The following is a 56,543-nucleotide window of genomic DNA, read 5'->3' as shown; positions in this document are numbered from 1 at the left end:
GCCCGAGCCGCAGCCCCAAGGACCGGCGGGCCCCGTCGTCCCGGATCAGGACCTCGTGAAGCAGCTCCTCGACCAGATGGAGCTCAAGTACGTCGTCGACGACGAGGGTGACCTCGCGGCGCCGTGGGAGCAGTTCCGCACGTACTTCATGTTCCGTGGGGAAGGCGACCAGCAGGTCTTCTCCGTGCGGACCTTCTACGACCGGCCCCACAAGATCGACGAGAAGCCGCAGCTGCTGGAGTCCATCGACGACTGGAACCGCCGGACCCTGTGGCCCAAGGTCTACAGCCACACCCACGACGACGGCACCGTCCGCCTGATCGGCGAGGCGCAGATGCTGATCGGCACCGGTGTCAGCCTGGAGCACTTCGTCTCCTCGACCGTCAGCTGGGTGCGCGCCGCGATCGAGTTCGACCGGTGGCTCGTCGAGCAGCTCGGTCTGGAGCAGGAGGTCAACGACGCGGACAAGCCGGAGGACGACGAAGAGTAGTCCTCCGCAGACCCGCTACAGCGGCGTGTGCGCGAGCACGACCAGGTACGCGCCGTAAGCGAACGAGAGCCCGGCCAGGGCGCCGACCACCACGGTCGCGTGCCAGGGCCGGGCTCTCGCCGTGCGGACCAGGGCCCGGGCCAGGGGCAGCAGCAGGGGGAAGGCGGGCAGCAGGAAACGCGGCTTGGACTCGAAGAACCCGGAGCCGCCGAGGGCCACCAGGAGCAGGACGCCGGCGTAGACCAGCAGCGGGAGCGGGGCGCGGTCGACGAGGAGCAGGGCGTACAGGACCACGGCCGCCGCGACGATCACCATCGTCATGGGGAAGACGAAGCGGTCGCCGTGCAGGAGCAGGTGGCGGACGAAGCGCAGGGAGCCCCGGCCGAAGTCGAAGCGGGAGCCCCATCTGCGCTGCACCGCGAAGTAGCCGCGCAGCGGGTCGCCCGCGCGCCGGCCCGCCCACAGGACGTACGCCGCCCAGCCCAGCGGCGCGAGCGCGGCGCCCGTCCACAGGCTGTGGGCAACTTTTCCGCGGCCGCGCCACACCTCGCACGCCGCCGCCGCGAGGACCGCCGCCGCGACGGCGAAACCGTTCGGCCGGGACAGCCCCGCGAGCGCGGCCAGCGCCCCCGCCCACAGCCAGCGGTGCTCCAGCACGGCGTACAGCGACCAGGCGGCGAGGGCGGTGAGCACGGGTTCGGTGTACGCCATCGACAGCACCACGGAGTGCGGCAGCAGGCCCCACACCAGGACCAGGGCGGCGGCCACGGCCCGCCCGTGCAGCCGGACGCCGAGGGCGTGGATGCCGCACGCGGCGACACCCGCCGCCAGCCACGACACCACCAGGCCCGCCGCGCCCCAGCCGAGCGGGCTGAGCGCGGCGACGGCGCGCACCAGCGCCGGGTAGAGCGGGAAGAACGCCAGGTCGTCGAAGACCACGCCGGGCCGGAGGTGCACGACGTGGCCGTAGCCGTGGGCGGCGATCCCCAGGTACCACTGGGAGTCCCAGGACCGTCCGAGCAGCGCGAGCGGCCGCCGGCCGGTGGACCAGGCGACCAGCGCGAGCACGGCGACGCCGAGCAGCCGGGCGGCGAGGAACAGCCCGAGCGCGCCGGCGAGCGTCGCCGCCGGCGCCGGCAGCCGGCCGGACCGCCCCCGGACGCCGGGCCCGCCGGGCTTGCCGAGGGGACGCGGGACGAGGGTGCTGACGTGAGTCACATCGGCACATTGCAGGGCGAACGCGACATGTGCGAGCAGGATGCGTCCGGGCGGGTACGGATACGGCCCGCACGGCGTGGCGACGTGACGCCGGACTACAGGGCCCTTTCGGTCACGGCCCTCGCGGTCACGACCCGAGCAGACGGCTCACCGCGTCCCCCGTCTCCGCGTCCGCCGGCCCGGTGCGCTCGATGCCCAGGGTGCGGGCCAGCTCCCCCGCGTAGAGGCGTACGGAGGCGTCCAGGAGCAGGGCGTAGGTGTCGACGGCGGCGCGGATGCGCAGCCGGGCGGTGAGCACGAGGGCGGCGCAGACCAGGATGGCGGGCCACCACCACACGGCGAGGACGAGGTACAGCGCGGCCCAGCCGGGCAGCAGGCAGGCGCGGGTCAGGGCCTGGCGGGCGGCGGAGATCTCGGCGCGCGCGGTGTCGGGCAGGGTCAGCCACAGCGGGGGCCACACCACCGCCAGCTCCAGGTGCAGGTCCCGTTCCAGGGCCACCGCGACGGAATGCAGGCGGTCCCCGCTCCAGGTGGGCCGGTCCGGGACCTGCGCGGAGACGCGGACCATCGCGCGGTACGCCGCGTGCCGCGCGGTCGGATCCGCCCGTCCGCCGCCCCGGGCGAGCCGTACGGCCGCCTCCTCCCGCAGCCGCAGATACGCGCCCCGCGCCGCCTGCCAGCGCCGCTCCCGGCGCGCGACGACGGCCGCCGCGGCCCGGCGGCAGGGTCCCGGCCAGCCACGCCAGTCCGCCGCGAGGGCGACCCGTTCGGCCAGGGAACCGGCGGCCTGGGCGAGCAGTCCCACCGCGGCCGCCGCGGCGAGCGCAGCCGCGAGGAAGACCAGCTGTCCGCCGACGGTACGGGCGGCCGGTGCCGCAGCCCACCCGGAGACCTGCCGGGTCAGCCGCGGTACGTCGAAGGGGTGCCGCTGCCCGAGCGTCACCGCCAGCGCCGCCACCGCCAGGTACAGCGCCCCGGGCAGCGCGAGCAGCGACAGCCAGCGCTCGGCGAGCCGCTTGCCCAGCTCCGACAGGAACCCGCCCACGGCTACAGCCGCGCCCGCCGCAGCGGGCGGCCCTCGACCGCGCAGGCCGGGGTGTCGCCGCCGCTCTCGGGCCACCAGTGCCGCGAGCACCGCGCGCCGGGGCAGACGTACACCACCTCGCCGGCCGGCGCAGCCGCGATCCCGGCCGGCCGCAGGTCCCGTACGGACGGACCGCGCGCTCCGCGCCCGTACAGCCCGAGCGCGTCGCCCTCGGCCAGCAGCGCCTCGTCCAGCCGGTCCAGCAGCTCCGCCCAGCCGTCCGCGTCCCCGGCCGCCTGTTCCAGCAGCCGTTCCAGCACCTGCTCGTGGCCGTCGCCCAGCTGCCGCAGCTCGTCCCGGAGTCGGTCGCGGTGCGCGCAGACGTAGGCCATGGCGTCGGCATGGACGTCCGAGATGGCGGTCACGGCCTCTCCCTGCGGTCTCCGGGGCAACCAGGCGTGAAAATAACGCAGTTCGCGGCCGCCTGGAGGGAAGTCGGCGTCAGCGCAGCTGGGCCAGCCGCTTCGCCGCCTCCTCCAGGACCTCCGTGCGCTTGCAGAAGGCGAACCGCACGAAGGGGGCGCCGGCCTCCCGGTGGTCGTAGAAGACGGCGTTGGGGATGGCGACGACGCCGGCCCGTTCCGGCAGGGAGCGGCAGAAGGCGAAGCCGTCGCTCTCGCCGAGGGGGCGGATGTCGGTGGTGATGAAGTAGGTGCCGGCGGGCCTGAAGACCTTGAACCCGGCCTCCGTGAGGCCCGCGGCCAGCAGGTCGCGCTTGACGCGCATGTCGTCGCGGAAGGCGGTGAAGTAGCTCTCGGGCAGGGCGAGCGCCTCGGCGACGGCGTACTGGAAGGGCCCGGAGGAGACGTACGTCAGGAACTGCTTGGCCGAGCGGACGGCGGCGACCAGGGCGGGGGACGAGGTGATCCAGCCGACCTTCCAGCCGGTGAAGGAGAAGGTCTTGCCGGCCGAGCCGATGGTCACCGTGCGGTCGCGCATGCCGGGGTGGGTGGCCAGCGGGCGGTGTTCGGCCTCGTCGAAGACCAGGTGCTCGTACACCTCGTCGGTGACCACCAGCAGGTCGCGTTCGACGGCCAGTTCGGCGATCGCGGCCAGCTCCTGGCGGGTGAGGACCGTGCCGGTCGGGTTGTGCGGGGTGTTGATCAGCAGGAGGCGGGTGCGGTCGGTGACGGCGGCGCGCAGCTCGTCCAGGTCGAGCCGGAAGGAACCGTCGGCGGGGCGCAGGGTGACCGGCACGCGCGTGCCGCCCGCCATCGCGATGCAGGCCGCGTAGGAGTCGTAGTACGGCTCGAAGGCGATCACCTCGTCGCCGGGCTCCAGCAGGGCGAGCAGGCTCGCGGCGATGGCCTCGGTGGCGCCCGCGGTGACCAGGACCTCGGTGCCGGGGTCGTAGGTCAGGCCGTAACGGCGCTCCTGGTGCGCGGCGATCGCGGCGCGCAGCTCGGGCACGCCGGGGCCGGGCGGGTACTGGTTGCCGCGCCCGTCGCGCAACGCCCGTACGGCCGCCTCGCGGACCTCCTCGGGGCCGTCGGTGTCGGGGAATCCCTGGCCCAGGTTGATGGCGCCGGTCTGCAGGGCCAGGGCCGACATCTCGGCGAAGATCGTCGTCCCGAACTCGGTGAGCCGGCGGTTGAGAAGGGGTCGGGCACTGGAGGTCATGCGGGCCATCCTGCGCCGAAGCTCTGGAGTTGCTCAACTCTGCTTTGGGCGGTGACGGGGTGGGGCATCCCACGGGCACCCCGGTCGAGCCGGGGTTCACGGGGACAGGAAGGAGGGTGACGCCATGGGGATCGGCATCATCCTGGCGCTGGTCGCGGTGGGGATCGCGGTCGTCGGCATCGCGGCCGCCGGGCGCGGTGGGCGCGGTGGGCGCAAGACGTCGTACAGGGGCGCGCGGCGCTCCGCCGGGGGCGCCGCCGGCAGCTGGTGGGCCGGTGACGGCGGCTCGTCCGGCGGCTCGTCCGGCGGGCACCACGGGGGACATCACGGAGGGCACCACTCCTGCGGTGGCGGTCACTCCTGCGGCGGTCACTCCTCCTGCGGGGGCGGGTCGTCCTGCGGTGGGGGCGGCGGATGCGGTGGAGGCAGCTGACACGGGGCAGCCGAGCTCCGGCAGGGAGAACCGCATCCGTACGGGCGAGCGCCCGCCGGGAACACGACCCGGCGGGCGCTCGTCCGCTCCGGCGCGCGCGCCGCCCTCATGGCGTACGCCGTGGTTGAACAGTTGAGCTGGGGAGCCCTCTGAGGGATGGAAACCCCACGAAGTTGGGTAAAAACGCTGTGGCGGCGCCACAGTTCATGATTCCCTCTAAATCACCAACGCAGCCCCTCGGACGCCCTGCGCACTTCACCCCCCACCGACGTTCCGACTGGGCTGGCCGGGCCGATCTCCCGGTGTCGACCGGGGTGCCCCGGACCCCCACCTCATCTTTGCGTGCTAGCGGAGCCGACCCATGCTCACGACCCTGAACACCGCCTACACCGACACGCGCGCGGCCGACCTCGCCTGGGCCCTGGGGCGCGAGGCGCTTCCCGCGCTGTCCACGCTCGACCTCGAACTGAACGGCGCGAAGCTGCAGTTGAGACTCCTCGGCGCGTCCCACCAGGTGCTCCTGGAGGAGGAGCAGGGCAGTTGTTCGGAGACGGTGGCGTGCATCCCCGGCAGCAGCACACCGCTGCCCCTGGGCGTCGCCAAGCGGGTCGGCGACTGGGAGTACGAGTTCGCGGCCCGGGTCGAGGCCCTGACGCCGGGGTCCTTCGCGGGGCGGGCGCAGGAACTGCTCGCGCTCGTCGCCGATCACCCCCAGGGCCTGGCGGGCGTGTTCCCCGGCAGCCCGCACGCCTTCACCGCGATGCTCGCCCAGCGGCGGGAGGGCCAGGTGCACTGGCGCACCTGGCACGCCTACCCGCAGGACGGGCAACTGGTCGCCACCCGCACACGGGTGGGCGTACGGACGCACGGTCCAAACGCCCGGCACCCGATCGGCGCCCAGTTCCACACGTGTGGGTGACGAAGGGTGACTCGGGCGTGACGTAACGTCGCAGTCGTGATCGAACCGCACGCGCCGGCCCCGCCCGGCCCCCCACCCCCCTGGGCGGGCCCCGCGCGGCTGCCCGTGCGGGCCGCGACCGGCCGGTTCCTGGTGCTCGCGTGCGCCTTCGTGTGCGCGGCCTGCGGACTGGTGTACGAGCTCGAACTGGTCGCGCTGGCCTCGTACCTGATCGGCGACTCGGTCACCCAGGCCTCCGTCGTGCTGTCCGTGATGGTGTTCGCGATGGGTGTCGGCTCGCTCGCCGCGAAGAAGCTGCGCTGGCACGCCGCGGCCGGCTTCGGCGCCATCGAGGTCGCTCTCGCGCTGGTCGGCGGCTGCAGCGCCATGGCGCTGTACGCCGTCTTCGCCTGGACCGGCGACTGGGGCGGCCCGTGGGCCGACGGGCCGCGCTGGCTGCTGGTCGCCTTCTCGCTGACCATCGGCCTGCTGATCGGCGCCGAGGTCCCGCTGCTGATGGAGCTCATCCAGCGCATCCGGCGGCAGGACGCGGGCGGCGCGGTGGCCGACCTGTTCGCCGCGGACTACGTCGGCGCGCTGGTCGGGGGCCTCGCCTTCCCCTTCCTCCTGCTGCCCCTGCTCGGCCAGTTGACCGGCGCCCTGATCACCGGCACGGTCAACGCGGTCGCCGGCTTCGCCCTCGTCCTCGGGCTCTTCCGGCGCGACCTCACCCGCCGCGCCCGCTGGCTGCTGATCGTCGCCAACGTCACCGTGCTCGGCCTGCTGGCGGCCGCGGCCGTCCTGGTCGACGACTTCGAACGGGCCGCCCGCCAGGCGGTGTACGGCAAGGACGTCCGGGTGGCCGTGCAGACCGACAGCCAGGAGATCGTCCTCACCGGCGGCACCCACGGCCGCCCCCTCGACCTCTACCTCGACGGCCGCCTGCGCGTCAGCGGCCACGACGAACTGCGCTACCACGAGGCCCTCGTCCACCCCGCGATGAACGGCCCGCACGCGCGCGTGCTCGTCCTCGGCGGCGGTGACGGCCTCGCCGCCCGCGAGGTGCTGCGCCATCCCGGGGTGCGGCGGGTGGACGTCGTCGAACTCGACGCCGGGGTGGTGCGGCTGGCCCGCCGCGACCCGGCCCTGTCCCGGCTCAACCGCCACGTCTACGACGACCCCCGCGTCCACGTCACCACCGCCGACGCCTTTGGCTGGCTGCGTACGGCGCCGGCGGCCGCGTACGACGTGGTGATCTCCGACCTGCCCGACCCGGGCATCACGGCCAGCACCAAGCTGTACTCGCAGGAGTTCTACGGCCTCGCGCGCCGCGCCCTCGCCCCCGGCGGACGCCTCGCGGTGCACGTCGGCCCGGTCACCGGCCGCACCCGCGCGTTCTGGACCGTCGACGCCACCGTCCGCGCCGCCGGCCTGCGCACCGTCCCCTACCGCGTCGGCGGCCGGGACCCCGGTTTCGCCGCCGGCCCCGACCGCTTCGCGGGCACCTCCCGGGCCCCGCGCGACTGGGGCTTCGTCCTCGCCGCCCGCACGCCCCCGCGGCCGGCCCTCGACCCGCGCGCCCCGCGCCCGCGCACCCTCACCGACGCCCGCCTCGCCGCGGACGCCCGGGCGGCAGCCGGCACGCGCGTCACGGACGTCGACCCGTCGACGCTCGTCCACCCCCGCTACGCGGGCTGAGGAGCGACGGCAGGCGGCCCGTCCCGCTTCCCCGTGGCGGGACGGACCGCCGTGTTCCCCCGCTGCCCCCCGGCGTGGCTCAGACGGCGTTCAGCGTGCTGTAGGAGGCGACCTTCCAGCCGCGGGCGCTGCTGACCTTCACGTAGTACTTGCCACCGCTGCGCTTGAAGGTGACGTCGTGCTTGTACCCGACGTACGTGACCGTGCCGTTGCCGTTGTCGGCGAGGAACCCGTCGGCGACACCCAGGGTCTTGGGGCCCGCCTTGCCGTCGACGACCAGCCCCGAGCGGAAGTCGCTGTTGAACTTCTTCTGCAACTGCTTCACCGCGTACGTGGTGTTGGGCCCGTACTTGCCGTCGATGTCGGACCAGTCGAACGCCGTGCCGTTCTGCTCCTTGACCCCGTCGGCCCACAGGACCAGCTGCACCAGCACCGTCGCGTTGCTGCGGGCGTGGCTGGTGGCGGACAGGGTGCCCTCGTCGCCCCAGTCGTTGGCCGGGCTGCCCGAGCCGGAGACGTAGCCCTGGCTCACGCTGGCGGACGCCGGCGTCGCGGTGAGCGCGAGCCCGCCGCCGAGCGCGGCGACGACGGCGAGCGCTGCGGTCTTCGTACGAAGTGACATGTGCCGTTCCTCCCGTAGAGCGGACCGGATCCCCCGTTGGCCCCCGTTGAGCCCCCGTTCCGGCCCGCACCCAGAAGCTACGGGTGCCTCGCCCGCCCCCGAATCCCCCACCGGTTGGAACCGCGCCCCAACCCCGGCGGTACCGGGCCGGTTCCTGCAACTTCCGCGGTACCGCCGGAGGTTGACGCCCCGTCCGGAGCACCGCGGTTACCCTGCGGCAATGCGGATCCACCCCCTCGTCGTCGACGGCCTGATCACGACGGCGCAGACGACCGTGGCCGTCCTGCTCGGCAGGGAGTCCCCGGCCCAGGGCCGGCCCGCACTCGACGCGCTCGCCTGGACGCTCGTCGCGCTCGCCAACCTCCCGACGTTCCTGCGCAACCGCGCGCCGGTGGCGGTGTGCGTCCTCGTCCTGGCGACGACCGCCCTCTACGTCTCCCGCGGTGACTGGCCGGTGGTCAACTCCCTCGGCCCGATGCTGGCGTTCTACACCGTGGCCTCCTTGCGCCCGGCCCGCACCACCGCGGTCTGCGCCGCGCTGATGACCGCGGTGTGGATCTACGCGGGGGTGGTGACCGAGGGCAGTTCGATGGCGTCGGTGGTGGCGCAGTCCGTCGCCTATCCGCTGGTGCTGTGGTGGTTCGGCCACACCGCCCGCCGAACCGCCGACCTGACCCGGCAGCTCAAGGCCGAGCAGGCCGAACGGGCCCGGCGGGAGGTGGCCGAGGAGCGGGTCCGCATCGCCCGGGAACTGCACGACGTGGTCGCCCACCACATGGCGGTGATCAACGTCCAGGCCGGCCTCGCCCGGTTCGTCTTCACCTCCGACACCGCCACCGCCCGCGAGGCCCTCGACACCATCGCGGGCGCCAGCGGCGAGGCCCTGGCCGAACTGCGGCGCATGCTCGGCCTGTTGCGGGCCGACGGCGTCTCGGGCGCGGACGGCGCCCCCGCGCCCGGCCTGGACCAGCTGGCCGAGATGGTCGACCGGGTGCGCGCGGGCGGCGTCCCCGTGGACCTGACCGTCACGGGCGAGCCCCGGCCGCTGCCGCCCGGCGTGCAGCTGTGCCTCTACCGCGTCCTCCAGGAGGCCCTGACCAACGTCCTCAAACACGCCCCGGGAGCCCATGCCCGCGTCGAACTCGCCTACCGCACGGGCGAGATGACCCTCTCCGTCACCGACGACGGCAGCGGCGGCCCGGTGAGCGGCACGGCGAAGGGGGTGAAACAGGACGGAATGCGGGACCGGGGCGGGCACGGCTTGATCGGGATGCGCGAGCGGGCCAAGCTCTACGGCGGGACGATCGTCGTCGGCCCGCGCAGCGAGGGGGGATTCGGCGTGCACCTGACCCTGCCGACGTCGGTGGCGACCGCGCGCCGGAAGGACGCCGGAGCGCCATGACCGACGTGATCAGAGTGCTCGTGGTCGACGACCAGTTCCTCGTCCGCAGCGGACTGGTCGCCCTGCTGCGCGCCGCACCCGGCATGGAGGTGGTGGGGGAGGCGGCCGACGGCGCGGAGGCGGTGGTGCTGGCGGCGAAGACCCGGCCCGACGTCGTCCTCATGGACATCCGGATGCCGGGGATGACGGGCATCGAGGCGACGGAGCGGATTCTCGCGGACGCGGCGGACCCGGCCCCGCGCGTGCTGGTCCTGACCACCTTCGACCTCGACGAGTACGTCTACGGCGCCCTGCGCGCGGGCGCCGCCGGCTTCCTGCTGAAGGACGCCGGTCCCGAACGCCTCCTCGCCGCGGTGACCGCCGTGCACGGAGGCGACGCGCTGTTCGCGCCCGCGGTCACCCGGCGCCTGGTGGAGGCGTTCACCCGGACGGCGTCCGAGGCCGGTCCCGAGCCGCCGCCGGGGCTGGCGGCGCTGACCGGTCGCGAGCTGGACGTCCTCAAACTGGTCGCCCGCGGTCTGACCAACGCGGAGGCCGCCGACCGCCTCTTCATCAGCGAGGCCACGGTCAAGACCCACCTCAACCGGACGATGACCAAGCTGGGCCTGGCGAGCAGGGCGCAGGTGGTGGTCGTGGCGTACGAGACGGGGCTGGTGACGCCGGGAGGCTGAGACGACCGGTCCGTCCGGGGCGGCGACACTTCGGCGACACGGACATGCGGTCACTTTCGACCAACGGGGGTGCAGGACCCGGTGCCCTGGGTAGGCTCCCCCGACATGGAGCATGAGGTGTTCGTTCCGGTTTCGGTCGAGACGCTGCGGGCGGCCCTGGCCGACCCCGCCCGTGTCGCCCGGGCGGTTCCCGGGCTCCAGCAGGACGCCGGTGCCGATCCCGTCGCGGGGCGGCTGAAGGTGCGCGTCGGCAGCCACTCCGTCACCTACCGCGGCGCGGTGCGCGTGACCGCGCGGGACGACGGCTCGTACGCGGCCGAGGGCGAGGCCGCCGAGTCGCGCGGCACCGGGTCGGTCAAGCTCGCGCTGACGCTCCGCGTCCGGGAGGCCGAGGGCGGCGCCACGCTGGCCTTCGAGGGCACGGCGGACGCCGACGGGCGGGTCACGGAACTGCCCGCGGACACGGTCGCCGCCGCCGTGCTGCGCCTGCTGAACCGTTTCGCGGAGAACCTCGCCCAGCAGACCGAGCCGCCCGAGCCCCTCGTCACCCAGGAGTTCGAACCCAAGGCGACCACGGACTTCGAAGCCACCCCGGACGCCGACGACGCCCCGATGCCCGCCGGTGATGCCCAGGTCGCTTCCGTATCCGGCGCCGATGCCGACACCGGTTCCGTGCCCGCCGATGACGCCGACGTCGCTTCTCCGCCCGCCGCCGATGCCGACACCGCTTCTCCGTCCAGCGCCGATGCCGACGACGCCCCGATGCCAGCCGATGACGCCGATGCCGCTTCTGCGCCCGGCGCCGATGCCGACGGCGCCCCTGCGCCCGGCGCCGATGCCGACGGCGCCCCTGCGCCCGGTGCCGATGCCGACGTTGCCCCCGCGCCCGGTGGCGATGGCGAGGACGTTTCTGGGACCGGTGGGGACGAGGAGGTGCGGGCCTCCGTTTTCGACGTCGACGTGCCGGCGCCCTCGCTCGGCCCCGAGGAGGACGAGGACGCCGGGGGGGTGAAGGACTTCGGGGAGTCGCCGGAGCCGCCCGCCGAGGCCGCGCACGCCCGGCGCACGATGATCGGCCGCAGCGCCGAGGAGGTCGACCACGCGCCGCCCCGCGGCCGCTACGCCCCGGTCCCCGCACCGCAGACGGTCGCCCCCGGCTCCCCGCTGCGCTGGGCGGCCCCCGCGGCGGCCCTCGCCCTGGCGTCGGCGATCGTGGTCGGCCGGGCACTGCGCCGACGGCGCTGACGAGCCGCGGCCGGCGTCCGGCGGACGTACCGGCGGGGGTCTTGATCGCCCCAGTAGGGTCGTCCCGTGAGTAACGAAGACATCACGCTGACCGCGGGCGACGCGGAGGCGACCGTGCTGCCGGGCAACGGCGGCCGGATCGGCGGGCTGCGCGTCGGCGGCACGGAACTGCTGCGCCAGGGCGAGCGGTTCGGGTGCTTCCCGATGGTGCCCTGGTGCGGGCGGATCAGGGACGGGCGGTTCCGGGACGGCGCCGCCGTGCACCAGATGCCGCTCAACTCCCCGCCGCACGCCATCCACGGCACCGTCCGCGACGGCGCCTGGCGCACCGCGCGCGTGAGCGCCGACGAGGCCGTCATCACGTACGACCTGGCCGAGCCGTGGCCCTACACCGGCCTGGTCACCCAGCACGTCGCCCTCACCCCGGACACGCTGACCCTGACGATGTCCGTGGAGACGTACGACTCCTCCTTCCCGGCCCAGATCGGCTGGCACCCCTGGTTCCACCGCAACCTGGGCGGCGAGGACGTGCGGCTCGCCTTCGACCCGGCCTGGCAGGAGGAGCGCGGGGACGACCACCTGCCCACCGGCCGCCGGATCGAGCCGAAGCCGGGCCCCTGGGACGACTGCTTCGGCATGCCGGGCGGCGTCGACGTCACCCTCACCTGGCCCGGGCAGCTGGAGCTGAAGGTGACCAGCCGCGAGGAGTGGGTCGTCGTCTACGACGAACAGGAGGCCGCCGTCTGTGTCGAACCCCAGACCGGCCCCCCGGACGGCCTGAACACCGCGCCCCGCCTGGTCACCCCGCTGGAACCCCTGGAAGCGGCGACCACCTGGACCTGGCGGCGCCTTTAAGCTGCTGGCATGACGACCGACGTACGCGGCGAGCTGCTGCAGCAGATCAAGGACAAGGCCGTGGTGCACGGCAAGGTGACCCTCTCCTCGGGTCTGGAGGCCGACTACTACGTCGACCTGCGCCGCGTCACCCTCGACGGGGAGGCCGCGCCGCTGGTCGGGCAGGTGCTGCTGGACCTGACCGCGGACCTGGAGTACGACGCCGTGGGCGGTCTGACCATGGGCGCCGACCCCGTCGCCGCCGCGATCCTGCACGCGGCCGCCGCCCGCGGCCGGCGCGTGGACGCGTTCGTCGTGCGCAAGGCGGCCAAGGCGCACGGGCTGCAGCGCCGGGTCGAGGGCCCGGACATCGCCGGCCGCCGGGTGCTGGTCGTCGAGGACACCTCCACCACCGGCGGCTCCCCGCTGACGGCCGTCGAGGCGGTGCGCGAGGCGGGCGCGGAGGTCGTCGCCGTGGCGACCATCGTGGACCGGGCGACCGGCGCGGCGGAGAAGATCCAGGAGGGGGCCGGGGTGCCGTACCTCTACGCGTACTCGAAGGACGACCTCGGACTGGACTGAGCCGGACACGGCGGGCAAAGCATCCGGCCACGTCTGGAAAGATGGGGCCGACGACGACGTCACCCCGTAGGTCTAGGTCAGGGCCGTAGCACGCAGAACGCCAACCCGCACATACAAGGAGCGGACAGATGCCCATCGCAACTCCCGAGGTCTACAACGAGATGCTGGACCGGGCGAAGGCAGGCAAGTTCGCCTACCCGGCCATCAACGTGACCTCCTCCCAGACCCTGCACGCGGCCCTGCGCGGTTTCGCGGAGGCGGAGAGCGACGGCATCATCCAGATCTCCACGGGTGGCGCCGAGTTCCTGGGCGGCCAGCACAACAAGGACATGGTGACGGGGGCCGTCGCCCTGGCCGAGTTCGCGCACATCGTCGCCAAGAAGTACGACATCACCGTCGCCCTGCACACGGACCACTGCCCGAAGGACAAGCTCGACGGGTACGTCCGTCCGCTGCTCGCGGTCTCCGAGGAGCGCGTCAAGGCCGGTCAGAACCCGCTGTTCCAGTCCCACATGTGGGACGGCTCCGCGGAGACCCTCGCCGACAACCTCCAGATCGCGCAGGAGCTGCTGGCCCGCGCCGCCGCCGCGAAGATCATCCTCGAGGTCGAGATCACCCCGACCGGCGGCGAGGAGGACGGCGTCTCGCACGAGATCAACGACTCCCTGTACACGACGGTCGACGACGCGATCCGCACGGCGGAGGCCCTGGGTCTCGGCGAGAAGGGCCGCTACCTGCTCGCCGCGTCCTTCGGCAACGTCCACGGCGTGTACAAGCCGGGCAACGTGGTGCTCCGTCCCGAGCTGCTGAAGGAGCTGAGCGACGGCGTCGCCGCGAAGTTCGGCAAGCAGGCGCCGTTCGACTTCGTCTTCCACGGCGGCTCCGGCTCCACCGAGCAGGAGATCGCGACCGCGCTGGAGAACGGCGTGGTGAAGATGAACATCGACACGGACACGCAGTACGCCTTCACGCGCCCGGTCGCCGACCACATGTTCAAGAACTACGACGGCGTGCTGAAGGTCGACGGCGAGGTCGGCTCCAAGAAGACCTACGACCCGCGCACCTGGGGCAAGCTGGCCGAGGCGGGCATGGCCAAGCGCGTCGTCGAGGCCTGCGCCAACCTGCGGTCCGCGGGCACGAAGATCAAGTGACCCAACCGGTGAGCCCGGCGTCTGTCTACGGCGCCGGGCTCGCTGTATACCTGGGGCATGCCCGACGTCCGGCTGGCCTCATCGCAGGGCAGGTGGATCCTGCTCACCACCGTCCTCGGCTCCAGCATGGCCATGCTGGACTCGACCGTCGTCAACGTCGCCCTGCCGCACATCGGCCGCGACCTCGACGCGAGCCTGGCCGCCCTGCAGTGGACGGTCAACGCCTACATGGTGACGCTGGCCGGCCTGATCCTGCTGGGCGGCTCGCTCGGTGACCACTACGGCCGGCGCAGGGTCTTCGTGATCGGCGTGGTGTGGTTCGCGGCGGCCTCGCTGCTGTGCGGGCTGGCCCCGGACGCCGGGGTGCTGATCGCCGCCCGGGCCCTGCAGGGCGTCGGCGGGGCGCTGCTGACGCCGGGGTCCCTGGCGCTCATCCAGGCGTCCTTCCACCCCGACGACCGGGGGCGGGCCGTCGGCCTGTGGTCCGGGTTCGGCGGCATCGGCGCGGCCGTCGGCCCTTTCCTGGGCGGCTGGCTGGTGGACGGCCCGGGCTGGCGCTGGGTCTTCCTGCTCAACGTCCCGCTGGCCCTGCTGTGCGCGCCGATCGCCGTACGCCACGTCCCGGAGTCCTCCGACAGCCGCGCTCACGGCCGCTTCGACGTGCTCGGCGCGGCCCTCGGCGCCCTCGCGCTCGCCCTGGTGACGTACGCGCTGATCGAGGCCCGCGGGGGCTCCGTCGCGGTCGCGGTGACCGCCGTCGCGGGCGTGGCGGCGGGGGTGGCCTTCGTGTACGTGGAGAAGCGCCGCCCGGATCCGATGATGCCGCCGGACATCTTCGCCTCCCGCCAGTTCACGGCCGTCAACCTGGTCACCCTGTGCGTGTACGCGGCCTTCGGCGGGTTCTTCTTCCTGGCCGCCCTCCAGCTCCAGGTCGCCGTCGGCTGGTCGGCGCTCGCCGCCGGTACGGCGCTGCTGCCGACGACCGCCATGATGCTGCTGTTCTCCGCCCGCTCCGGCGCCCTGGCCGACCGCATCGGCCCGCGCATCCCGCTCACCGTCGGCCCCCTGCTGTGCGCGGCCGGCCTGCTGCTGATGCTGCGCGTGGGCCCGGGCGCCTCCTACGCGGCCGACGTGCTGCCGGCGCTGCTGGTGCTGGGCGCCGGCATGGTGACCCTGGTGGCGCCGCTGACCTCGACCGTGCTCGGCTCCGTCGACGCCTCGCGGGCGGGCCTGGCCAGCGGCGTCAACAACGCGGCGGCCCGCGCGGCCGGCCTGATCGCGGTGGCCGCGCTGCCGCTGCTGGCCGGGATGGGCCCGGAGGCGTACCGCTCGCCGGGCGCCTTCGACGACGCGTTCGGCCGGGCGATGCTCATCTGCGCGGGCGTCCTGGTGGCGGGATCGGCCGTCGCCTTCGCCACGGTCCGCCCCCTCCCCCCGGGCTGCCGCCGCCCGGAATGCCGCACCCACGGCTCGGTGACGGCACCGCCGCTGGAGGGGGAGCGGGCCGGGAAGCGGATCGGGTGAGCCCGGCGCGCACGGATGGCGCAGACTTGAAGCCATGTCGATTCACGAGAACCTCCTCGGGGGACCGCCCCCGACCCACCTCCCCGACGACCCGGCGCCGCGCGAGCTGCTGGCGGGCGGCACCCCGCCCGCGGACGTCGCCGCCAAGTACCCCACGTCCTCGCTGGCCTGGGCCCAGCTGGCCGACGAGGCGTTCGAGCGGGGCAGTGTCGTGGAGTCGTACGCCTACGCCCGCACGGGCTACCACCGGGGCCTGGACGCCCTGCGCCGCAACGGCTGGAAGGGCCACGGCCCGGTGCCCTGGGAGCACGAGCCCAACCGCGGCTTCCTGCGCGCCCTGCACGCCCTCGCCCGCGCCGCCCAGTCGATCGGCGAGCAGGAGGAGTACGAGCGCTGCACCCAGTTCCTGAAGGACTCCTCACCCACGGCGGCCCAGACCCTGGGCTAGCCGCGTGCCGGCACAGGCGGGCCCGGCCGTGCTCCGGCCGGGCCTTGCACTGTCCGGGGGTGACCCGTGAGGATTCGGGTGGGGACCGGGGCCCCCGTGCCGGTAACGGCAGGGGCGGACCGCTACCCGGAGTGACAACAGGAGACAGCGATGTCCCAAGAGGCTCACGAGGTCGACGAGCCGGAGACCCCGCATCTCGACTTCGCCGGCACGACGCCGTACGAGGACTACGTCAAGGCGGACGTGCTCACCCACCTCCAGCACACCCTCTCCGACGATCCCGGAGAGATGGTGTTCCTGGTCACGACCCAGGTGATGGAGCTGTGGTTCACGGTCATCGTCCACGAGTGGGAGACCGCGGCCGCCGCGCTGCGGTCGGACGACGTGCCGACCGCGATCGCCGCGCTGAAGCGTTCTGTGCGGGAGCTGGAGGCGCTCAACGCCTCCTGGAAGCCGCTCGGCCAGCTCACCCCGGCGCAGTTCAACTCCTACCGCAGCGCCCTCGGCGAGGGTTCCGGCTTCCAGTCGGCGATGTACCGGCGCCTGGAGTTCCTGCTCGGCGAGAAGTCCGCGTCGATGCTCGTCCCGCACCGCGGCGCGCCCCGCGTCCACGCCGAACTGGAGAAGGCGCTCGCCGAGCCGAGCCTCTACGACGAGGTGCTGCGGCTGATGGCGCGGCGCGGCTGCGCGATCCCGGCCTCCGTGCTGCGGCGTGACGTCTCCCGGCGCTACGAGCCCAACGAGGCGGTCGAGGCCGCCTGGACCGCCGTCTACGCCGGTGACCAGAACGCCGAAATCGCGCGGCTGGGCGAGGCGTTGACGGACGTCGCCGAGCTGGTGTGGCGCTGGCGCAACGACCACCTGGTCGCCACCCGCCGCGCCATGGGCGCCAAGCCCGGCACGGGCGGCTCCGCCGGGGTGGCCTGGCTGGAGAAGCGGGCCCGCAAGAACGTCTTCCCCGAGCTGTGGACGGCGCGGTCCCATGTCTGAACTCGGCGCGCTGGCACAGAAGCTGGACGGCGCCGACGAACTGGCGGCGCTGCGCGAGCGGTTCGTGCTCGACGAGGTGGTCTACCTCGACGGCAACTCCCTGGGCGCCCTGCCCGCCGCCGTGCCCGAGCGGGTCGACGACGTGGTGCGCCGGCAGTGGGGCGCGCTGCGCATCCGGTCCTGGGACGAGAGCGGCTGGTGGACGGCGCCCGAGCGGATCGGCGACCGCATCGGCGCCCTGGTCGGGGCCGCGGCCGGGCAGGTCGTCGTCGGCGACTCGACCAGCGTCAACGTCTTCAAGGCGCTGGTGGGCGCGGTACGGCTCGCGGGGGAGGAGCGGGACGAGGTCCTCGTCGACGCGACCACCTTCCCGACCGACGGCTACATAGCCGCCTCGGCGGCCCGGATGACGGGCCGTACGCTGCGCGCGGTGACGCCCGCCCAGGTGCCGGACGCGCTGTCCGGCCGTACCGCCGCCGTGCTGCTCAACCACGTCGACTACCGCACCGGCCGGCTGCACGACCTGCCCGCGCTCACCGCCGCGGTCCACGCGGCCGGCGCCCTCGCCGTGTGGGACCTGTGCCACAGCGCGGGCGCGCTGCCGGTCGGCCTCGACGCGCACGGGGTGGACCTCGCGGTCGGCTGCACCTACAAGTACCTCAACGGGGGCCCGGGCTCACCGGCGTACCTCTACGTGCGGGCGGACCTCCAGGACCGCTTCGACTCCCCGCTGCCCGGCTGGAACTCGCACGCCGAGCCCTTCGGCATGCGGGCCGACTACACACCGGCCGCGGGCGCCCTGCGCGGGCGCGTCGGCACCCCGGACATCCTGTCCATGCTGGCGCTGGAGGCGGCCCTCGACGTGTGGGAGGGCGTCTCGGTCGAGGCCGTGCGCGCCAAGTCCCTCGCCCTGACGGACTTCTTCCTGCGGTGCGTGGCGGAGTACGTGCCCGCGGGACGGGTGGAGTCGCTGACACCGGTGGCCCACCGGGAGCGGGGCAGCCAGGTCGCACTGCGCTGTGACGACGCCGGGGACGTGATGAAGCGGCTGATCGAACGGGGAGTGGTGGGGGACTTCCGGCACCCGGACGTCCTGCGCTTCGGCTTCACTCCGCTGTACGTCGGTTTCGCGGACGTGGAGCGGGCGGCGCGGGTGCTGGGGGAGACGCTGGGCGGCTGACCGCGGCCGCCTGCGGGAAACGGGCCCTACAGAACCGTTTTCCCCTCACCGAGCGTGACATCCGCGTGTCGGCGCACGTCATCGGCCTGGTACCGTCCCGGCCAACGGCCGCATTCCCGCCAGGCCGACTCCGTTACGTCGCTGAGAGGTTGAGCATGCCGGACGCCGCCGCAGCAGCCCGCGCCGCCGCCGAGGAGGAGTCGGCGTTCTCGCACCCGGCGGTCGACCCCGACTCCACCGCCGGGTACGGGGACCACCCCGACCAGCTGATCGACTTCCACGCCCCGCGCGGGGAGGTGCCGGGGGGCGGCCTGGCCCCCCTGATCGTGGTCCTGCACGGCGGCGCCTGGCGGGCGCCGCACGACCGCCGGCACGTTTCCCCGTTCGCGGACTTCCTGGCCAGACGGGGTTTCGCGGTGGCGAGCGTGGAGTACCGGCGCGGGAGCGCGGCGGGCGGCACCGGCGCGGGCCGCTGGCCGGACACCTTCGACGACGTGGCCGCCGCGCTGGACGCGCTGCCCGCCCTCGTGCGCGAGGTGCTCCCGCAGGCCGACCCGCGCCGCACGGTCGTCACCGGCCATTCGGCGGGCGGCCACCTCGCCCTGTGGGCCGCCGCCCGCCACCTCCTGCCCGCCGACGCCCCCTGGCGCACCGACCGCCCCGCCCCCTTGCGTGGTGTCGTCGCGCTCGCCCCGATCGCCGACTTCGAGGTCGCCGAGAAGCTGGATGTCTGCGCCGGCGCCGCCCGCCAGCTCCTGGGCGGCGACGAGCACTTCGCCGAGCGGCGGCCCTACGCCGACCCGGCGCTGCTGCTGCCCACCGGCATCGCGACCACGCTGGTGCAGGGCCGCACCGACCTCGTCGTCCCGCAGGCGGTCGCCGAGGCCTACGCGGACGCGGCGGCGAAGGCCGGCGAGGTGGTGGGCCTGACGCTGCTGGAGGACGTCGGCCACTTCCCGCTGATCGACCCGGCGGCGGACGCGTGCGCGGTGGTCGCCGAGGAGATCGCACAGCTGGCGTGGTGAGGGCCGGCCGTAGTACCTGAGAAGGAGGCGGCAGGACCCTTCTCACTGGTGACGACCGCTACCCGCCGGTCCGCCTACGGTGTGGCACGTGACCGAGACGACCCAGACGCAGCCGACGCGACCGGAGCCCCCGGAGAGCGCCTTCCAGCCGTACAAACCGCGCAGCCCGGAGTTCCGGGCGGCCATGGACGCCCTGCGCGGCCTGCGGCAGGACCTGTTCCAGGACGCCTTCGCCTACCGCCCGCTGCCCCGGCTGAGCGCCGACGGGCGCTGGGCCCGCCGCTTCTCCGGCCGGGCCCGCGAGTACGCGACCTGGACCCCGCACGCCCTGATCGGCGCGGGCGGCCTGCTGGCCGCGCTGATCGCCGCGAACAGCAGCTTCCGCGGCGCGGGGACCAACCTCTTCCTCGGTCTGCTCGCCCTGGCCCCGGTCCTGCTGACCATGGTGCGGCCCGTCGGCGCGTTCTGGCTGTCGCTGGCGGCGACGCCGCTGGCCACCGCCACGGCGAGCGAATGGGACGGCGAGTGGCCGTGGCTGCCCGGCAGCTTCGCCTGCCACCTGCTGGTGCTCACCGTCGTCGCCGTCCGCACCCGGCCGCGCACGGCCGCGTGGATGTGGGCGGTGACGGGGGCGTACGGCGTCGTGCTGGAGAGCGCCTTCCGCAACTGGCACTCCTTCGGCTCCAACACCGTGGAGCTGCTGTTCCTCTCCGCCCTCGCCCTGCTCGCCGTCACCGTCTGGCACATCCGCCGCGAGGCCCGCCAGGAGGTGACCGCCCAGCTGACGGTGACCGCGCACGAGCGTTCCCGGCGCACGCTGCTGGAGGAGCGCACGACCATCGCGCGCGAACTGCACGACGTGGTCGCGCACCACATGTCGGTCGTCGCCATCCAGGCGGAGGCGGCGCCCTACCGGGTGCAGAACCCGCCGCCGGAACTGGAGAAGGCGTTCGCGACGATCCGCGAGAACGCGGTGGCGGCGCTCACCGAGCTGCGCCGCGTGCTGGGCGTCGTGCGCGCCGAGGACTACGAGGCCCCCGACGCCCCGCAGCCCACCCTCGCCGACCTGGACGCGCTGCTCGCCAACGTCCGGGAGACGGGCCTGGAGGTGGAGCGCACGACGACGGGGGCGGTACGGGAACTCCCGCAGGGCGTCGAGCTGTCGGCGTACCGCATCGTCCAGGAGGCCCTGAGCAACACCCTGCGCCACGCGCCCGGCGCGCGGGCCAAGGTGGAGGTCTCCTACGTGCTGGGCGGGTTGGGTCTGCGCATAGTCAACGACCCGCCGCCGCAGCCGGCGCTGGTCAAACCGTCGCCCGGCGCCGGGCACGGCATCACGGGCATGCGCGAACGGGTCTCCATGCTCAACGGCGAGATGACCGCGGGTCCTTCGCCCGAGGGGGGATATGAGGTGACGGTGTTCCTGCCGGTCGCCACCACCATCGCCGACGGCGAAGGGGACGCATGACCATCAGGGTGCTGATCGCCGACGACCAGATGATGGTCCGCGAGGGCTTCTCCGTCCTGCTGAACGCGATGCCCGACATCGAGGTGGTCGGCGAGGCGGTCAACGGCCGCGAGGCGGTGGACCGCGTCCGTGAACTCGCCCCCAACGTGGTGCTGATGGACATCCGCATGCCGGAGCTGAACGGCATCGAGGCGACGCGGGAGATCGTGGCGGCGGACACCACGGCCAAGGTGCTGGTCCTGACCACCTTCGACCTCGACGAGTACGTGTACCAGGCGCTGCGCGCGGGCGCCTCCGGCTTCCTCCTCAAGGACGCCTCGGCCCGCCAACTCGCCGACGGCGTACGGGTGGTGGCGTCCGGCGAGGCCCTCCTCGCCCCCTCCGTCACCCGGCGCCTGATCACCGAGTTCGCCAAGCTCTCCGAGGCCCCGCGTGTGCTGCCCGCCGCGCACGCGGCCTACGGCGACCTCACCGAACGCGAGACGGAGGTCCTGGTCCTCATCGCCCAGGGCCTGTCCAACGCGGAGATCGCCGAGCGCCTGGTGGTGGCCGAGTCGACGATCAAGACCCACGTCAGCCGCATCCTGGTGAAACTGGGCCTGCGCGACCGCACCCAGGCGGCGGTGTTCGCCTACGAGGCCCGGCTGGTCACGCCGGGCTGAGACACCCCTGGTCAGGCGGGGGACCCTCGGGCTAGCGTCCGGTCATGGCAGCCTTCGACCCGTGGGACCCGGACTTCCTGGCCGACCCGTACCCCGCCTACGCCGATCTGCGCGCCCGGGGCCGGGTGCAGTACTACGAGCCCACCGACCAGTGGCTCGTCCCGCACCACGCCGACGTGTCGGCGCTGCTGCGGGACCGGCGGCTGGGGCGGACGTATCTGCACCGGTTCACGCACGAGGACTTCGGACGGACCGCGCCCCCCGCCGAGCACGAGCCGTTCCACACCCTCAACGACCACGGCATGCTCGACCTGGAGCCGCCGGACCACACCCGGATCCGGCGACTGGTGTCGAAGGCGTTCACCCCGCGCACCGTCGAGCGGCTGCGGCCGTACGTCGAACGGCTCGCCGGCGAGCTGGTGTCCGCGCTGGTCGAGAAGGGCGGCGGCGACCTGCTCGCCGACGTCGCCGAACCGCTGCCCGTCGCCGTGATCGCCGAGATGCTGGGAATCCCGGAGTCCGACCGGGCGCCGCTGCGGCCCTGGTCGGCGGACATCTGCGGCATGTACGAGCTGAACCCGTCGCAGGAGGCGGCGCGCAAGGCCGTCCAGGCGTCGGTGGAGTTCTCCGACTACCTCCGCGCACTGATCGCCGAGCGCCGCAGGCAGCCCGGCGACGACCTGATCTCCGGGCTCATCGCCGCCCACGACGAGGGGGACCGGCTCACCGAGCAGGAGATGATCTCCACGGCCGTGCTGCTGCTCAACGCCGGTCACGAGGCGACCGTCAACGCCACGGTCAACGGCTGGTACGCCCTCTTCCGCAACCCCGGCCAGCTGGCCGCCCTGCGCGCCGACCACTCCCTGGTCCCGTCCGCGGTCGAGGAGCTGATGCGCTACGACACCCCGCTCCAGCTCTTCGAACGCTGGGTGCTGGACGAGATCGAGATCGACGGCGTCACGATCCCGCGCGGGGCGGAGATCGCCATGCTCTTCGGCTCCGCCAACCACGATCCCGAGGTCTTCGCCGACCCCGGGCGCCTGGACCTCACCCGCCGGGACAACCCGCACATCTCCTTCTCGGCCGGCATCCACTACTGCATCGGCGCCCCGCTCGCCCGCATCGAACTCGCCGCCTCCATGACGGCCCTGCTGGAGCGGGCCCCGACGCTGAGCCTGACGGCGGAACCGAAGCGCAAGCCGAACTTCGTGATCCGGGGGCTGGAGGGGCTGAGCGTCGAGGTGGGACCACACCGGCCCTGACGGCAGTCGAGGTCACTCGTCTGCCTGCTGGTCGACCGCGACAACCAGTCGGTGGTACGTCGACCGAGCCCCGTCAGGTCGTCATGTCCCGTCGCCGCAGCCCCGCCAGGCCCGCGGCCACGAGGGCGACCGCGATCGTCAGGAGCGTCAGCACCGGTGTCCAGCTCATCCCGCCGCCCGGCAGCTTGGGCAGGTGGGCGAAGGGGGAGAGGTCCAGGAGGGTCTGGGGGGCGTCCAGGGCGGGTCCGACCCAGCCGAGCAACAGGATCGCGCCGGCGACGCCCCAGGCCGCCATCGCCGCCCGCGGCAGCAGCCCGTACAGCAGCACCGCCAGACCGCCGACCACCCAGATCGCCGGGAGCTGGACCAGGCAGGCGCCGAGGATGGGGCCGGCCTGTCTGCCGTAGCCGGCGACGAAGCCCAGGCCCGTCAGCAGCATGACGAGTGCCGAGCCCGCGAAGGCGATGACCAGGTGCCCGGCGGCCCAGCCCAGCCGGCTGACGGCGTTCGCCAGCAGCGGCTCCGCGCGGCCGGAGGACTCCTCGCCGTTCAGACGCAGCACCGAGCCGACCGCGTACAGCGCCGCGACCAGGCCCATCATGCCGATCATCGCGGCCAGGAAGGCGTCCGTGAGCCCGCTCTGGCCGCCCATGCGCTCGAAGACCTCGCGGGCGCTTCGGTTGTCGCCGACCAGATCGGCCACCCCGTCGGTCAGGCCGCCGTAGACGACGCCGACGAGGAAGAAGGAGACCGACCAGCCGGCCACCGCGCCCCGCTGGAGGCGCCAGGCCAGGGCGCCCGCGGTGCCCAGGCGGCCCGCGGCCGGGCCCGGCCGGGTGGGGAAGAAGCTCATGCCGACGTCCCGGCGGCCCGCCAGCGTGTAGGCCACCGCGGCCTGCGCGAGGACCGCCGCCGCGAACAGCAGCAGCACCCACCAGCGTTCGCCCGCGAAGGCGCGCAGGTTCTCCAGCCAGCCCAGCGGGGACAGCCAGGTCAGCACCGACGAGCCGTCGTCCGACGCCGAGTCGCCCGCCGCGCGCAGCACGAAGGCCGCGCCCAGCACGGCCGCCGTCAGCCCGCGGGCCAGGCGCGCGCTCTCGGTCAGCTGGGCGGCGATCGCCGCCGTCGTGGCGAAGAGCAGGCCGGTGGCCCCGATGCCGAGGCCGAGCGCGAGCGCGCCGGCCGCGCCCCGGCCCGCCAGGCCCAGCACCAGCAGCAGCGCCAGGACGCCGTTGGCGACCACCGCTGCCAGCAACGCGGCCGTCAGGGAGGCCCGGCGGCCCACCGCCGCCGACGACACCAGCTCCTGCCGACCGCTCTCCTCCTCGTCCCGGGTGTGCCGTACGACCACCAGCAGGCTCGTCGCCGCGGCGAGCAGGCCCGCGTACACGCCGACCCGCCAGGCCGTCAGCGCGCCGACGGAGGTGTCGAAGACCGGGCCGATCAGCGCGCGGAAGGAGGCGTTGGTGGCCACCTGGTGGGTCAGGTCGGCGCGTTCGGCCGGGGTGCCGTACAGGCTCTCCAGCGACTTCGGCATCGACAGCACCATCAGGGCGTTGACCGCGACCCACACCGGGATCATCAGCCGGTCCCGGCGGAGGTTGAAGCGCAGGAGGACGCCGGTGCCCACGAGGGAGGTCATCGGGCCACCCCGCTCTGCTCGTCCTGGTAGTGGCGCAGGAAGAGCTCCTCCAGGGTCGGCGGCGTGGAGGTCAGGGACCGTACGCCCGACTCGCTCAACTGCCGCAGGACGGCGTCGAGTTTGTCCGTGTCGACCTGGAGCCGCACCCGCTTGCCCTGGACGTCGAGGTCGTGTACTCCGGGCAGGCGCGCCAACCCGTTGGGCGGACCGGCGAGTTCGGCGGTCACACTGGTCCGGGTCAGGTGCCGCAGGTCGGCGAGGGAGCCGGTCTCGACGGTGCGGCCCTTGCGGATGATGCTGACGCGGTCGCAGAGCTCCTCGACCTCGCTGAGGATGTGCGAGGAGAGCAGGACCGTACGGCCGCGCTCGCGCTCCTCCTCCACGCAGCGCTGGAAGACCTCCTCCATCAGCGGGTCCAGGCCCGAGGTCGGCTCGTCCAGGATGAGCAGGTCGACGTCCGAGGCGAAGGCGGCGACCAGGGCGACCTTCTGCCGGTTGCCCTTGGAGTAGGTGCGGCCCTTCTTGGTGGGGTCCAGCTCGAAGCGTTCGATCAGGTCGGCGCGGCGCGCCGCGTCCAGTCCGCCGCGCAGGCGGCCGTAGAGGTCGATCACCTCACCGCCCGACAGGTTGCGCCACAGGGTCACGTCCCCGGGGACGTACGCGATGCGGCGGTGCACCTCCACCGCGTCCCGCCACGGGTCGCGGCCCAGCACCCGGGCGGCGCCGGAGTCGGCGCGCAGCAGGCCGAGCAGGACGCGGATGGTGGTGGACTTGCCGGCGCCGTTGGGGCCGAGGAAGCCGTGCACCTCGCCGGCGGCGACCTCCAGGTCGAGGCCGTCGAGCGCGTGCGTCCTGCCGAAGGACTTGTGCAGTCCCGAGACGGTGATTGCCTTCGTCATGGCCCAGAACGTACGCTTCTTTCAGAACTTTGTGAAGTTCAGGAATCCTGTGAAGCCCGGATAGGATGAGCGCATGAGCGAAGCAGCCGGGGCCGCACGGGACGCGGAGGCCGTGTCGAAGTTCGTGGAGTCCTTCGCGGCGCAGCTCGTCGAGGCCGGGCTGCCGCGGATGCCGGCCCGGGTCTTCGCCGCGATCCTCTCCTCCGACGAGGGGGTGCTGACCTCCGCGGAACTCGGCGAGCAGCTGCGGATCAGCCCGGCGGCGGTCTCCGGCGCGGTGCGCTACCTGGCCCAGGTGCACATGGTGTTCCGGGAGCGGGAGCCCGGCTCGCGCCGCGAGCGGTACCGCGTCCACGGCGACCAGTGGTACGAGGCCCTCACCAACCGCGACGCCCTCATCAAACGCTGGGAAGTGGCCCTGCGCGAAGGCGTCGAGAGCCTCGGCGAAGACACCCCGGCGGGCCGCCGCATGGCCGAGACCCTCGCCTTCTTCGAGTTCGTGGAGGGCGAGATCGCGACGATGATGGAGCGGTGGCGGGAGCACCGTCGGGAGATCTTCGGGGACTAGCGTTCCTTGAAGACCCCGCTACGAAGTGACCGGCACCGTCAGCCCCCAGGCCCCCTCCACCACCCGCCACGTCCGCCTGCGTACCGGTCCCGACACCGCCGCGTCCGCCCGGTAGCGGAAGTCCGCTCCCGAGACCGTCACCACCCGCCCCGCCGCCCGTACCGGAGACGCCTCCGCGCCCACCGACAGGGGACGCACCTCCACCTCGGCCACCCCCGAGGCGCCCGGAGTCACCGACACCGCCTCCAGGGGCTGGTCGAGATCCGCCAGCAGCTCGCCGTCGACCTCCACGCGCAGACGGGCCGGGCGGGGCGCCGGGAGCGGCGTCTCGCGGGCCGGGACCAGGGTGCGTACGAGGGACTGGGCCGTGCGCAGCCACGGGCGGCCCACCGCCTCCGCCACCGGCGCCCGCGCGAGCAGCGGTGGGATGCGCAGGGCGCCCAGCACCACCCCATCGCTGTCGTCGACCAGCAGGTCCAGCCGGCGTTCGACCCCGTCCAGCACCGCCCGGGCCGCCGCGACCGCCCCCGTCGGCACCCCGAGGGCGCCCGCCACGCTCAACGCGCTGCCCACCGGCACCAGCGACAGCACACATCCGGCCAGCTCCCGCTGCCGGTGCAACAGGGACACCGCCCGCACCAGCGCCCGGTCGTCGCCGACCACCACCGGCCGCCGGGACCCCCGGCGCAGCAGCGCCCGGGCGAACTCCTCCGGCCCCTCCGGCAGGCACACCTTCGCCATGGCACCCGCGCTGAGCACGTCTTTCGCGATGCGGACCGACTCCCCGTCGGCGCTCCGGGCGACCGGATCGATGACCACCAGCAGCTGATCGGAAGACGCTGAAGTCGCCACCTCGGTCCTGCCTCGCTTCCTCGGGTAGCATCTTTGTGCAAGAGCCCCTTGCGCTATTGCGCCAGGGGCTTCGTCTATTCCGGGGCATCCGGTCCGACGGGTCGCGGCCGACGAGGGTCGCCGGTGTACGAGGCACATGCCGTGCCGCGTACGCCTCCGACCTTGGACATGCCCCGCCCGGAAGGGGTGTACGCGCGTGCCCGCACTTGTGCTGCTCGGTGCTCAGTGGGGTGACGAAGGCAAGGGAAAGGCGACCGACCTGCTCGGTGGCTCGGTGGATTACGTCGTGCGGTACCAGGGTGGCAACAACGCCGGCCACACCGTGGTCGTCGGCGACCAGAAGTACGCACTCCACCTCCTCCCTTCCGGAATCCTGTCCCCCGGCTGCACGCCGGTCATCGGTAACGGAGTCGTCGTCGACCCGTCGGTCCTGCTCTCCGAGCTGAGCGGTCTGAACGAGCGTGGCGTCGACACGTCCAAGCTCCTGATCAGCGGAAACGCGCACATCATCACGCCGTACAACGTGACGGTGGACAAGGTGACGGAACGCTTCCTCGGCAAGCGGAAGATCGGCACCACCGGGCGCGGCATCGGACCGACCTACGCCGACAAGATCAACCGGGTCGGCATCCGGGTCCAGGACCTCTACGACGAGTCGATCCTCACCCAGAAGGTCGAGGCGGCCCTCGACGTCAAGAACCAGATCCTCACCAAGCTCTACAACCGGCGCGCGATCGCCGTCGGCCAGGTGGTCGAGGAGCTGCTGGTCTACGCCGACAAGCTGGCGCCGTACGTCGCCGACACCGTCCTGGTGCTCAACCAGGCCCTGGAGGAGGACAAGGTCGTCCTGTTCGAGGGCGGGCAGGGCACCCTGCTCGACATCGACCACGGCACGTATCCGTTCGTGACCTCCTCCAACCCCACCGCCGGCGGTGCCTGCACCGGCGCCGGCGTCGGCCCCACCAAGATCAGCCGGGTCATCGGCATCCTGAAGGCGTACACCACCCGCGTCGGCGCCGGGCCCTTCCCGACCGAGCTGTTCGACGAGGACGGCGAGGCGCTGCGCCGGATCGGCGGCGAGCGGGGCGTGACGACGGGCCGCGACCGGCGCTGCGGCTGGTTCGACGCGGTGATCGCGCGGTACGCGACCCGGGTCAACGGCCTGACCGACTTCTTCCTCACCAAGCTCGACGTGCTGACCGGCTGGGAGCAGATCCCGGTCTGCGTGGCCTACGAGATCGACGGCCGGCGGGTCGAGGAACTGCCGTACTCGCAGAGCGACTTCCACCACGCGAAGCCGGTCTACGAGACCCTGCCCGGCTGGTCGGAGGACATCACCAAGGCCAAGTCCTTCTCCGACCTGCCGAAGAACGCGCAGAACTACGTCAAGGCGCTGGAGGAGATGTCCGGCGCGCCGATCTCCGCGATCGGTGTGGGCCCCGGTCGGGACGAGACGATCGAGATCAACTCGTTCCTGTAAGCCCCTTTCATCCCCTGCTTGTTGGGCCGGTCATGGACATCCTTGACCGGCCCATGGGTTGCTCCTGGTTCCGAAGGGAAGAGGGGGACGCAACTATCTACGCGGGTAGTGCCGCTGCTTCCTCCTCGTCTCCTCCCCTTCGCCTCCTCTCCAGCCTCAGGAGCCCCGTATGCCCGTCAGACCGCTGAACCGCCGGGAGTTCGTGAAGAAGTCGGCTGTCACCGGCGCGGCCGTCGCCGCCGCGGGGACCGTGGCCGCGGCTCCCGCCCAGGCCGCCGACCGCAGGCCCGGCAAGACGCCGAAGACCTGGTCGTTCTCCATCCTGGGCACCACCGACCTGCACAGCCACGTCTTCAACTGGGACTACTACACCAACGCCGCCTACTCCGACAGCAAGGGCAACACCTACGGCATCGCCCGCATCGCCACGCTGGTCAGGCAGTTGCGGGAGCAGAAGGGCGAGGAGCGGGTGCTGCTCGTCGACGCCGGCGACATCATCCAGGGCACCTCGCTCGCGTACTACTACGCGAACGTCGACCCGATCACCGGCAAGGACGGCGAGCCCGGCCCGAAGCACCCCATGGCCATCGCCATGAACGAGATGCGCTACGACGCCGCCGCCCTCGGCAACCACGAGTTCAACTACGGCATCGACGTGCTGCGCGCCTTCGAGAAGCAGTGTCACTTCCCGCTGCTGGGCGCCAACGCGCTCGACGCGAAGACCCTGAAGCCGGCCTTCCAGCCGTACACCGTCAAGCGCATCAGGGTGCCCGGCGCCCCGGACATCAAGGTCGGCATCCTCGGTCTGACCAACCCCGGCATCGCGCTGTGGGACAAGGACAACGTCAGCGGCAAGATGGTCTTCCCCGGCCTGGTCGAGCAGGCGAAGAAGTACGTGCCGCGGCTGCGCGCGCTCGGCTGCGACGTCGTCTTCCTCACCGACCACTCGGGGCTGGACGGCTCGACGTCGTGGGGCGACGAACTGCCGTACGTGGAGAACGCCTCGAACCTGGTCGCCGAGCAGGTCCCCGGCATCGACGCGATCCTCGTCGGCCACACCCACGTCGACGTGCCGACGTACACGGTGAAGAACGAGGAGACCGGCAAGGAGGTCGTGCTGTCCGAGCCGTACTGCTACGGCTACCGCCTGTCGGTCTTCGACTTCGAGCTGGAGCTGGTGCACGGCTGCTGGAAGGTCACCGGCACGACCTCCACCACGCTCAACAGCAACACGGTCGCGGAGGACGCGCGCATCACCGAACTCCTGCGCGCCGACCATGACTTGGTGGTGAAGTACGTCAACACCGCGATCGGCACCTGCACCGAGGAGATGTCGACGGCTCAGGCGTGCTGGAAGGACGTGCCCGCCATCGACTTCATCCACGAGGTCCAGATGGACGCGGTGAAGTCGGGGCTGTCGGCGGCGGACGCCGCGCTGCCGCTGATCTCGGTCGCCGCGTGCTTCAGCCGCACGGCCGACATCCCGCAGGGCGACGTCACCATCCGCGACATCGCGGGTCTCTACATCTACGAGAACACCCTCTACGGCAAGAAGCTGACGGGCGCCCAGCTCAGGGACTATCTGGAGTACGCGGCGAAGTACTACCACCAGGTGCCGTCCGGCACGAAGGTCGACACCGCGACCCTCACCAACGCCAACAGCTTCTGGGACTACATGTACGACACCGCGTCCGGCGTCTCGTACGAGATCGACATCGCGCAGCCCGAGGGTTCGCGGATCAGGAACCTCACCTACAACGGCGCTGCGGTGGCGGACGACCAGGTCTTCGTCGTCGCGGTCAACAACTACCGCGCCAACGGCGGCAGCGGTTACCCGCACATCGCCTCCGCGGAGACCGCCTACAGCTCCACCAACCAGGTCCGCGACCTGATGATCGCCTATGCGACGGCCAAGGGCACGATCGACCCGGCCACCTTCGCGTCGGCCAACTGGAAGCTGACCCAGGACGGCACGCCGGTCTTCCCGTGACGCCGGTGCGGTAGGAGACGGTGCACGAGGGGAGGGCGCCCGGTGGGTGCCCTCCCCTCAGCGTGCGAGCGCCTCCTCGTGCTCGTCCGGGAGCGCGGCCGGTGCGGGACCCGGCCGGCGTCGGGTGACCAGCGTCCAGGCGACGGCGGCCAGTGCCGTCACCGTCAGCGCGACGAGCATCGCCGTCGTGTGCGAGCCCGCGCCGTCCGCCGCCCGCGCGACCGGGTTCGGCAGGCCCACGTGGTCCAGCAGCCAGGCGACCGCCGCCGTGGCCGTGAGCAGGGCGCCGGCCAGCCGAAGCCGCGGCTGGACGGACAGCCGGGACAGGACCAGCAGGGACGGCAACGCCAGGCAGACCAGCAGCAGTTGGACCAGTTCGATGCCCAGGTTGAAGCCGAGCAGGCTGGTCACCAGCTGACCGGTGGACAGGTGCATCTCCGCCAGCACGAACGAGAACGCCAGGCCGTGGCCGAGGCCGAAGACGCCCGCCACGATCGCCTCCCGGCCGGGGAAGAGGGGGCGGAGGGCGTGCACGGCGCCCACGAGGATGCTCGCCGCGATGAACGCCTCCACCGGCCACGCGGGGACGTCGAGCCGGCCCAGGGAGCTCGCGGCCAGCGCCACCGAGTGGCCCGCGGTGAAGGCGAGCGTGATGCGGCCGACGCGCAGCAGGGCCGGACGGGCGCCCACCAGGCCCCGCCAGCGGCCGCCGGCGGCCGCGAGCGGCGCGGGCAGCAGCAGGATCAGCAGGAACAGCAGGTGGTCGGTGCCGGTGAGGATGTGGTTCCCGCCCAGCTTCACCATGGCCGTGAACCCGCGCCAGGCGCTGCCGGTGCCGAGGTCCACCGTCAGGGGCGGCACGGTCATGTGCCGGGTGTCGAGCGCGATCGTGCCGACCTGTGTGGTGCCCTCGCCGCCGACCTGACCGGCCGCCCAGTCCTGACGGACGCTCACCAGGGCGGTGTGCGTGACGACTTGGTGCACGATCACGTCGTAGGCGAAGGTGAAGTGGCGTACGTCGGCCCCGGCGGGCGGGGTGAGCACCGCCTCGGCGACCAGTTCGCGGTAGGGGCCGGTGGACGTCTGCCGGGTGCGGCTGAGGCTGAGCGCGCCGACGCTCACCCGCCAGGCCTCGCCGCCGGTGGTGGTCGGGCGGATGTGCCGGGTCAGGTAGGCGCGGACGGCCCCGGCCTGCGCGGGCGTCACCGTCGTGCCGGGGCTGATGCCGCTGGCGCGGGTGAACTCGTCGACCGGCAGTTCCAGCCGGGCGGCCACCGAGTGCTGGTAGACGTCGAGCCGGACCACCGAGTGCGGCATCGGATGCGCGGCGGCCGGCGACGCCCCGAGCAGGAGCGCCGCCGGCACCACGATCGCGATCCCGGCCAGCAGGCGCAAGAGCGCCCCGGTCAGCCAGTTTCGCGGTCCGGTCATGAGAAGGAGAACTCGTTGCCGTAGTCGCGGGTGTGGTCCCGGTACACGGTGTGGTAGTGGATCTGGTTCTGGTAGACCACGCCGTTCTGGCAGACGAACTCGATCCAGACGCTGGGCCCGTCGATGCGGACGTAGTCGCCCTGGGTGTCCAGGCCCGTGCCGCCGGAGTAGGCCACGTAGGTCTCGTCGAGCTCCTTGGCGTACGTCTTCATCAGCTGCGCCGCGGTAGCGTCGTCGACGTCGGCGACCCAGGGGTGGATGGCGGCGAGGACCAGCTTCTTCTGCCGGGCGGAGAGCTCGCTGACCTTGATGCCCTCCTTGGTCTCCGGGAAGTCGCCGTCCTTGCCCGGGCCGAGCAGCACGTCGCCGAAGGACTCCGACAGCTTGGCCTCGGCCAGCTGCGAGGTGCTCAGGCTGCCGGTCAGCTTCAGCAGGCCGCTGCGGAACTTCGCCAGCGGGGAGTACGTGGTGCCGTCGTCGGCGGTCCAGGTGGTGGGCTCGACGCCGGTGAAGAAGGGGCTCGCGCCCTCGACCTTGCCGTTCTTGTAGGTGATGTTCACGGCGAGGTGGTGGCCGCCGAAGTGCAGCTGCCAGGTGCCCGTGGCCGACGGGGTGCCGAGGAAGGCCAGGTAGTAGTAGCCGCTGCCGTAGGAGAAGCCGCCCGCGCCGCCGCCGGTGCCGCCGGAGGGCGGGGCGCCCGTCGGGGCGTCGCTCGGGGTGTCGGTGGACGTGGCCGTCGCGGACGGGTCCGCCGAGGGGGCGTCCGTCGCGCCGCCGGTGGGGGCGGCGGAGCTGGTGCTCTCCGCCGAGGCGAGCACGTCGTCGGCCTTGAGGGTCTGCAGGACGTGCTCGTAGCCGGTGTCCTTGCCGGAGCCCAGGGCCAGCTTCAACACCTGCTCCGCGGCGGCCAGTTGGTCGTCGGTCAGGGAGCCGAAGTCGATGCCGGGGCGGCAGGTGCCGGCGCACGGCAGGTTGGACCAGGCGGTCGCGTTCGCCGAGGAGAAGTCCTTCAGCGTCTCCGACTGCTGGTCGGAGTCCAGCGTGTTCAGGAAGGCGTTGGCGGCGCTGACGACGGCCGCGACGCCCTTGGCGTTCTTGTCGACGGGGCGCTGGGTGCCGGCCGCCTTCCCCGCGCCGTCGCTGCTCGTCGAAGCATTTGCTACAGCGAATCCACCGCCGACCAGAACCAGCGCGGTGGCGGTTCCGGCCAGGGTCCGCCGGGTACGCCTCAAGCGGACCTGACGGGTTCTCTCTCTGCTCACGACATCGCTCCTTCAGGGCGAATTACGGGCGGAATATGGACGCATGGCGGCCGATCGCAAGCCGTGCCGTGCGCTGCGCGAGGAGATTAGCAACGTTTTTGTTGACAACTCAATGCGCGACGGCGTTCTATCTCAAGTTAATTTGCATAAGAAATCTACAGGCGATTCTTATCGTGGTTTAAGGAACGCGTGGACGTGCCGGTCGGCGCATGCGGCGACCGGGAGCAATTCCCCCATCAGGGGCATATTCTGAGGCCGTACGTGTGTCCGCCGGCAGAAGAAGGTGAGTGCGATGCGCGTGCTGCTCAAGGCGAGCGGGGACACCCAGAAGGCGAACGAGGCGATACGCGGCGGCAGGATGGCGGAGATCCTCAAGCAGACCATGGAACGGCTGCAGCCCGAAGCCGCCTACTTCGGCCCCATGGACGGCCGCCGGACGATGCTCCTGGTGTTCGACCTTCCCGATCCCTCCCAGCTGCCGCCGCTCACCGACGCGCTGTTCCAGGAGCTGAACGCCACTGTCGAGATCACCCCGGTGATGAACCTGGAGGACCTCCAGAAGGGCCTCGCCCAGGAGGGCTGAGCTCAGCTGAAGACGATCATCGACCCCTGCGCCAGGCTCCGCGTGGCCGCCGCGTGCAGCCCCAGCCACACGTGCCGTTCCCGGGCGAAGGGGCTGGGGTCGTACGGCGCCGGAACCGCCGGCTCCTCCAGCTCCGTCGGCGCGCGCGGGGGTTCCGGCGCGGCCGGCGGGTTGGCCGGATCGATGCCGATGGACGGGGCGACGTACTCCAGCTCCCGCAGCAGCGCCTGCGCGGAGCCCAAGGGGCCGCCGCCGGCGAGGAGTTCGTCGTTGGACAGCGGGGTCGCGAAGTCCACGGGGACGTACGCGCCCGCGTGGTCGTAGTGCCACACCAGGTGGGACTGCTGGGCCGTCGTCTCGAACATCTCCAGCAACTGCTCGTAGTCGCCGCCCAGTTCGTCGACCGGCGTCAGCGGCAGCCCGCACACCTGGAGCAGGTAGGCGCGGCGCAGGAAGTGCAGCGCGTCGTAGTCGAAGCCGGCCACCGGGGCGACGTCGCCGGACAGCCCCGGCATGTACTGGTACACCGGCACCGGCGGCAGCCCGGCCTCGGCGAGCACCTTGTCGTATTGCGCGAGTTCCTCGGCGAACGGGTTGTCGGGCGTGTGGCACAACACGTCGACGAGCGGTACCAGCCACAGGTCACAGGCCAAAGAGGGCTCCTCACAGCGCACGGTGGTCAAGGCAGGGTAGTCGGTGCGGCCCGGGGCGAACCCCTCCAGTTCGGGTCAGCTCCCCTTCGTCGTCCCCGCGCCCGTGCCGGCGGTCGTCCGGGCGGTCGTTCCTTCGTGCAGGTCCCATACCCACACCCCGTCGACCCACGTCCCCTCCCGGCCCACCAGTTCGGTAACGGCCTTGCGCAGGGCGTCGTCGTTCTGCTGCGGCGGCACGACCAGGGCGCCCGCCTTCCAGTAGGCGAAGTCGGTCCTGGCCTGGGCCCGCCAGTTCTTGCCGATGGTCGGGATCTTCCCGCTGTAGCGGACGTCGCGCAGCATGTTGGAGGTGTAGCGCGGGGAGGCGCCGTAGATGCCGATGCGGTCCTCGCCGTAGGGGCCGTTGAAGTAGCCGCCGGGGAGCCTGAAGCCGAGGTCCGCCTCGACCTGCCAGTGCAGCTGCTCCGCGTACCCGGGGTCCGGCAGCGGCACCGTGACGAGCGACTCGCCCGCGCGGACGTACGACTTCCACGTCCCGTCCGTGAAGAACGCCGGCGTCGGCGTCCGGTCGACGGCCTTCAGCGGTGCCGGCACGAGCGGCAGCAGGGCGAGGCAGACGCCGAGCAGGCCGACGTACTGCGTGCCCAGGCTGCGGGTCGCGCCCAGCCGCTGGAGGGCGAGGGCGAGCAGCATGCCGAGCGCGGGCGCGCACACCATCGCGACCCGGCCTTCGATGACCGACTCGAACAGGGGGAGCTTGGCGAGCAGCGCCCAGGGTCCCGGGTAGACGTCGTCCGTCATCGGCAGGCGGATCTCCGGGCCCAGCGAGAGCACGGCCGCGCCGCCCGCCGTGAACGCCAGCGCCTTGACCAGGGCCTGCTCCCACAGCCGTACGACGATCGCGAGGGCGACCAGGACCAGCGGCCAGCCGTAGAAGGCGTTCTGCTCGGTGGGGTTGAGGGACAGGGCGTTCGCGCGGGCCGCGTCGCCCCACATCAGGGAGCGTTCGGCGAAGGAGAGCAGGGCGAGCGGGCTGTTGCCGGCGTTGTCGCCGTGCAGCACGCTCTTGTAGCTCTGCGGGCCCGCGAACTGCCAGGCCAGCGGGTAGACGACGAGCGGCAGACAGACCGCCGCGGCGATCGCGAGGCCCTTCAGCAGCGGCCGCCAGGCGGCCTTCGCGACGTCCCTGCGCACGACCCCGTAGGCGCCCGCGAAGAGCACCATGCCGAGGGAGGCGAGCAGCAGCGGCTCCTCGCCGAGGAAGACCTGGTACGCGGCCATCAGACCGAGCACGATCCCGTCCCGGCGCACCCGCGTGCCCGCGCACAGGCGCAGCGCCCGGTCGATGATCGGCGGGATCATGAACAGGATCACGAAGTTGGGGTGTGCGTTGGCGTGGCTGACCATCGGCGGCGCGAAGGCGGCCAGGGAAGCGCCGACGAAGGCCGCAGCCCGCTGCCGTACGACCCGTTTGACGATCAGCCAGTACCAGGCGAACCCGGTCGCGGCCAGGCCCGCGGTCATGCAGACGCTGAGCGAGACGGCCGGGCCCGCGAGCAGGGTCAGCGGGGCGAAGGGGACGGACAGGCCCAGCATGACCGTGTTGGCCATGAGGTTGACGCCGTCGGGGAAGCCCTGCAGGTCGGTGAAGAACGGGTTGTGCAGATGGGCGAGGTTGTGCGCCGTCACCGCGAAGAACCACTCCCACTGGTTCTGGTCCTGCAGGGAGTCGACGAGATAGCGGTGGTCGGGGTCGGACAGCCGGCCCGAGTACAGGGCCGCCGACATCAGCAGGAACAGGACGGCGACCATGAGGTCGGCGGGGCGCAGGGCGCGGGCGCGCAGCCGGGCCAGTTCGGCCAGGACGCGGAGGTAGTCGAGGGAGCGCACCTTGGAGCCGGGCTGGTGCGACCAGCGGACGGGGACCTCGGCTATCCGCCAGTCGGCGTGGTGGAAGTGGCGCAGCACCTCGACGTCGATGCCCCAGCCGTTGAGCCGGGAGGCGGCGAACGCCTCGCGGGCGCGCTCGCCGTCGAAGAGCTTGAAGCCGCACTGGGTGTCCCGTATGCCGGGCACGGCCGTCCGGCGTATGAGCTGGTTGCCGGCCCGGCCCAGCACTTCGCGCAGCCGGTGCTGGCGGTCCTCGATGGTCGCGCCCGGCATGGCCCGGGAGCCGATCGCCGCCGCGTTGCCCTCGCCGAGCGCCTTGTCGAGCTTCTCCAGCTCCTCGATCGGCGCCGCCAGGTCCGCGTCGGTGACCAGCACCCGCCGGCCCCGGGAGGCGGCGACGCCCAGGCGCAGGGCGTGGCCCTTGCCGCGGTTGCGGGGGCTGGCGACCAGCCGGATGCGGGGGTCCTCGCGGGAGGTGACCAGGTCGCGCGTGCCGTCCGCGGAGCCGTCGTCGGCGACGACGATCTCCCACTCGCGGCTCTCGTTGTCGCGCAGGTAGCGGGTGACGGCGTCGAGCGTGGGCCCGAGCCGCCGCTCCTCGTTGTAGGCCGGGATGACGACGGACAGGTCGACGGCCTCGACGACCGCGCTCACCGGGCCGCCAGCCGCTCGATGAGGGCCAGCGAGTGGGCGTTGTGGGCGGCCACGATCGCGCGGGCCGCCTCGGTGTCGCGGCGGGAGAGGGCGTCGACCAGATCTGTGTGGTCGGACCACAGGGCGCCGCGCAGATCGGTGAGCCGGCGCAGGTGTTGCACCGTGCACACCCAGGACTGCACGCGCAGCCGGTTGAGGAACTCGGCGAGGTAGGGGTTGCCGAACAGGGCGCCGAGCTCGCGCCAGAAGCGCAGGTCGTAGCCGATCAGTACGGTCAGGTCGCCGGCCAGCGCGGCCCGTTGCGCCTCCTCGCCGCGCCGCCGTACCCCCGCCAGGGCGGCCAGGGTGCGCGGGTCGTCGATGTCGCGCAGCCGCTCGTGGCCGTCGTCCAGGGCGTGGAACATGCCGTCGGTGACCAGGCTGCGGGCCTCGACGATGCCGCGGTAGTCGGCGACCGAGTACTCCCGGACCCGGAAGCCGCGGTGCTGGTCGGCGTCCAGCAGCCCCTGTGCGGTCAGGTCGACCAGCGCCTCGCGGACGGGTGTCGCGGAGACCCCGTACTGTTCGGCGATCTCCTTCACCGTGAACTCCTGCCCCGGCTGCAGCCTCCCGCCCAGCACCTCGTCGCGAAGGGCGTCGGCGATCTGCTGGCGCAGGGTGCTGCGAGTCACGGCGCCGTTGCCGCTGCTGGGGGGCATGGGTCGGGCGTCTCCTCGTCGCGGTCGGTGGTGTGCTCGTACCTGTGCGGGCACGGGCGCGAGGCAGTGTCACGCCGTGCTCGCGCACGCGTTCGTACGTTGTCGCGCATGTGCTCGTATATGTCTACGAGCACGCCACCTTACGCGTTCGGGTTCCCTCAGGTGACCCGCGTAGCTATGTGCGCCCGGTGTCGTGCCTGAGCGCCTCCTGGCAGCTACGCCACGTGTTCGTCCGCGACGGAGAGTGCCGCGTCGAGCGCCGCGAGGCCCTCCTTGAGCTCGGCCTCGCTCACGTTGCAGGGCGGCACGACGTGGGTGCGGTTCATGTTGACGAAGGGCCAGACGCCGTGCCGCTTGGCGGCGGCGGCGAAGGCGGCCATCGGGGCGTTCGCCTCGCCGGCCGCGTTGTAGGGCACCAGGGGCTCGCGGGTCTCCCTGTCCCTCACCAGCTCCAGGGCCCAGAACATGCCGGTGCCGCGGACCTCGCCGACGCTCGGGTGGCGGGCGGCGAGTTCGGCGAGGGCGGGGCCGAGGACGCGCGCGCCGAGGGTCCTGGCGTTGTCGACGACGCCCTCCTCCGCCATCACGTTGATCGTGGCGACGGCGGCGGCGCAGGCCAGGGGGTGCCCGGAGTAGGTGAGGCCGCCGGGGTAGGCGCGCCTGCCGAAGGTCGCGGCGATCTCGCCGCTGATGGCGACGCCGCCGAGCGGCACGTATCCGCTGTTGACCCCCTTGGCGAAGGTCAGCAGGTCGGGTACGACGCCGAACAGGTCGGCGGCGAACCACTCGCCGGTGCGGCCGAACCCGGCCATGACCTCGTCCAGGATGAAGACGATGCCGTGCCGGTCGCAGATCTCGCGCACGCCGGCGAGGTAGCCCGGCGGCGGCACCATGATCCCGGCCGTGCCCGGCACGGTCTCCAGGATGATCGCGGCGATCGTGCCGGGCCCCTCGAAGGCGATGGTCGTCTCCAGGTGCTCCAGCGCCCGCGCGCACTCCTGCTCCTCGGTCTCGGCGTAGAACCTCGACCGGTACGGGAACGGCGCCCAGAAGTGCACGACACCGGCGGCGGCGCCGTCGGAGGCCCAACGGCGGGGATCGCCGGTGATGTTGACGGCCTGCTGGGTGCCGCCGTGGTACGACCGGTACGCCGACAGCACCTTCGCCCGGCCGGTGTGCAGCCGGGCCATGCGCACCGCGTGCTCCACGGCGTCGGCGCCGCCGTTGGTGAAGAAGATCTTGTCCAGGTCGCCCGGCGTGCGCTCGGCGATCAGCCGCGCCGCCTCCGAGCGCGCCTCGACGGCGAAGGCGGGCGCGAACGTCGTCAGGCGTGCGGCCTGCTCCTGTATCGCGGCGACGACCTTCGGGTGCTGGTAGCCGATGTTGGTGTAGACGAGCCCGCTGGTGAAGTCGAGGTACCGGCGGCCGTCGTAGTCCCAGAAGTACGACCCCTCCGCGCCGGCCACGGCGAGCGGGTCGATGAGCTCCTGCGCGGACCAGGAGTGGAAGACGTGCGCACGGTCCGCGGCCTTCACGGCGGCGCCGACCTCGGGATCTGGCTGAGGGGTCATGCGCCCGAGCGTAGGAGCCGGCTGCCACCACCCGATATCGGCGTCCTGTCTGCGCTCCGGGGGTTTCCGCGACAGGTTGTCGTACGCTCGAAGAGGGTTCTCGGGGGAGAGCCGTATCGGGGGGTGCGGGCCGGTGGGCATCAGCCTGGCGATGGTGCGCTACATGGACACGGGGGCCTGTCCGCGCTGCGGGGCCCAGCTTCTCAACAGCGCCCTGGCGCTGCTCAACAAGTCGCTGAGCCTGTCGGGGTCGAGGAGTCTGACCGCGTGGGAGAGGACGCGTCTGGCCCCGTCGAGCGCGCCGGTGACCTTCACGCCGCCCAACACGTTCCGGTGCGGGTACTGCCGCCAGACCTGGGAGGTGCGCACCAAGCCCGCCGTGCCTCCCGCCGTGTCCCAGGCCCTCCTGAACAGCGCGCTCGCACAGAAGTCCTCGTGGAACCCGTCTCCCCCCGCGGCCACCGGCCCGCGCACCCTGCTCCCCGGCCAGTTCCGCTTCACCGGCGTCGTGGAGGGCAAGCCCGACGAGGTCTTCGCCCGCACCGAGACGAGGGTCGTGCGCAACGACAGCTCCGGCACGCTGACCGACACGGAGGAGTTCTCCTGGGCCGTGGAGCGCACCGTCACGGTCGAGGATCGCAAGGCCACCATCAAGGGCACCGACGGGAGGCTGACCTTCGCCGGGCTGGCCGTGCTGGGCGGGATGCTCAGCAGCGAGGTGAGGTCCGTGTACGCCGTGACCACCCAGGCCACGCTCTCCCGCAGGAAGACCGTCTCGGTGCAGGTGCCCCCGCACTCGGCGATCGAGATCCAGCTGCACTGGAAGGTCGTACGGCAGCCCGGGATCGGGCGGTTCGTCGCCGGCGGCGCGCGGCTGGACATGCCGTTCGCCGTGGACATCGAGCTGACGGTCGTGCCGTACACGCGGAACGTCTGAGGCCACGGCCCTCGGGCCCCATTGACAGCATGCTGTCGTAGTGACAGTCTGCTGTCATGAGCGTCAAACGTGTGCATCTCGCCGTGTACGACACCCTCGCGGACTGGGAGACGGGGTACGCGACGGCGTATCTGGCGCGGGCCGGGTACGACGTGCGGACGGTGGGGTTGGCAGGGGAGGTCGTCCGGTCCATCGGGGGGCTGGCCGTGCGGCCCGATCTCGCGCTGGGGGAGCTGCGGCCCGAGGACAGTGCGCTGCTGATCCTCCCCGGTGCCGACCTCTGGGACGCCGGCGACGAGCTCGCGCCCTTCGCCCGCACGGCGCGGGAGTTCCTCGACGCCGGCGTGCCCGTCGCCGCCATCTGCGGAGCCACCGCCGGTCTCGCGCGGGAAGGACTGCTCGACGACCGGGACCACACCGGCGCCGTCTCCTTCTACCTGGCCGCGACCGGATACCGCGGCGGCGGACGGTACGTCGAGGCCGACGCCGTCACCGACCGGAACCTGATCACCGCCGGCCCCACCGAACCCGTCGCCTTCGCCCGGGAGATCCTCCGGCTGCTCGGGGTGTACGAGGGAGAGGTGCTGGACGCCTGGTACCGGCTGTTCCACGACTCCGACCCGCAGGCGTACGCCGTGCTGGAGAAGGCGCGGTGAGCCGGCGGCGGCAGGAACTGCTCAGCCGCGCAGCACTCGGCGTCTTCCGGCTCAACGGCCAGTTCCTCGGCGTGGCCGAGGAGTTGGCCCGGCCCGCCGGGCTCACGGCCGCCTGGTGGCAGGTGCTGGGCGCGGTGCTCGGCGAGCCCCTGCCCGTCTCCGGCATCGCCCGGGCCATGGGCATCACCCGGCAGAGCGTCCAGCGCATCGCCGATCTGCTCGTCGACCGCGGCCTCGCCGAGTACCGCCCCAACCCCGCCCACCGCCGCGCCAAGCTCCTCGCACCGACCGAGCAGGGACGGGAGGCGGTCCACCGGATCGACCCGGGCCACGCGGCCTTCGCCGACCGCCTCGCACAGACGGTGGGCGAGGCCGAACTCGCCGCGGCCGTCCAGGCGCTGGAACGGCTGTCCGAGGCGCTGGACCGGCTCGGAAGCGCTGTTACGGAACCGTAGAACCTGCTCGGCCCGCCGCCGTCCGGGCCCGCACTATCGTGGGGATTCGCACGGGCACGTAACGGGGGATGTCGGGGGGAGGCCTGCGGTGGACAAGCTGCAGCCTGGGGATCCGCTGGTGATCGGGGCGTACCGGCTGCTGGCGCGGCTCGGTGCCGGGGGCATGGGGCACGTGTACCTCGCGCGCTCGGACCGGGGGCGTACGGTCGCGGTGAAACTGGTGCGCCGGGAACTGGCCGCCAAGGAGGAGTTCCGGGCGCGGTTCCGGCAGGAGGTGCAGGCCGCGCGGCGGGTCGGCGGGTACTGGACGGCGCCCGTCCTCGACGCCGACACCGAGGCGCCGGTGCCGTGGGTGGCCACCGGGTACGTCGCCGGGCCGAGCCTCCAGCAGGTCGTCGGCCACGACCACGGGGCGCTGCCCGAGCGCTCGGTCCGCATCCTCGGCGCGGGGCTCGCGCAGGCGCTGCGGGACATCCACGCGGCCGGGATCGTCCACCGCGACCTCAAGCCGTCCAACGTCCTGGTCACCATCGACGGTCCCCGCGTCATCGACTTCGGCATCGCGCGCGCACTGGAGACCGTGAGCGACGCCGGCCTCACCCGCACCGGCGCGCTGGTCGGCTCGCCCGGCTTCATGGCGCCCGAGCAGGTGCGCGGCGACCGCATCACGCCGGCCTGCGACGTCTTCTGCCTCGGCTCCGTGCTCGCGTACGCCGCCACCGGCGCCCTGCCCTTCGGCGCGGCGGACAGCGGGGCGCACGTGCTCATGTTCCGCATCGCCGAGGAGGAGCCCGACCTGACGGGCATGCCCGAGGGGCTGGCCGACCTGGTGCGGGACTGCCTGCGCAAGGACCCCGCCGCCCGGCCCTCGCTGGAGCGGATCCTGGAGCGCACGGGAGCCGAGGACACCGTCTCCGGCGGCCGTCTGCGGGACCCGTGGCTGCCGGGCGCGCTGGTGGCCCAACTCGGGCGGCACGCCGTGCAGTTGCTCGACACGGAGGACCCGGAGGGGGCGGAGGTCCCGGTCGCGGCGAGCGCCTCGGACGGGCCGGGCGGGGCCCAGACGGTGCCCGGGCCGGTCTCGCTCGTCAAGCCGGCGGCCTCTCCCGAGCACGCCCCCGCCGCCGACGACGTCCCGGCGGAACCGGGGCCGCCCACGCCGCACCGGCCGACGCAGGTCGCCGGACAGACCCCCGCCGCCCCGCCGGCCACGCCCGCCCACGGCCACCCCCAGCAGCACCCGCACCAGGCCGCCGCCTACGGATATCCGCAGCAGCAACAGCCGGGTGCGTACGGCGCCCCGCCCCAGCCCGCCACGTACGGCTCCCCCCAGCCCCCGCCCGCCTACGGCCACCCCCACGGTGCCTTCGGCTCCACCCCGCCCTACGGCCCCCTTCCGCCCGTCCCGCCCGAACCCCCGCGCCGCGACCGCCGGTCCACCGCCCTCCTGGTCGTCGTCGCCCTGATCGTCGCCCTCGGGGCCGGCGGGTCGGTCTACGCCCTGATGAGCGGTGGCGGCGACAAGGCCGACGACAAGCCCTCCCCGACGCCGGTCACCGGCGCGCCGACGACGCCCGCGCCGACCACCCCGGCGCCGACGACCGGGCAGCCGTCCCCGACCACCGCCTCACCCACCGCCGACGGCGTGATCCCGGCCGCCTACCTGGGCACCTGGACCGCCAGCATCACCAACGCCGACGGCGAGAACACCCGCCGGCTCACCATCCGGCAGGGCCGGGTGGGCGACGCGGTGCTCTCCCTCGTCGCCGACGGCCCCACCAGCAACGGCAGCTACCACTGCGTCTTCCAGGCCACCCTCACCCAGGACCCCGGCGGCGACGGCCCGTTGGAGATGGGGCCCTCCACCGTCACCTCGGGCGCGAAGGGGTACTGCTCGCCGGGCGACCCGACCGAGATCAGCCTGCTCCCGGACGGCAGCCTCCAGCGCCTGAACACCGGCAACGGCGAGCAGCTGACGTACACCCGCCGGTAACCCCAAGTACCCGTCCGCGTAAGCCCGTTGCACCCGTACGACCGTACGGTCCCGTCGGTGGAGTGGCTGAGCGCAGAGAACATCGTCGCCGTCGGCACCGCCGTCCTCGGCATCGTCGCGTCCGGCGTCATGGTCTGGTACGAGCGCCGGGTGCCGCGCCGCAAACGGATCGGCTACCGCGTCCAGATGGACAGCCCCATCGGCGACGACGTGCAGCTGGGCCGCGCCAACGTACGCCTGGGTCTGTTCGACGAGGTCCCCGGCATGAACGACGCCACCCTCGTGCTGATCCGCGTCGAGAACGACGGCTCGCAGGGCATCGACCGCGAGGACTACACCAGCCCCTCGACCCACGGCCTGACCGCGGTCTTCACCGACCGCGTCATCAAGGGCGTCTCGGTCACCCAGCCCTCCGACACCGACCACCTCATGGAGCACTTCACGCCGGAGCGCGGCTTCGGCTACGAGGGCCACACCCTGCGCATACCGCGCGTCCCGCTCAACCGCGGCGACCACTACAAGCTCCTGGTGCTGCTGACCGGCGGCGGGGTGGGCCGCCCGGTACGGCTGAGCGGCGGCATCCGCGAGGGCGAGGTGCACCCCAACCGCAGCGCCACCCCGGACGAGAAGCCGCCCCTGTTCAGCCGGGCCGCCCGTCTGATCAGCCTGATGCTCACGGTCAGCGTGCTGACCCTGGCCACGATCGTCGTCGTCCGCGACGACGACCCGCCCCCGATCGGCTGCGAGACCGGCACGCTGCGGATCACCGGGTCGACGGCGTTCGAGCCGGTGGTGCGGGACCTGGCGAAGGAGTACGAGAAGAAGTGCCGGGACTCCGCCATCACCGTCGACACCCGCGGCAGCGCGGCCGGCGTCAGCGAACTCGCCGCGCTGGGCGCCGAGTCGAAGAAGGGCGCCCGCAACCTGATCGCCTTCTCCGACGGGCCCGCGGCCGGCGCCCCCGGCCGGCTGCGGGGTCGGCGCGTGGCGCTGTCCGTCTTCACACTCGTCGTCAACGACGGCATCCGGCTGCCGGCCCGGGGCCTCACGCTGAGCCAGGTGCGCCGCGTCTACCGCGGCGAGGTGACCCGCTGGAACCAGCTCGACCCCGCCCTGCCCGACCTCCCCGTGATCCTGGTCAGCCGCAACGCCGACTCCGGCACCCGGCAGATCTTCCAGCGGCAGGTGCTCGGGACCTGGGAGCGGGTGCCCAGCACCTCCCTGGACTGCGTGCACAAGGACGACAGCTCGGCACCCGTGACGCGGTGCGAACTCGACTCCACGGAGGCGGTGCTGAGCACGGTGGCGGCGCTTCCCGGCGCCGTCGGCTACAGCGAGTTCACCGTCGCCGACGGCCACCGGGGGCTGCGCACGGTGCCCCTCGACGGGGCCGCGCCCTCGATCGGGGACATCGAGTACGGCAGGAGCGCCTACCCCTACCGGGGCGTCGAGTACGCGTACACCTACGACGACCCGCCCACCGGCTCCCTGGCCGCCGCCTTCCTCGCCTTCGTCAACGAGACGATCAGCGAGGACGTCATCCGCCGCCACGGCCACCTGCCCTGCTCGGCGACGCTGGCCTCGGGGCTGTGCGCGACGGACTGACGGGCGCCCCTCGCCCGCCGCGGGAACGTGTGGGCACCCTTGTGCCGCCGTACGGCCCTGTGGGCACCCTGGTGCATGCGTCCCTCCAGAAGAACGGTCCTGACCGCGACGGCCGCGGCGAGCGCGGCCGCCCTGGGCACGGCGGCTCCCGCGGAGGCCGCCCCCGCGCCCCCGCCGCCGACCGCACAGCCGCCCTCGCGTGAACTGCGCGCGCTGTTACGGGAGATCGACCCGGCCCGCATCGAGGCCACGGTCCGCAAGCTGGTCTCGTTCGGCACCCGCCACACCCTCTCCGCCCAGGACGACCCCGCCCGCGGCATCGGCGCGGCCCGCGACTGGCTGCTGGCCGAACTGCGGTCCCACGCCGCCGCGTCGGGCGGCCGGATGACGGTCGAGGCACAGTCGTACGTCCAGCAGCCCGCCTCCCGTATCCCCACCGCCACCCGCATCACGAACGTCGTCGCCACCCTGCGCGGAGCGGTCACGCCCGAGCGCGTGTACGTCGTCTCCGGGCACTACGACTCCCGGGTCAGTGACGTCATGAACGCCGTCTCCGACGCGCCGGGCGCCGACGACGACGCCTCCGGGGTGGCCGTCGTCCTGGAGCTGGCCCGGGTGCTGGCCCGGCGCCGGCCGGCCGCCACGCTGGTGTTCGCGGCGGTGGCGGGGGAGGAGCAGGGGCTGTACGGATCGACGTACCTGGCCGAGCGGTTGACGGCGGCGGGCGCGGACGTGCGGGGCATGTTCACCAACGACATCGTCGGCAGTTCCACCGCGGACGACGGCACCCGCGACCCGTACACCATCCGCCTGTTCGCCGAGGGGGTGCCCTCCTCCGAGACCCCCGAGCAGGCGGCGATCCGCAGGTCGGTGGGCGGCGAGAACGACTCGGCGACCCGTCAACTGGCCCGGTTCGTACGGGACGTGGCCGACAACGGCGCCACCGGCATGCACGTCCGCGTGATCTACCGGCGGGACCGCTACCTCCGCGGCGGCGACCACATCCCCTTCCTCGAACGCGGGTACCCGGCGGCCCGGTTCACCGAGCCGGCCGAGGACTTCGCGCACCAGCACCAGGACGTCCGCGTCGAGGACGGCGTCCGGTACGGCGACCTGCCCGAGTTCTGCGACTTCGCCTTCACCGCGCGCGTCGCCCGGGTCAACGCCGCCGCCCTGTGGACCCTCGCCCAGGCCCCGGGCACCCCGCGCGGCGCCAGGATCGTGACCACCGCCCTGACCAACTCCACGCGGCTGGTGTGGACCCGCGGCCCGGAGCCGGACCTCGCCGGGTACGAGGTCGTCTGGCGGGAGACCACGGCGCCCGAGTGGACGCACGTGATCCCGGCCGGAGACGTCACCTCGTACGAGGTGGACCTGTCCAAGGACAACGTCTTCTTCGGCGTGCGGGCGGTGAACCGGACCGGCCTGCGCAGCCCGGTGGCCTTCCCCGACCCGCAGTCCTAGCCGGTCCGGTCCCCGTCCCGGGCGGTGTCACCGCGTGCAGGGTGCGCCCTGCGTGCCGCTCTGCACGCCCTGCCGGTACGCCCCGCACGCCTCGGCCACCAGCGGGCCGTCGCCCGACTGGCGCAGCAGGACCAGCGTCTTGTCGCGCGGCGGCTGTTGCACCCCGTTGTCGTAGGAGACGTGCCCGGTCGCCCCGTCGAAGGTGATCCCGCTGCGCAGCGCGGTGAGTATGGCGCTGGGAGCGACGTCGCCCTTGTCGGACAGGGCCATCTCGGCGGCCTTCGACAGCACGTGGAAGGCGTCGTAGGCGACGGCCGAGTGCCCGTCGTCGCGCCACGGGTCGTCCGTCACCGGGCCGGGGACGAAGGCGTCGTACTCCGCCGCGAACTGCTTCGTCTTGTCGTCGGCCCGCGAGTCGTTCGCGGGCAGCCGGTGCGCGGAGTAGTACAGCCGCAGCCACTTCTTGTCGTTGAACGCGCCGGTGAGAGCCACGTTCGTCAGCTCGTTGCCGCCCAGCACGGTCACGTCGCGGTGCGTGCACGTGCCCTCGGTGTCCAGGGCGTCGACGAAGGCGGTGAAGTCACGGGCGCGCGCCGACCAGTAGACGACCGTCGGCTCGCCCCCGCCGAGCGCCGAGCAGACGCTGTCGGCGAGCACGCTCGGGCTCGTGATCCGCGGTGTGTCCGAGGGCGGGCCCGAGAACGCGCCCTCCTGCGAGAAGTCGATCATGTCGGTGGAACCCGCGAACTCCTTGCGGAACCGGCCCGCGAGGCTGCTGCTGTAGAGGTCGCCCGACGTCTCGATCACCACGGCGTGCCGCGCCCGCTCACAGCTGCCGGACCCGGAGCGTGCGACGACCGGGAACCCGCTCGCGAAGTCCGCCTCGATCCTGGCCTCGGTGCTGTTGAGCGGAGTGAAGGGCCAGTAGTTCGAGCTGACCTTCATCTCGTCCGCGGTCGCCGTCGTGCCGATGACGGGAAGCTCGATCTCGTCGAGGATCTTCAGGGCGTTGCGCGTCGACGTCTTGCTCTGCGCGTAGCCGAGGACGCCGACGACCTTCTCGTAGTCCTTGCCGAAGGCGTTGGCCTTGATCTGGGCGACGAGCTTGCGGGCCTCCTGCTCGGCGTTGACGAACCCCTTGCCGGTGGAGCGCACGTCGACGCGCAGCGGGACCAGGGAGTCGTCGGAGACCGCCTGCTCGTTCAGGTCGCGCTGCCACATGGCGATGCCGCGCAGCTCCGGGATGGTGCCGTCGAAGAGCGTCTCCTGCTCGCTGGCCGGCACGCCGGAGCCGAAGGCGACGACGGTACGGACGGTGCGGCCCTGGGCGGCGAACCGCTCGGCGACCTTGTTCTGCTCGGCGATCTCGGCCCGCATGTCGTCGTACCACTGCCTGGGCTGGAGGGAGACGTGCCGGGCGTACTTGGTGCCGCCGGGGGCGCGGTCGCCGCCGACACAGGCGCTGGAGTCGTGCGTGCCGGCGAACTCCGTGCCGCCCAGGCCGAGGAGTACGGCGGCCAGGGCCAGCGAGGTGCCGCCCGCCACGCCCGCCGTCACCGTGCGCCCGCCGAGCCGGTAGGAGGTCGGGGAGCTCGGGCGGATGTAGAGCCCGTCGCGGGTGAAGGGCTCGTCGTTCAGGCGCACCAGCACCGGGCCGCCGACCGCGCGCTCCTGCGTCTGGATCAGCCGCCCCGCCTGCCGGAGGCTGCTCTCCTGCGGCGCGCCGAGCTCGGCCAGCAGCTGCGGCGAGGGCCGGCCGACGGCGATGACCAGGGGGCCGGGCGCCTGCGTGGTGTGGGCGCGCTCCTGGTGGAAGGCGCGCAGGAAGCGCTCGACGGCCTGCACGCCGGGCCTGCCCGGCCGGGGCAGGGGGACCAGCAGGACGGGCCGGGCGGTTCTGCGGCGGCGCACGGGCAGCACGCCGCCGACGGCCGGTCTCTTCATGTCCTCCAGCAGGGCGCGGGTGAGGAGGTGCTCCAGGGCGTTCAGGGACTCCTGGTGGCGTTCGTGGTCGAGGTCCAGTCTGAGGCGGGGCATCTGCCGGTCGGCGACCTCGTCCATCACCGCGAACACCGTCTCGGTGCCGCCGGTCATGCCGAGCACCTCGCCCAGCCAGCGCTGCCGGCCCTGGCCGAAGGGGCGCCGGGAGCGCACCATCAGACCGGTCTTGCGGCGCTCCCAGCACCAGCGCGGGAAGGTGCGGGTGATGCCGTGCCAGAGGGAGCCGAGCAGCCAGCCGCGCAGGCCGCCCGCGGGGGGCGCCTCGCTGCCGCCGAGCGCCCACAGGAAGACCTGGAGACGGCCCTCGCGGCGCTGCCGGCGGTGGGTGCGCAGCTGTTCGTGGGCGTAGTCGCGCAGGACGCCGGCGCCCGGGGCCCGGCCCTGCGCCGCGTGGTCCCTTATGTAGGCGACGCAGTCCCACAGCGGCCAGAAGCCGGGGAAACGATCCGGCTTCATGTGCTTGGGCAGACCGAACGTGAGCTGCCGGGCCGCGGTCCCGCTGAGCAGGTCGGCGTCCTGGGCCGCGGTCGGCAGGGCGTACGGCACCAGCTTCTCGTCGTGCCGGCCGCGCAGGGCGCTCTCCAGCTCGCCGAGCACGCGCCGCACCCGGGCGTCGTACTCGGCGTCCTCGCCCTGGACGTCCAGGATCACCAGTGGCGGGGTGTGCGCCAGCGCCTCGCGCTCGGCCGGCGCGACCACCTGCCTGAACTCCCGTACGAAATCGTCGGCGCCCTCGTCGTCGGGAAACCCGCTCGGCGCATTGCGAGGCACTGCCATCGCGACCTCTCCCCCTGTGCCATGTCGCTGGGCAAATGACCTTGCCCACAGTGGAGTTGAGTAAACTAACGGGTCGCGCCCGGGGTGGTGGCGATATCACGCGAAGCGCGCGAAAACGCCATCTTTCGCCGCCGCTTTCCGCCGGCGGACCCCGTATCCCGGTGGTACGGCGCGCCTTGCCGTCACCTCGGCTCCGGCGGGCGCTGGCGGGGCATGTTGGGGCGGGGGTTGCCGTTCGGCGGGGCCGGGAAGCGGCCGTGGCCCGGGGGGTCCTGGCGGGCGCCGGCCGGGACCGCCGACTGGATTCCCATGGGCGCCGAGCCGGTGCGGAACTCCACCATCCAGTCGGCCGTCTCCGTGCGCACCAGCTCCGTCACGTCCTCGGAGAACCGCCGCAGCACCCCCAGGCACCGCTCGGCCGCCTCGCTCGCCGTCCCCTCGGCCGGCCCCAGCACCTCCCGCACGCTCTCCGAGGCCCAGTCGAACTGCAGCACCTGCAGCCGCCGCTGCACGGCCTGCGCCGTCGCCACGTCCCTCATCCAGCCGGACGTCACCCCGAAGAACCGGTCCACCGCCACGCACGCGACGGCGAGCAGCAGCGCCAGATACCCCCAGGGCGCGACCCCGCCCAGCGCGCCGGTGAGGTCCAGCAGCGGCAGCGCGGCCCCGGCGACCGCCCCCGCCGCCGCCCCGGCCCGCAGCGCCCGCGCCCCGCGCCGCTTCCACACCCGGTCCGCGAGATACCAGGACGCCGTCTCCAGCGCCCCGCGCTCCACCCACCGGTACAGCTCGTACAGCCGCTCCGCGGGCTCGCCCCAGTCCCCGAGCGGGAAGGCCCGCCCGGCCAGATCGCCCGGCCGCAGCCCGGCCGCGCCCTCGCCCCGCCCGTCCTGAGGCGGACCCTCGGGCTGCATCTCCGGCTGACCCACCCGGCACTCCCTACTGATCCCGCACTGATCACAGACGCTCACGTTGCGTGACATCCCGTGCCGACGCGGGTCCCTTCCTACCGCCCAATGGGTGGCGAAGACATGCCTTTCACCTGTTTTCCGCCCGCAAGAGGGGTTTGATCAGGTAGGGGAGTCGCGGCGATCTCACTCGAAAGAGTGGCGGGGCGAGGGCAGCGCTGAACACGTAGGCTCGTGCACAACGGATGAAACGACGAAACCAGGAGCTGATCGTGATTCCCGGTGGTGGCCAGCCCAACATGCAGCAGCTGCTCCAGCAGGCCCAGAAGATGCAGCAGGACCTGCAACAGGCGCAGGAGGAGCTGGCGCAGACGGAGGTCGACGGGCAGGCGGGCGGCGGCCTGGTGAAGGCGACCGTCACCGGCGCCGGCGAGCTCAGGGCGCTGAAGATCGACCCGAAGGCGGTGGACCCGGACGACACCGAGACCCTCGCCGACCTGATCGTCGCGGCCGTCCACGCGGCCAACGAGAACGCCCAGACGCTCCAACAGCAGAAGCTGGGACCGCTCGCCCAGGGCCTGGGCGGCGGCAGCGGCATCCCCGGCCTGCCGTTCTGAGCGCCGCGCTTTTCCGCGCGGCCGCGGCTTCATAAGAGGGGGCGCGGCCAACTACCGTACGTACCGTAAGGAACCCCAGGAAGGACGGCAGTCCGTGTACGAAGGCGTGGTCCAGGACCTCATCGACGAGCTGGGGCGGCTGCCCGGCGTCGGTCCCAAGAGCGCGCAGCGGATCGCCTTCCACATCCTGCAGGCGGAGCCGACGGACGTGCGGCGGCTCGCGCAGGCCCTGATGGAGGTCAAGGCAAAGGTCCGCTTCTGTGCGACGTGCGGGAACGTCGCGCAGGAGGAGCTGTGCGGCATCTGCCGCGACAGCCGCCGCGACCCCTCGGTCATCTGCGTGGTGGAGGAGCCCAAGGACGTGGTCGCCATCGAGCGCACCCGCGAGTTCCGCGGCCGCTACCACGTGCTCGGCGGCGCGATCAGCCCCATCGAGGGAGTGGGCCCCGACGACCTGCGTATACGAGAACTTCTCGCGCGGTTGGCCGACGGGACGGTCACGGAGCTGATCCTGGCGACGGACCCGAACCTGGAGGGCGAGGCGACCGCCACCTACCTCGCCCGCATGATCAAGCCCATGGGCCTCAAGGTCACCCGCCTGGCCAGCGGCCTCCCGGTGGGTGGCGACCTGGAATACGCGGACGAGGTGACCCTCGGCCGCGCCTTCGAGGGGAGACGACTCCTAGATGTCTGACGCCACGCTGCACGCCACGACGCAGGACCCGGACGACTTCGCGGTCCAGATCGCGGACCAGGTCGAGAGCTTCCTGGTCGCCGTCACGGAGGTCGCCAAGGGCGACGAACCGGGCTCGGCGGTCCCCTTCCTCCTCCTGGAGGTCTCCCAGCTCCTGCTGGCCGGCGGCCGTCTGGGCGCGCACGAGGACATCGTGCCGGAGGAGCGCTACGAGCCCGACCTGGGTCCGGAGCCGGACGTCGACGAACTGCGCGAGAACCTCGCCCGCCTCCTCGACCCGGTCGACGTCTACTCGGAGGTCTTCGACCCCTACGAGCCCCGCAAGGCGCCCGTGCCGGCCCGTATCTCCGACGACCTCGCGGACGTCATCACCGACCTGCGCCACGGCATGGCCCACTACCGCGCGGGCCGCATCACCGAGGCGCTGTGGTGGTGGCAGTTCTCCTACTTCTCCAACTGGGGCTCCACCGCCTCCGCCACGCTGCGCGCCCTGCACTCCGTCCTGGCCCACATCCGCCTCGACCAGCCCCTGGCCGAGCTCGACGGCCTCGACACGGACCAGGGCATGGGCGACGAGACCCTGGAGTTCGAGGCGGGCAAGGTGATGGCGGAGGAGATCGGCGGACCGCTGGGAATGATCCCGGGGAAGTGACGCCACGCCGGGTTCCGGGGCGCCGGCTGCCGGCCACCGCCGGCCCGCTCCCGCGCCGGGCGCGGTCGGCACGCAGCACATCGAGAACCTGACGCTCCACGTCGCCCCGCCCCGCCGGGGCACACGCCCCGTGCCGCGTCCGTCGAGGCGCCGAGAGGACTGACGAACCTGCCCGAGCGGCCGGCTGTTCGTGGGCCGGGAACGCGAACCAGCCCTGCCGGCAGCCCCGGACGCCCGGGCACTGCGCGACGGTTGACCCCCCTCGTTCACAGCCCCCAGATGCCCTTGCCCGCCGCCGTCACCCCGCCCGTCAGGGCGAGCAGCAGGACGAGCAGGCGGGCTCGGTTCTCGGGGGTGCGGGAGGCGAGGGTTCTGCCGATCACCCCGCCGAGGGCCATGGCCGCGATGACGGCGGTCCACTCGGTGCCGGTCAGCTCCGGCAGCCCGTTGGACGCGACGGAGAAGGCGTTCACGACCACGCCGTAGAACATCGCGTTCGGCACGAACTCCCGTACCGGCCAGCCCGCGTTGACGGCGTACAGGGACATCGGCGGGCCGCCCACGCCCGCCGCCGCGTTCATGAAACCGCCCACCGCGCCGGCGGCCACCGCGCCCCGTCCGCCGCGCAGGGCCGGCACCCGTCCGCCGCGCAGGACGAGCAGGACCGCCACGGTCACCAGGCCGCCCATCACCAACAGCAGGACCGGCTGGGGGAGCCGGCGGGTCAGCCAGGTGCCCGCGGGCACCGTGCAGGCCGCCGCCAGGCACAACGGCACCATCGCGGAGAAGCGCACGCGCCGCAGTCCGCCCGCCAGGCCGGCCAGACAGATCGCCCCGGCCGCGCAGTTGGCGAGGACCACCCCCTCGGCCGGCCCGAGCAGGAGCGCGAGAGCGGGCACGGCGACCAGCGCGAACCCCATGCCGGTGAGCCACTGCACGGACGAGCCGAGCAGCACGATCGCCGCCAGCAGTACGTCACCGGCCCACCCGCTCGTCGTCATGGTCCGGCATCCTCCCCGAACCCCTGCCGCCCGGCCACCGGCGACGCGATGATGGGCGTATGACGAGACGGTCGAGGGCGTTGACGTGGACGGGGACCGGGCTCTGCCTCGCGGGCGCGGCGGGGCTCGTCGTCGGGGGCCTGCTCGACGTCGGCGCGGCGGATCCCTGGGCGAGCGTGGCCGGCGGCGCCGCGGGCCTGGTGGGCCTCGCGCTCACGTTCTACGCGCTCATGGCGGGCCCCGCGGCCCCGGCCCCGGCCGCGGTCACTGTGTCGGCGGGTGGCGAGCGGTCCATCGCGGCGGGCGGCGACATCGGTACGGCGGTGACCGGGAACGGCGTGACGGCGGCCCCCGCTCCCGCGCCGCCCGCGAACCCCACGCCTCCGGCACGGGACGTCACCGCCTCCGGGGAGCGTTCGATCGCAGCCGGGGGTGACATCGGCTCCGCGTCGACCGGTGACGCATGAGCGACGCGTCGGGGAAGCGCGATCGCGGCCGGGGTCGGCGCTGCACAGGGGTCTCTGTGAGCCGTGGCACTTTCCGAGTGCCGACGGCCCGACAGGGGCAGGTGCCATCCGGAGCGGGCGACCGGGAAATCTCACCATGCGATACCGCAGAAGGGATTTTCGGACGCTCGTTAAACTGAGCCGACCGCAGTACATACCGAGCGAGGAGCGCACGTGGGCCTTGTCGTGCAGAAGTACGGAGGCTCCTCCGTAGCCGATGCCGAGGGCATCAAGCGCGTCGCCAAGCGGATCGTGGAAGCGAAGAAGAACGGCAACCAGGTGGTTGTCGTCGTTTCCGCGATGGGCGACACGACGGACGAGCTGATCGATCTCGCCGAACAGGTATCCCCGATGCCTGCCGGGCGTGAGTTCGACATGCTGCTGACCGCCGGAGAGCGGATCTCCATGGCCCTGCTGGCGATGGCGATCAAAAACCTGGGGCACGAGGCCCAGTCGTTCACCGGCAGCCAGGCAGGCGTCATCACCGACTCGGTCCACAACAAAGCCCGCATCATCGACGTGACGCCGGGGCGGATCCGCGACTCGATCGACGCCGGCAACATCGCCATCGTCGCCGGGTTCCAGGGCGTCAGCCAGGACAAGAAGGACATCACCACGCTCGGCCGCGGCGGCTCCGACACCACGGCCGTCGCGCTGGCCGCCGCCCTCGACGCCGAGGTGTGCGAGATCTACACCGACGTCGACGGCGTGTTCACCGCCGACCCGCGCGTGGTGAAGAAGGCGAAGAAGATCGACTGGATCTCCTTCGAGGACATGCTGGAGCTCGCCAGCTCCGGCTCCAAGGTGCTGCTCCACCGCTGTGTGGAGTACGCCCGCCGCTACGACATCCCGATCCATGTGCGCTCCAGCTTCAGCGGCCTGACGGGCACCTGGGTCAGCAGCGAGCCGATCGAGCAAGGGGACAAGAAGGTGGAGCAGGCCATCATCTCCGGTGTCGCGCACGACACCTCCGAGGCCAAGGTCACGGTCGTCGGCGTGCCGGACAAGCCGGGCGAGGCCGCCGTCATCTTCCGCGCCATCGCCGACGCCGAGATCAACATCGACATGGTCGTGCAGAACGTGTCGGCGGCCTCCACGGGCCTGACCGACATCTCCTTCACCCTCCCCAAGACCGAGGGCCGCAAGGCCATCGACGCCCTGGAGAAGGCGAAGACCGCGATCGGCTTCGACTCGCTGCGCTACGACGACCAGATCGGCAAGATCTCCCTGGTCGGCGCCGGTATGAAGACCAACCCGGGCGTCACCGCCGCCTTCTTCGAGGCGCTGTCCGACGCCGGTGTGAACATCGAGCTGATCTCGACCTCCGAGATCCGCATCTCGGTGGTCACCCGCGCCGACGACGTCCCCGAGGCCGTGCGCGCCGTGCACACCGCCTTCGGCCTGGACTCCGACACGACCGAGGCGGTCGTCTACGGAGGCACCGGACGCTGATGTCCCAGGCCGGACGGCCGACACTCGCGGTCGTGGGCGCGACCGGAGCCGTCGGCACGGTCATGCTCCAGATCCTGTCCCAGCACGCGGACATCTGGGGCGAGATCCGTCTGATCGCCTCGCCGCGCTCGGCCGGCCGCAAGCTGGCCGTGCGCGGCGAGCAGGTCGAGGTGACGGCCCTGTCGGAGGAGGCCTTCGACGGGGTCGACATCGCCATGTTCGACGTGCCCGACGAGGTCGCCGCGCGCTGGGCGCCCGTCGCCGCCGCCAAGGGCGTGGTCGTCGTCGACAACTCCGGCGCCTTCCGGATGGACCCGGACGTGCCCCTGGTCGTGCCCGAGGTCAACCCGCACGCGGCGCGCCGGCGTCCGCGCGGGATCATCGCCAACCCGAACTGCACGACGCTGTCCATGATCGTCGCCCTGGGCGCGCTGCACGCCGAGTTCGGTCTGCGCGAGCTGGTCGTCTCCTCGTACCAGGCCGTCAGCGGGGCGGGCCGGGCCGGCGTCGAGACCCTGCGCCGGCAGCTGAGGCTGGTGGCCGGCACCGAACTGGGGACCAGCCCGGGTGACGTACGGCGGGCCGTCGGGGACGACACCGGGCCGTTCCCGGAGCCGGTCGCGCTGAACGTCGTGCCGTGGGCCGGGTCGGTGCGCGAGGACGGCTGGTCCTCGGAGGAGATGAAGGTACGGGACGAGTCCCGCAAGATCCTCGGCCTGCCCGGTCTGCCGGTCGCCGTGACCTGCGTACGGGTACCGGTGATCACCACCCACTCGCTGACCGTCCACGCCCGCTTCCAGGGCGAGGTCACCGTCGACGGGGCCCGCGAGATCCTCGCCACCGCCCCCGGCGTCGTCCTGTGCGACGACCCGGCCGCCGGGGAGTTCCCCACCCCCGCCGACGTGGTCGGCACCGACCCCACCTGGGTGGGCCGGGTGCGCCGCGCGCTCGACGACCCCACGGCCCTGGAGCTGTTCGTTTGCGGGGACAACCTGCGCAAGGGCGCGGCGCTCAACACCGCGCAGATCGCCGAGCTGGTGGCGGCCGAGTTCGGCTGAGGCGGGCCGGACGGCGGACTTGTCGTACGCGCTTGTACGTACCGGAAAACTCCTGGCCAGTCCGGGATCACTTTGTAGGATCTGGAGGAAAAGTGTGAGCCGGTCGATGGTCCACACCACTTGATACGGGCCCCTTCGGCATCCGAAGATTTCCCTCCCCGCCTTTCGCAACCGCGCGAAGGGCGGGGAGCGTCTTTGCGAACGCCCTCCAGGGGGTCGCGGGGACGCCGGCCGAGGCGTGGGGACGCCTCGGTCGTTCAGGACACAGCGGAAGAGCGGGTAGGCATGAGGGCGTTTGACGCACGGTCGGTTGCGCTGCCTGGTGCGAGACGGACGGGCCGCGGGCCCTCCGTCGGGAAAGTGACGCCCGGCGCGTACAACCCTGACGGGGGGCGGCGTGTCCAACTGGCGTGGCTCAGGTTCTCGACTTCCCTGCCGCGGCACGCGGCGGCGCGGCACTACGACCCCGCATGCCCGGCGCGCCCGGCGGCATGCCGGTGATCGCGCCCATGCCCGCAGCGCGGCCCGCCCGCATACCGAATCAGCGCGAGGGCGCCGATGACATGGTGGCGGCCGGCACCACCGTCGACCACCTGACCGAGACCTACCGGGCCCACTACCGCTCGCTGCTCGGTCTCGCGGCCCTCCTCCTCGACGACACCGCCTCCTGCGAGGACGTCGTCCAGGAGGCGTTCATCCGCGTGCACTCGGCGCGCAAACGGGTCCGCGACCCCGAGAAGACGCTCGCCTACCTGCGGCAGACGGTCGTCAACCTCTCCCGCTCGGCCCTGCGCCGCCGCATCCTCGGGCTGAAGCTGCTGTCCAAGCCGATGCCCGACATGGCCAGCGCCGAGGAGGGCGCGTACGACCAGCTGGAGCGCGACTCCCTCATCAAGGCGATGAAGGGGCTGCAGCGCCGCCAGCGCGAGGTCCTCGTGCTGCGCTACTTCGCGGACATGACCGAGGCCCAGGTCGCCGACACGCTCGGCATATCGCTGGGCTCGGTGAAGGCGTACGGCTCCCGCGGCATCGCGGCCCTCCGGCTCGCCATGGAGGCACCGGCATGAACCGCGACGTCGAGGGACCC

At 72.8% G+C, this 56,543-nt stretch carries 53 protein-coding genes (2 of these 53 cut by a window edge); 36 read left to right on the top strand and 17 right to left on the bottom strand.

The genetic code is table 11. The features are described 5' to 3' along the window. Window positions 1-490 carry the 3' portion of a YbjN domain-containing protein gene (locus ACYF6T_RS23385; RefSeq protein ID WP_461698762.1) on the top strand. Its footprint begins 41 nt before the window's first position, so 490 of the gene's 531 nt are visible here — the last part of the coding sequence; its start codon lies off the left edge, out of view; it ends in the stop codon at window positions 488-490. Window positions 491-505: 15 nt separating this feature from the next. On the opposite strand, the gene ACYF6T_RS23380 is transcribed toward ACYF6T_RS23385, so the two are convergent. The 4 genes from ACYF6T_RS23380 to ACYF6T_RS23365 form a co-directional block, all read right to left on the bottom strand. Beyond that, window positions 506-1,708: a hypothetical protein gene (locus ACYF6T_RS23380; RefSeq protein WP_461698761.1), complete on the bottom strand. Its 1,203-nt coding sequence runs from the start codon at window positions 1,706-1,708 to the stop codon at window positions 506-508. Window positions 1,709-1,835: 127 nt separating this feature from the next. Then, window positions 1,836-2,753, bottom strand: coding sequence for a hypothetical protein (locus ACYF6T_RS23375; RefSeq protein WP_461698760.1), 918 nt, complete (start codon window positions 2,751-2,753; stop codon window positions 1,836-1,838). A gap of 2 nt (window positions 2,754-2,755) precedes the next feature. Then, window positions 2,756-3,157, bottom strand: coding sequence for a hypothetical protein (locus tag ACYF6T_RS23370; RefSeq protein WP_461698759.1), 402 nt, complete (start codon window positions 3,155-3,157; stop codon window positions 2,756-2,758). Between the two features lie 76 nt (window positions 3,158-3,233). Beyond that, window positions 3,234-4,421 (bottom strand): pyridoxal phosphate-dependent aminotransferase, encoded by a 1,188-nt coding sequence (locus tag ACYF6T_RS23365; protein WP_461698758.1) that lies wholly within the window; start codon window positions 4,419-4,421, stop codon window positions 3,234-3,236. A 115-nt stretch (window positions 4,422-4,536) separates the two neighbouring features. Between ACYF6T_RS23365 and ACYF6T_RS23360 the strand changes: the two genes are divergently transcribed. The 3 genes from ACYF6T_RS23360 to ACYF6T_RS23350 all read left to right on the top strand — a co-directional run bounded on the left by ACYF6T_RS23360 (window position 4,537) and on the right by ACYF6T_RS23350 (window position 7,441). Next, entirely contained in the window at window positions 4,537-4,845 is a 309-nt protein-coding gene (locus ACYF6T_RS23360; RefSeq protein WP_461698757.1) for a hypothetical protein, read from the top strand. 361 nt (window positions 4,846-5,206) lie between these two features. Further along, the gene (locus tag ACYF6T_RS23355) at window positions 5,207-5,764 is read left to right on the top strand and encodes a DUF2617 family protein (RefSeq protein WP_461698756.1); all 558 of its coding nucleotides are present in this window, start codon (window positions 5,207-5,209) and stop codon (window positions 5,762-5,764) included. 36 nt (window positions 5,765-5,800) lie between these two features. Beyond that, a complete protein-coding gene (locus tag ACYF6T_RS23350) occupies window positions 5,801-7,441 on the top strand; it encodes a polyamine aminopropyltransferase (RefSeq protein WP_461698755.1) in 1,641 nt (546 codons plus the stop codon). Window positions 7,442-7,520: 79 nt separating this feature from the next. Here the strand turns inward: ACYF6T_RS23350 and ACYF6T_RS23345 are convergent, their stop codons facing one another. Next, entirely contained in the window at window positions 7,521-8,063 is a 543-nt protein-coding gene (locus ACYF6T_RS23345; RefSeq protein ID WP_461698754.1) for a peptidoglycan-binding domain-containing protein, read from the bottom strand. A gap of 220 nt (window positions 8,064-8,283) precedes the next feature. Between ACYF6T_RS23345 and ACYF6T_RS23340 the strand changes: the two genes are divergently transcribed. From ACYF6T_RS23340 to ACYF6T_RS23275, 14 genes are all read left to right on the top strand, one after another. Next, on the top strand, window positions 8,284-9,465 hold the full coding sequence (locus ACYF6T_RS23340; protein WP_461698753.1) for a sensor histidine kinase: 1,182 nt from the start codon (window positions 8,284-8,286) through the stop codon (window positions 9,463-9,465). Further along, complete coding sequence (locus tag ACYF6T_RS23335; RefSeq protein WP_461698752.1) at window positions 9,462-10,136, top strand: response regulator; 675 nt, start codon at window positions 9,462-9,464, stop codon at window positions 10,134-10,136. The genes ACYF6T_RS23340 and ACYF6T_RS23335 overlap by 4 nt, the downstream gene beginning before the upstream one ends. Window positions 10,137-10,241: 105 nt before the next feature. Then, window positions 10,242-11,381 carry an SRPBCC domain-containing protein gene (locus ACYF6T_RS23330; protein WP_461698751.1) on the top strand — a complete coding sequence of 380 codons (1,140 nt, stop codon included), beginning with the start codon at window positions 10,242-10,244 and terminating at the stop codon, window positions 11,379-11,381. A 66-nt stretch (window positions 11,382-11,447) separates the two neighbouring features. Then, window positions 11,448-12,236 (top strand): aldose epimerase family protein, encoded by a 789-nt coding sequence (locus ACYF6T_RS23325; protein WP_461698750.1) that lies wholly within the window; start codon window positions 11,448-11,450, stop codon window positions 12,234-12,236. Window positions 12,237-12,245: 9 nt separating this feature from the next. Next, a complete protein-coding gene (pyrE, locus tag ACYF6T_RS23320; RefSeq protein WP_461698749.1) occupies window positions 12,246-12,797 on the top strand; it encodes an orotate phosphoribosyltransferase in 552 nt (183 codons plus the stop codon). A 128-nt stretch (window positions 12,798-12,925) separates the two neighbouring features. Further along, window positions 12,926-13,948: a class II fructose-bisphosphate aldolase gene (fbaA, locus tag ACYF6T_RS23315; protein WP_461698748.1), complete on the top strand. Its 1,023-nt coding sequence runs from the start codon at window positions 12,926-12,928 to the stop codon at window positions 13,946-13,948. A 57-nt stretch (window positions 13,949-14,005) separates the two neighbouring features. Then, window positions 14,006-15,472, top strand: a complete 1,467-nt coding sequence (locus tag ACYF6T_RS23310) for an MFS transporter (protein WP_461698747.1) — start codon at window positions 14,006-14,008, stop codon at window positions 15,470-15,472. A gap of 34 nt (window positions 15,473-15,506) precedes the next feature. Beyond that, on the top strand, window positions 15,507-15,920 hold the full coding sequence (locus ACYF6T_RS23305; RefSeq protein WP_461698746.1) for a DUF3151 domain-containing protein: 414 nt from the start codon (window positions 15,507-15,509) through the stop codon (window positions 15,918-15,920). Between the two features lie 150 nt (window positions 15,921-16,070). Next, entirely contained in the window at window positions 16,071-16,910 is an 840-nt protein-coding gene (locus tag ACYF6T_RS23300; protein ID WP_461698745.1) for a tryptophan 2,3-dioxygenase family protein, read from the top strand. Beyond that, a complete protein-coding gene (gene kynU, locus ACYF6T_RS23295; protein WP_461698744.1) occupies window positions 16,903-18,090 on the top strand; it encodes a kynureninase in 1,188 nt (395 codons plus the stop codon). The genes ACYF6T_RS23300 and kynU overlap by 8 nt, the downstream gene beginning before the upstream one ends. Window positions 18,091-18,245: 155 nt before the next feature. Next, a complete protein-coding gene (locus ACYF6T_RS23290) occupies window positions 18,246-19,115 on the top strand; it encodes an alpha/beta hydrolase (RefSeq protein WP_461698743.1) in 870 nt (289 codons plus the stop codon). 88 nt (window positions 19,116-19,203) lie between these two features. Beyond that, window positions 19,204-20,583, top strand: coding sequence for a sensor histidine kinase (locus ACYF6T_RS23285; protein ID WP_461698742.1), 1,380 nt, complete (start codon window positions 19,204-19,206; stop codon window positions 20,581-20,583). Further along, complete coding sequence (locus ACYF6T_RS23280) at window positions 20,580-21,245, top strand: response regulator (RefSeq protein WP_461698741.1); 666 nt, start codon at window positions 20,580-20,582, stop codon at window positions 21,243-21,245. The genes ACYF6T_RS23285 and ACYF6T_RS23280 overlap by 4 nt, the downstream gene beginning before the upstream one ends. Window positions 21,246-21,289: 44 nt before the next feature. Next, window positions 21,290-22,507, top strand: coding sequence for a cytochrome P450 (locus ACYF6T_RS23275; RefSeq protein ID WP_461698740.1), 1,218 nt, complete (start codon window positions 21,290-21,292; stop codon window positions 22,505-22,507). A gap of 73 nt (window positions 22,508-22,580) precedes the next feature. Here ACYF6T_RS23275 and ACYF6T_RS23270 read toward each other — a convergent pair whose 3' ends face one another. Both ACYF6T_RS23270 and ACYF6T_RS23265 read right to left on the bottom strand, forming a co-directional pair. Next, window positions 22,581-24,149, bottom strand: a complete 1,569-nt coding sequence (locus ACYF6T_RS23270) for an ABC transporter permease (protein ID WP_461698739.1) — start codon at window positions 24,147-24,149, stop codon at window positions 22,581-22,583. Then, window positions 24,146-25,048, bottom strand: a complete 903-nt coding sequence (locus ACYF6T_RS23265; RefSeq protein ID WP_461698738.1) for an ABC transporter ATP-binding protein — start codon at window positions 25,046-25,048, stop codon at window positions 24,146-24,148. The genes ACYF6T_RS23270 and ACYF6T_RS23265 overlap by 4 nt, the downstream gene beginning before the upstream one ends. 73 nt (window positions 25,049-25,121) lie before the next feature. Here ACYF6T_RS23265 and ACYF6T_RS23260 point away from each other — a divergent pair, with 73 nt between their 5' ends. Next, window positions 25,122-25,616 carry a GbsR/MarR family transcriptional regulator gene (locus ACYF6T_RS23260; RefSeq protein WP_461698737.1) on the top strand — a complete coding sequence of 165 codons (495 nt, stop codon included), beginning with the start codon at window positions 25,122-25,124 and terminating at the stop codon, window positions 25,614-25,616. Between the two features lie 18 nt (window positions 25,617-25,634). Here ACYF6T_RS23260 and ACYF6T_RS23255 read toward each other — a convergent pair whose 3' ends face one another. Beyond that, window positions 25,635-26,468 carry a diacylglycerol kinase family protein gene (locus ACYF6T_RS23255; RefSeq protein WP_461698736.1) on the bottom strand — a complete coding sequence of 278 codons (834 nt, stop codon included), beginning with the start codon at window positions 26,466-26,468 and terminating at the stop codon, window positions 25,635-25,637. Between the two features lie 196 nt (window positions 26,469-26,664). On the opposite strand from ACYF6T_RS23255, the gene ACYF6T_RS23250 reads away from it, so the two are divergent. Together ACYF6T_RS23250 and ACYF6T_RS23245 are read left to right on the top strand one after the other, a co-directional pair. Further along, window positions 26,665-27,948, top strand: a complete 1,284-nt coding sequence (locus ACYF6T_RS23250; protein WP_461698735.1) for an adenylosuccinate synthase — start codon at window positions 26,665-26,667, stop codon at window positions 27,946-27,948. Window positions 27,949-28,117: 169 nt separating this feature from the next. After that, complete coding sequence (locus tag ACYF6T_RS23245) at window positions 28,118-29,938, top strand: bifunctional metallophosphatase/5'-nucleotidase (protein WP_461698734.1); 1,821 nt, start codon at window positions 28,118-28,120, stop codon at window positions 29,936-29,938. A gap of 57 nt (window positions 29,939-29,995) precedes the next feature. On the opposite strand, the gene ACYF6T_RS23240 is transcribed toward ACYF6T_RS23245, so the two are convergent. Both ACYF6T_RS23240 and ACYF6T_RS23235 read right to left on the bottom strand, forming a co-directional pair. Beyond that, entirely contained in the window at window positions 29,996-31,369 is a 1,374-nt protein-coding gene (locus ACYF6T_RS23240) for a HupE/UreJ family protein (protein WP_461698733.1), read from the bottom strand. Then, window positions 31,366-32,631, bottom strand: coding sequence for a DUF3500 domain-containing protein (locus ACYF6T_RS23235; RefSeq protein ID WP_461698732.1), 1,266 nt, complete (start codon window positions 32,629-32,631; stop codon window positions 31,366-31,368). Before ACYF6T_RS23235 ends, ACYF6T_RS23240 begins: the two co-directional genes overlap by 4 nt. A gap of 292 nt (window positions 32,632-32,923) precedes the next feature. On the opposite strand from ACYF6T_RS23235, the gene ACYF6T_RS23230 reads away from it, so the two are divergent. After that, on the top strand, window positions 32,924-33,214 hold the full coding sequence (locus ACYF6T_RS23230; protein ID WP_461698731.1) for a hypothetical protein: 291 nt from the start codon (window positions 32,924-32,926) through the stop codon (window positions 33,212-33,214). A 2-nt stretch (window positions 33,215-33,216) separates the two neighbouring features. Here ACYF6T_RS23230 and ACYF6T_RS23225 read toward each other — a convergent pair whose 3' ends face one another. From ACYF6T_RS23225 to ACYF6T_RS23210, 4 genes are all read right to left on the bottom strand, one after another. Beyond that, window positions 33,217-33,867 (bottom strand): hypothetical protein, encoded by a 651-nt coding sequence (locus tag ACYF6T_RS23225; protein WP_461698730.1) that lies wholly within the window; start codon window positions 33,865-33,867, stop codon window positions 33,217-33,219. Window positions 33,868-33,942: 75 nt separating this feature from the next. Then, window positions 33,943-36,411: a glycosyltransferase gene (locus tag ACYF6T_RS23220; protein WP_461698729.1), complete on the bottom strand. Its 2,469-nt coding sequence runs from the start codon at window positions 36,409-36,411 to the stop codon at window positions 33,943-33,945. Then, a complete protein-coding gene (locus ACYF6T_RS23215) occupies window positions 36,408-37,109 on the bottom strand; it encodes a GntR family transcriptional regulator (RefSeq protein WP_461698728.1) in 702 nt (233 codons plus the stop codon). The genes ACYF6T_RS23220 and ACYF6T_RS23215 overlap by 4 nt, the downstream gene beginning before the upstream one ends. A 215-nt stretch (window positions 37,110-37,324) precedes the next feature. Beyond that, the gene (locus ACYF6T_RS23210) at window positions 37,325-38,680 is read right to left on the bottom strand and encodes an aminotransferase class III-fold pyridoxal phosphate-dependent enzyme (protein WP_461698727.1); all 1,356 of its coding nucleotides are present in this window, start codon (window positions 38,678-38,680) and stop codon (window positions 37,325-37,327) included. Window positions 38,681-38,813: 133 nt separating this feature from the next. On the opposite strand from ACYF6T_RS23210, the gene ACYF6T_RS23205 reads away from it, so the two are divergent. The 6 genes from ACYF6T_RS23205 (at window position 38,814) to ACYF6T_RS23180 (ending at window position 45,790) form a co-directional block, all read left to right on the top strand. Next, window positions 38,814-39,617, top strand: a complete 804-nt coding sequence (locus tag ACYF6T_RS23205) for a hypothetical protein (protein ID WP_461698726.1) — start codon at window positions 38,814-38,816, stop codon at window positions 39,615-39,617. 56 nt (window positions 39,618-39,673) lie between these two features. Next, the gene (locus ACYF6T_RS23200; RefSeq protein ID WP_461698725.1) at window positions 39,674-40,273 is read left to right on the top strand and encodes a type 1 glutamine amidotransferase family protein; all 600 of its coding nucleotides are present in this window, start codon (window positions 39,674-39,676) and stop codon (window positions 40,271-40,273) included. Then, entirely contained in the window at window positions 40,270-40,728 is a 459-nt protein-coding gene (locus ACYF6T_RS23195; RefSeq protein WP_461698724.1) for a MarR family winged helix-turn-helix transcriptional regulator, read from the top strand. Before ACYF6T_RS23200 ends, ACYF6T_RS23195 begins: the two co-directional genes overlap by 4 nt. An 88-nt stretch (window positions 40,729-40,816) precedes the next feature. Next, on the top strand, window positions 40,817-42,721 hold the full coding sequence (locus ACYF6T_RS23190) for a protein kinase domain-containing protein (protein ID WP_461698723.1): 1,905 nt from the start codon (window positions 40,817-40,819) through the stop codon (window positions 42,719-42,721). Between the two features lie 57 nt (window positions 42,722-42,778). Then, entirely contained in the window at window positions 42,779-44,326 is a 1,548-nt protein-coding gene (locus tag ACYF6T_RS23185) for a PstS family phosphate ABC transporter substrate-binding protein (RefSeq protein WP_461698722.1), read from the top strand. 75 nt (window positions 44,327-44,401) lie between these two features. Continuing rightward, window positions 44,402-45,790: a M20/M25/M40 family metallo-hydrolase gene (locus ACYF6T_RS23180; RefSeq protein ID WP_461698721.1), complete on the top strand. Its 1,389-nt coding sequence runs from the start codon at window positions 44,402-44,404 to the stop codon at window positions 45,788-45,790. 27 nt (window positions 45,791-45,817) lie between these two features. On the opposite strand, the gene ACYF6T_RS23175 is transcribed toward ACYF6T_RS23180, so the two are convergent. Both ACYF6T_RS23175 and ACYF6T_RS23170 read right to left on the bottom strand, forming a co-directional pair. Then, window positions 45,818-48,568, bottom strand: coding sequence for a type 1 periplasmic-binding domain-containing protein (locus ACYF6T_RS23175; RefSeq protein WP_461698720.1), 2,751 nt, complete (start codon window positions 48,566-48,568; stop codon window positions 45,818-45,820). Window positions 48,569-48,750: 182 nt separating this feature from the next. Further along, on the bottom strand, window positions 48,751-49,497 hold the full coding sequence (locus ACYF6T_RS23170) for an SLATT domain-containing protein (RefSeq protein ID WP_461698719.1): 747 nt from the start codon (window positions 49,495-49,497) through the stop codon (window positions 48,751-48,753). Between the two features lie 251 nt (window positions 49,498-49,748). Here ACYF6T_RS23170 and ACYF6T_RS23165 point away from each other — a divergent pair, with 251 nt between their 5' ends. The 3 genes from ACYF6T_RS23165 (at window position 49,749) to ACYF6T_RS23155 (ending at window position 51,439) form a co-directional block, all read left to right on the top strand. Next, entirely contained in the window at window positions 49,749-50,093 is a 345-nt protein-coding gene (locus tag ACYF6T_RS23165; RefSeq protein ID WP_461698784.1) for a YbaB/EbfC family nucleoid-associated protein, read from the top strand. 94 nt (window positions 50,094-50,187) lie between these two features. Then, window positions 50,188-50,787 (top strand): recombination mediator RecR, encoded by a 600-nt coding sequence (gene recR, locus ACYF6T_RS23160; protein WP_030180213.1) that lies wholly within the window; start codon window positions 50,188-50,190, stop codon window positions 50,785-50,787. Next, the gene (locus tag ACYF6T_RS23155) at window positions 50,780-51,439 is read left to right on the top strand and encodes a DUF5063 domain-containing protein (protein WP_461698718.1); all 660 of its coding nucleotides are present in this window, start codon (window positions 50,780-50,782) and stop codon (window positions 51,437-51,439) included. Before recR ends, ACYF6T_RS23155 begins: the two co-directional genes overlap by 8 nt. A gap of 266 nt (window positions 51,440-51,705) precedes the next feature. Here the strand turns inward: ACYF6T_RS23155 and ACYF6T_RS23150 are convergent, their stop codons facing one another. Continuing rightward, window positions 51,706-52,440, bottom strand: a complete 735-nt coding sequence (locus tag ACYF6T_RS23150) for a TSUP family transporter (RefSeq protein WP_461698717.1) — start codon at window positions 52,438-52,440, stop codon at window positions 51,706-51,708. 59 nt (window positions 52,441-52,499) lie between these two features. Here ACYF6T_RS23150 and ACYF6T_RS23145 point away from each other — a divergent pair, with 59 nt between their 5' ends. From ACYF6T_RS23145 to ACYF6T_RS23125, 5 genes are all read left to right on the top strand, one after another. Further along, on the top strand, window positions 52,500-52,907 hold the full coding sequence (locus ACYF6T_RS23145; protein WP_461698716.1) for a hypothetical protein: 408 nt from the start codon (window positions 52,500-52,502) through the stop codon (window positions 52,905-52,907). A gap of 213 nt (window positions 52,908-53,120) precedes the next feature. Continuing rightward, the gene (locus ACYF6T_RS23140; protein WP_461698715.1) at window positions 53,121-54,398 is read left to right on the top strand and encodes an aspartate kinase; all 1,278 of its coding nucleotides are present in this window, start codon (window positions 53,121-53,123) and stop codon (window positions 54,396-54,398) included. After that, the gene (locus ACYF6T_RS23135) at window positions 54,398-55,456 is read left to right on the top strand and encodes an aspartate-semialdehyde dehydrogenase (protein ID WP_461698714.1); all 1,059 of its coding nucleotides are present in this window, start codon (window positions 54,398-54,400) and stop codon (window positions 55,454-55,456) included. Before ACYF6T_RS23140 ends, ACYF6T_RS23135 begins: the two co-directional genes overlap by 1 nt. A gap of 470 nt (window positions 55,457-55,926) precedes the next feature. Then, window positions 55,927-56,523, top strand: coding sequence for a SigE family RNA polymerase sigma factor (locus ACYF6T_RS23130; RefSeq protein WP_461698713.1), 597 nt, complete (start codon window positions 55,927-55,929; stop codon window positions 56,521-56,523). Beyond that, window positions 56,520-56,543, top strand: partial view of a hypothetical protein gene (locus tag ACYF6T_RS23125; RefSeq protein WP_461698712.1) — the beginning only. Its footprint extends 1,131 nt past the window's final position; the window shows 24 of its 1,155 coding nt (coding positions 1-24); its start codon is at window positions 56,520-56,522; the stop codon falls past the right edge of the window. Before ACYF6T_RS23130 ends, ACYF6T_RS23125 begins: the two co-directional genes overlap by 4 nt.

The organism is Streptomyces sp. 7R007 (assembly GCF_054850255.1).
This window is presented reverse-complemented; position numbering and strand designations above follow the sequence as displayed.

Coding starts and splice junctions, on each gene's coding strand:
- ACYF6T_RS23365 (WP_461698758.1), bottom strand. CDS start 4,421: ATGGCCCGCATGACCTCCAGTGCCCGACCCCTTCTCAACCGCCGGCTC.
- ACYF6T_RS23360 (WP_461698757.1), top strand. CDS start 4,537: ATGGGGATCGGCATCATCCTGGCGCTGGTCGCGGTGGGGATCGCGGTC.
- ACYF6T_RS23355 (WP_461698756.1), top strand. CDS start 5,207: ATGCTCACGACCCTGAACACCGCCTACACCGACACGCGCGCGGCCGAC.
- ACYF6T_RS23345 (WP_461698754.1), bottom strand. CDS start 8,063: ATGTCACTTCGTACGAAGACCGCAGCGCTCGCCGTCGTCGCCGCGCTC.
- ACYF6T_RS23340 (WP_461698753.1), top strand. CDS start 8,284: ATGCGGATCCACCCCCTCGTCGTCGACGGCCTGATCACGACGGCGCAG.
- ACYF6T_RS23335 (WP_461698752.1), top strand. CDS start 9,462: ATGACCGACGTGATCAGAGTGCTCGTGGTCGACGACCAGTTCCTCGTC.
- ACYF6T_RS23330 (WP_461698751.1), top strand. CDS start 10,242: ATGGAGCATGAGGTGTTCGTTCCGGTTTCGGTCGAGACGCTGCGGGCG.
- pyrE (WP_461698749.1), top strand. CDS start 12,246: ATGACGACCGACGTACGCGGCGAGCTGCTGCAGCAGATCAAGGACAAG.
- fbaA (WP_461698748.1), top strand. CDS start 12,926: ATGCCCATCGCAACTCCCGAGGTCTACAACGAGATGCTGGACCGGGCG.
- ACYF6T_RS23310 (WP_461698747.1), top strand. CDS start 14,006: ATGCCCGACGTCCGGCTGGCCTCATCGCAGGGCAGGTGGATCCTGCTC.
- ACYF6T_RS23305 (WP_461698746.1), top strand. CDS start 15,507: ATGTCGATTCACGAGAACCTCCTCGGGGGACCGCCCCCGACCCACCTC.
- ACYF6T_RS23300 (WP_461698745.1), top strand. CDS start 16,071: ATGTCCCAAGAGGCTCACGAGGTCGACGAGCCGGAGACCCCGCATCTC.
- kynU (WP_461698744.1), top strand. CDS start 16,903: ATGTCTGAACTCGGCGCGCTGGCACAGAAGCTGGACGGCGCCGACGAA.
- ACYF6T_RS23290 (WP_461698743.1), top strand. CDS start 18,246: ATGCCGGACGCCGCCGCAGCAGCCCGCGCCGCCGCCGAGGAGGAGTCG.
- ACYF6T_RS23280 (WP_461698741.1), top strand. CDS start 20,580: ATGACCATCAGGGTGCTGATCGCCGACGACCAGATGATGGTCCGCGAG.
- ACYF6T_RS23275 (WP_461698740.1), top strand. CDS start 21,290: ATGGCAGCCTTCGACCCGTGGGACCCGGACTTCCTGGCCGACCCGTAC.
- ACYF6T_RS23270 (WP_461698739.1), bottom strand. CDS start 24,149: ATGACCTCCCTCGTGGGCACCGGCGTCCTCCTGCGCTTCAACCTCCGC.
- ACYF6T_RS23265 (WP_461698738.1), bottom strand. CDS start 25,048: ATGACGAAGGCAATCACCGTCTCGGGACTGCACAAGTCCTTCGGCAGG.
- ACYF6T_RS23260 (WP_461698737.1), top strand. CDS start 25,122: ATGAGCGAAGCAGCCGGGGCCGCACGGGACGCGGAGGCCGTGTCGAAG.
- ACYF6T_RS23245 (WP_461698734.1), top strand. CDS start 28,118: ATGCCCGTCAGACCGCTGAACCGCCGGGAGTTCGTGAAGAAGTCGGCT.
- ACYF6T_RS23240 (WP_461698733.1), bottom strand. CDS start 31,369: ATGACCGGACCGCGAAACTGGCTGACCGGGGCGCTCTTGCGCCTGCTG.
- ACYF6T_RS23230 (WP_461698731.1), top strand. CDS start 32,924: ATGCGCGTGCTGCTCAAGGCGAGCGGGGACACCCAGAAGGCGAACGAG.
- ACYF6T_RS23215 (WP_461698728.1), bottom strand. CDS start 37,109: ATGCCCCCCAGCAGCGGCAACGGCGCCGTGACTCGCAGCACCCTGCGC.
- ACYF6T_RS23210 (WP_461698727.1), bottom strand. CDS start 38,680: ATGACCCCTCAGCCAGATCCCGAGGTCGGCGCCGCCGTGAAGGCCGCG.
- ACYF6T_RS23200 (WP_461698725.1), top strand. CDS start 39,674: ATGAGCGTCAAACGTGTGCATCTCGCCGTGTACGACACCCTCGCGGAC.
- ACYF6T_RS23180 (WP_461698721.1), top strand. CDS start 44,402: ATGCGTCCCTCCAGAAGAACGGTCCTGACCGCGACGGCCGCGGCGAGC.
- ACYF6T_RS23175 (WP_461698720.1), bottom strand. CDS start 48,568: ATGGCAGTGCCTCGCAATGCGCCGAGCGGGTTTCCCGACGACGAGGGC.
- ACYF6T_RS23155 (WP_461698718.1), top strand. CDS start 50,780: ATGTCTGACGCCACGCTGCACGCCACGACGCAGGACCCGGACGACTTC.
- ACYF6T_RS23150 (WP_461698717.1), bottom strand. CDS start 52,440: ATGACGACGAGCGGGTGGGCCGGTGACGTACTGCTGGCGGCGATCGTG.
- ACYF6T_RS23145 (WP_461698716.1), top strand. CDS start 52,500: ATGACGAGACGGTCGAGGGCGTTGACGTGGACGGGGACCGGGCTCTGC.
- ACYF6T_RS23135 (WP_461698714.1), top strand. CDS start 54,398: ATGTCCCAGGCCGGACGGCCGACACTCGCGGTCGTGGGCGCGACCGGA.
- ACYF6T_RS23130 (WP_461698713.1), top strand. CDS start 55,927: ATGCCCGGCGCGCCCGGCGGCATGCCGGTGATCGCGCCCATGCCCGCA.